This window comes from Okeania sp. SIO1H4, assembly GCF_010672695.1.
GTDB lineage: Bacteria > Cyanobacteriota > Cyanobacteriia > Cyanobacteriales > Microcoleaceae > Okeania > Okeania hirsuta.
The window spans coordinates 173,015-230,685 of record NZ_JAAHGB010000007.1 but is presented as its reverse complement, the minus strand read 5'-3'; the positions used below and the strand labels follow the sequence as shown (position 1 = coordinate 230,685).

Below are 57,671 nucleotides of genomic sequence, written 5' to 3'. Positions count from 1 at the left end.
TACTATTTGTATCTGGGAGTTAGAAATTTTCCAGTTAGTAGGGGAGTCGATGGAGAAAAATAAGTGCTGTGATAGCTTGCTTAATTTCCCTTTCAGACCAAACCACTTTTCCCGCAGTTTCCAAAACTTGGAAGATTTCATGGCAGACATTTCTACCCTAAGTGTTTCAGTTTCTAGATGTTGGACGTTTAATTCAGCTTGAATTTGCTCTAGTTGAGTTTGAGTTTGCCCTAATTCTGTTTCTAACAGTTGAATTTTGTCCTGAGATTTGACTAATATTCCTTCTGTTTTTCCTAATTCTGTTTCTAACAGTTTAATTTTGTCCTGAGACTCAGCTAATTTTACTTGAGTACCATTTAATATTCCTTCTGTTTTTCCTAATTCTGTTTCTAACAGTTTAATTTTGTCCTGAGACTCAGCTAATTTTACTTGAGTACCATTTAATATTCCTTCTGTTTTTCCTAATTCCGTTTCTAACAGTTGAATTTTACTTTGAGACTCTTGTAACTTAGCGATATTACCGTTAAGTTGTTGTTGAGTTTGACCAAATTCTGTTTCTAAAAGTTGAATTTTATCCTGAGACTCTTGTAACCTAATTTTATTTCTTTCAAATTGAACTTGGGTTTGCCCTAATTCTGTTTCTACCCCTAATAACTTTTTCTGAGATTCAGTTAGTTTTACCAGAGTACCATCCAGTTGAACTTGAGCTTTACCTAGTTCTGTTTCTAGACCTAATATTTTGGCTAAAGCTTCTTGAAATCTTGTCGCTGAGTTATCGAGTTGTGCTTGAGTTTGACCTAAATCTATTTCTAATCCAATGATTTTCTTTTGAGACTCATCTAGTTTAATTTTTGTACTTTCAAATTGTGCCTGAGCTTGCCCTAGTTTGATTTCTAATGTGGAAATTTTGGTTTGATGTTCTTGGAATTTTCTTTCTTTACCGTCAAGTTTAGTTTGGGTTTCACCTAGTTCTCTTTCTAGTACTTCTAATTTTTTAACAGACTCTTGGAGTGTAACTTCTCTGCTATCCAGTTGTTGCTGAGTTACACCCAGTTCTTTTTCTAGATTATGTACTTTATGCTGTGCTTCTTGGAAAATTTCTTGCCATTTTTTCAAGTCTGTTTCTAACAGATTAATTTGTTTTTCTAAACCTCGAATATTCGACCAATCTTGAAATTCCCAGAATTGGCGATTGTTCTGGATATTTGTGATTAATTCTGCTCCTGACTCGCCACCTAAACCTATTTTTTCTAGTTGTTGATAAATCTCTAATGTTTCTGGGAAATATTTTTCTATTAGGTTAGGTCTACTGGTTTTAATAATATCCTTTACTAACAAAGATTCTTCAAAATTTCCTGGGGTAGGTGTTGGTAAGTCTATTTCAAACTTATCATTAACTGCTTGAATAAAACCTTCAGGATTTTTGCCAATACTATCAACCTTTGCTATTAAACATTGCTGATAAAAATTTTGATAAAAATCTAAGATTCTTTGATTAGAATTCAGCCACATTTTTACAGCTATTTCTGGCTGTTCCAATAAATTTTCATCCGTAGCTCGTCGATAAAGTGAATCTACTACTTCCCACGGCGAACGATAGACAAAAATAAACTTAGCATCTGGTAATAAGTTTAACCAAAAGTTTAAAAATAATGTTGTTCTTGGGTCTTTCCATCCCCAGCTTTTTCCTAAATTATCTTGAGCTTCTTCACGGTTTTTAATTAATCGTTTAGCCGCCTTTAAATATTGTTTCTTGACGGGAATTTCTGTAATTTCAACATTACTTCCTAAATCATCCAAACCTTGGGAACCTAATATTCCTTTTTGCAGTTCCACAAATTCGATATCTTCAAAATGCCCCCTAATATTTCCATATTCCGGCCTCACTAATTTCTCTCCAATATTTACCCCTACACTATGAAATAAAGAAGCTGTTAATGAGGTTCCCGAACGGTGCATTCCTGTAATAATAAAAACTGTTGATTTCATCTAATTTTTATCCTGATATTAAGCAAAGTTGTAAGCAAACAGCTATCAGCTATCAGCTATGAGTTATTATCGCACCTAAGTCCGAATTAGTCTCCAAAGAGAATTAAAAGTTATGTTTACTTCTGCATTTCCTACCGAAAGAAAGCAGAAGTTAAAAGTCATACATTTAAAAGTCAATCATTTTTGATTTGTAATTGTTTGAGAATTTTGTAACTGGTCAGTTATTTACGCCATCTTGTACTAGGGATATTCTGTCTATAATTACAGCATTTAACTTGACAACTACTTCTCCAGAATACTGAGGAACTTCTACTTCTATTACTGCATATAATTTCATTGAATTTTTCTCCTGATGTTAGGCAAAATTGGCAATATTTCAAGATACCATTACTTTTTGTTCTGCTGCTAGTGCTAGTGCCACTACACGGAAGTTAAAAGTCTAGCATTTAAAAGTCAATCATTTTTGATTTGTAATTGTTTGAGAATTTTGTAACTGGTCAGTTATTTACGCCATCTTGTACTAGGGATATTCTGTCTATAATTACAGCATTTAACTTGACAACTACTTCTCCAGAATACTGAGGAACTTCTACTTCTATTACTGCATATAATTTCATTGAATTTTTCTACTGATGTTAGGCAAAATTGGCAATATTTCAAGATACTATTAATTTGACAACTACTTCCCCAGAATACTGATAAATTTCTACTTCTACTACCCCATATAATTTCATCTAATTTTTCTCCTGATTTTAAGCAAAATTTGCAAAATTCCAAGATACCATTACTTCCTGCTCTGTTGCTAGGGATATTCTATCTGTAATTACAGTAGTTAATCTGACAAATACTTCCCCAGAATACCGAGGAATTTCTACTTCTACTACCGCATAATTAGTTTTGCCAAATATATGATTGTGATTAAAAGGAATAGTTTTTTGCACTAATATTTTTCCATCCTCACTCTTAATAATCTCAATTTCACATTCTATTGAATAAGCAGCAATAGGTTCTATTTGTGGATAAACTCGAAATCTTTTTTGACCTTCAATTTGAAATTTAATTTCAGTCTGACACTTATCACTACCCGGCAGAATTTTTTCAGCAAATTTCCAAGTTCCTCCACTATCAAAAAAAGGTAGTTCCTCAACCTCTGTTTTTACTTGCCTATTTGTTTGGCTATCCGACAAATTTTTAGTTTCTTCATTATCAGATATGAGTATTTTTTCCGCTTCTATCTTTTTTACTATTATTTCTTCCTTTGCATTTCCAACTTCTTCCTCCTTGCCAAAATTCTTAACTTCTAACTTCTGACTTCTGACTTCTGAGACTTCTAACTTCTTCCTTCCAACTTCTTCCTTCCAACTTCTTCCTTCCAACTTCTTCCTTCCAACTTCTTCCTTCCAACTTCTTCCTTCTTCCTTCTTCCTACTTAAAGGTTGAGCAACTAAACCACCAGAAATTGGCTTTTGTAAAATATATAAATCTTGCCCATTTGCCATATTACTTTGAGGAAATCTTTTAATATGTTTGAACATAGAAAATATTTCCTGATAAGCTGCTGGTGTATGTACTGCTGAAACAGTATGTTGACCTTGACCATCTACTTCTCCTTGATGGTCTAGATACAAAAATAATCCCTCTTCTCCAATACTATACATTTCAGCTTGATGAGTATTTCCAGTGCGAAAAATATCATAAACTATCGGAAAAAATTGAGGTCCGTGAAGTGTCATAAATAATATTCCACCAGGGCGTAATACTCGATAAATATCCCAGGCCCAAAGATGTTGTAAATCTAAACGTAGGTGAGTGAATACTGAGACAGCATTAACTAGGTCAAATTGATTATTTTCAAAAGGTAATGGAGGTTGAATATTGTTATGTTTGACTGTAGCAAATTTGATATTTTCTTCACACCATTCAGCACATTCAGGAAAAACATCACAACCAAATAGTTTTTGATTGGGCAAAAGTTCTGGTTTAAATGCCATTAAATAACGTCCTACTCCACAGCCAAAATCTAGAATATTCTCAAATTGATGAAAATCAAATCCTGCTTTTTGCAGATAATTTTTTACTGTATATTTTAGGTCATCAAATGAACTAAGAAAGGCTTTAACACTAGAGTTGCCACTAATTCTGAGTAATAGATGGTTTGGTGGTAATAAGACGATGGAATTAACTGGAGAAATATTAACGACTCGCTCTAAATGGAAATTATTAATAATTTTGACCAAGATAACGTCATCTGGGGATAAATGTTCGCTGTTAATGCTGCATGACCATTGATATTTTTGAATTTTGCTTTCGTATTTTGGCAAACAGCTTTTTACTTTTATTCCATTTACTAAAACAGCTACTTCTTCTACTTTTTCTTCAGGATTAATATCTGCTGCCCATCCTTCTATATAAATGTCTCCTGTAGATGTAACTTCGATACTTCTACAACCACCATCAGGATGACAATAAAAGTTTAATAATTTATCTCTTTGTTCCTCAACTTCTCCCTTTTTAACTTCTCCCTTTCCAACTTCTCCCTTTCCAACTTCTGAATTTTGACTTTTGACTTTTGAATTGATAGCTTCTCCCTTTCCAACTTCTGAATTTCCAACTTTTGACTTTTGACTTTTGACTTTTGAATTGATAAAAACTTCTTCCTTTATTACTTTTGACTTTTGACTTTTGATTTTATAACTTCTTCCTTCTTCCTTCTTCCTTCTTCCTTCTTTATTCCACAGAATATATAGATCGTGGTATCCACAAAGACCTTTTTTAATCCGATGCCATTTTGCTTTTCCCTTAGTTGCTTGGTGAATAATTTTACCTACCCATTTTTCTCCTACATAAGTAACTCCATAATCTTCAGTTTTGAGAAAAAGACTTTCACTTTCTGGAGTAAAGTAAATTTCTTCTGCATCTTTTTCTGTCTCTATAGTCATTAAAGATAAGTCATGGGTACTAAAGATTAATATGCCGTTTTCTGTCAACAAACTATATAACTTTTCTAACCAACCACTGAAAGTCTTTTCTGGAGTATGACTAAAAAATGAACAGGCAAAAATGCAGTCAAATTTTTGATTTAGTTGATAATCTTCAGGATGATTAGTTGACACTATCCCTTCTACTCCAAGTAATTTTTTTTGAAACTCTACTGCTTGAGGATAAATATCAGAAATCCAAATTTTATGAACTGGTATTTCCTGAACTAAAAATCTACTAAAACGCCCATACCCACTCGCAAAATCTAGAAAAGAAGAGATATTTTCAAAGCCATCAAAATGCCATTCTACAATTTTTTTAACTGCATCTAATATTCTTTTACCATTAGAAAAATATCGTAGTAGTGCTTCATCAATCTTTCCTTCAGTATTTTTCAAAGCATAGAGATACATTTCATCTTGTGGATGAATATTTACCTTGATTTCTTCAGGTTTTCTCGTTTGGTCTTGAATAAATGTATCTATAATTAGCTGATTATCTATTTCATTTTTTTCAGGATTCATATTTTTAAATAGGTGTTAGGTTTTAGGAAAAGTAAAAATAAAGAAGGAAGTTATGCTTAAGGAAAAATTGCATGAGGATAATCTTCTACACGCCATTTCGTGTCTTATAACCCCAAACAATTTTAAGCACTCCCTTTGAGTAGAAAATTAGATTTCAAGCTTCCCCTTGTAAAGAGGACAAAAAAAGAAAATTCAGTATTTTAAGCCTTCTGCTTTCCTACGGAATGCTGCGCAAACAGTAGGAGGTACTATTAACTGATAACTGAAATGACTGTGGGGTATTAAACCTGCCATACAAAAGATAATTTTACTGTAATTCAATATGCTTCAGAGGAGACAAAAGTTTATCTGATAGAAAGTGTAAAAATCAACGTTTGTACATCACATATTTGCCCAAAAAATTCTTAACTGAACCGTATTGTACTGTATTAATTTTATAGCAGTCGAAGGAAAGATTAACACAGTTCAAAAGTCTAAAACTCAGACAAAGTAATACTTTTCCTTCTTTATCCTTCCTTCTGCTATACATAAGCATAAGAAGAGTATTTTTTATTTAACTTAATAGCAGTTTTCACAAAGGTAGACTACAGAACTTCTGCCTTCTACCTTTAAGCCAAAATATCTGCTTTTTATGTTAATGGAAACTGCTATAATTTACGGCTGTAATTAAAAGTATTTACCGAATAATTAAGGTAAAATGCCTCTCCTTTAAAGGAGAAACAAGCGATCGTTAGCGCAGCTTCCCGTAGGGTGGGATGGCGATCTTCGGAGCGGGTCTGCAAGAACGGGTCTCCTCGCCATATCCAATGGATCAAGAGAGAAAAAATTTTCCTTTTATTCAATCCTGTTCCTTTTAGGGAGAGGTAATTATCAATTATCAATTATCAATTATTGAAATCTACTTTAAAATTAATTTTATTTCTTTCTCCTTCAATAGCTACAATAAAATTTTTCCCACAACTATTTAGCATTAATATACTTGTATTCCTGCTCACTCCAAACTCCTTTGCCTTGCTCTATAGATAGAAACTCTACCTAATACCATTTTGAAAAAAGAATGTTACGAATAATCAGCGTGATTAAAAGACTTTAAAGGAGATGTCTCTTTGACATAAAAGAGAATTTCCTAGCTCAAAACTGGTATTGAAGCCATTTCTATATGACTCCTGACTCCTAAGAAATATCCTAGCTATTTGTAGCAAAAATTTATCAATTTGGTATAACTCCTTTTCTTCTCAGTTATATAGGATTTCTCAGTAAGCGTGAGGTACACTTTTATCTTTACTTCACTATTGCCTTTTGCCTGTTGCCTGTTGCCTAAAACAAACGAATTTTGTACCTTACCAGCATGGTAATTGCTATATAAATGTCATATTTCTAATCTTTAAACTAGGTTCTATTAAAAAGTCAACTACTCCCGTACCACATGAATCACTACAATGCTGCACTCTAAACATAGCAATATCAATACAACGAGATAAATAAGTTAGATGGTCGCCTGCCATACCAACAACTCCAGCATTTAAAAAATATACCCCAGGATTTAGCAAACATTTAAACTTAAATTTAACTATAACTTTCTGCTGTGCTTCTACATATTCTACTGATTTAGTATAACCGTGTAATGATGCTCCACCTAAGTCAAATCCACTCAGAGTTTTAATCAACATTCCAAACCTAACTTTAGATGTAGAGTTAATAAATTTTACTGTATATGTATAGTAATATTCTCGACGATTAATTAAATGATTTACCCTCTTACCATCCAAAGTAATAATATGAGGGTCAATAATTTCCGACCCTTTATTAGGATAATGTATCGTATTTGAAGGTATCATTTCCGGGTCATAAATTTCTTCATATTCTGTTGATTCTGAAATTTTATTTTCACTACTTTGTTCTGATTGAGATGATTGTTCATCTGTTTCTTCATCATCCAAGAAATCCTTAACTGTTAAATTAGGAATCTGACGAATTTCTTCCCTAATTGATGGAATTTTATCAGGAAAAGCATAAATTAATTTCTGATATTTAGATACCACATATTTAGGAGCATGATAAAGCAACATTTCACCATGATCCATCAAAATTGCTGAATCACAAAGTTGTACAACTGTTGAAGCAGCATGAGATACAAATAAAATTGTTCCACCCCTTTCTTGAATGTCTTGAATACGAGCAAAACACTTTCTCTGAAATGCTTCATCTCCCACCGAAAGTGCCTCATCAACTACTAGGATATCTGGGTCAACACTTGTCGCCACAGCAAATCCCAACCTAATAAACATTCCACTAGAATAAGTCTTTACAGGCTCGTCAATAAAATCTCCAATATCGGCAAAACTAGCAATTTTATCAAATTTTTCTTCTATTTCTGATAGTTTTAATCCTAATAATTGACCGTTAAAAAAAACATTTTGCCTACCTGTAAACTCTGGATTAAATCCACTCCCAAGTTCCAACAGTGCAGAAACTCTACCTTGAACTTTTACCGTACCAGTTGTCGGTGTAAGAGTACCAACAATTATTTGTAGAAGAGTACTTTTTCCCGAACCATTCCGCCCCACAATTCCTAAAGTATGCCCTCTTTCTATTTCTATATTTATATTTTGCACTGCCCAAAATTCATCAGCACGACTTTTTCCTGGGAATAGAATTTCTTTTAAACGGTCTACCGGATGCCGATATCGTTTAAAGCATTTAGAAACATTTTGCAGTGAAATTACAGTTTCAGCCATGAATTTTCTGGGAAATATTAATCTTTATTGATAAATGTTTGCTACAAATACCTAAGGTATTTCTTAGGAGTCAGGAGTCAGGAGTTGGGAGTTGGGAGTTGGGAGTTGGGAGTTGGGAGCTAGGAGTCGTATGGGAATGGTTTTAATACCAGTTTTTAGTTATATATTCTCTTTTTTCTCAAAAGAACATCTCCTGTAAAATATTTTAATCTTACTTATTATTGCTAAAATTATTTTTTCAAAATTATCTAACACGAATTACCATGCATTAATGCTAAACTTAGGTAACACTTCAATTATTAAGTAATTGACACTAACTTAATAACTTTTTTGATAATTAGCACCCTAGAAAAGCATTAATTATTATTATTTTTACCGAAGAATTAATAATTAAATAATTAAATAATTCAGGTTTAAAGCTTCCCCTTTAAAGGGGAAAAAAATAAATTTTTTCCTTTTAGTCAATCCTCTTCCTTTTAGGGAGAGGTAATTATCCATTATCCATTAATGAATTCTCCCCCACTCCCTCATTCCCCTACTCCCCTGCTCAAGACATAGATAGATGAAGTTATTTTTATTTATAAAACATCTGCAAAAGCAGGACGTAATTTCATGTACACCCACAAGCCCAAATAAAATATTAATATAGATATCAAAGCAGCAATTCCTAACTCTCCCCAGTGTTTAATTTCTCCTACTAAAACCAGGTCTCGATATACTTCAGCGATCGCTGTTAAAGGATTACACCAAAATACCCATATTCGCCAATTTTCAGGAATTACAGATGCCGGATATACTATTGGCGTAACGTAAAACCAAAGATTTAAAATTACTCCTAAAGTCTGAGGAATATCCCGTAAAAATACTGTTAATCCTGCGGTAAAATAACTTAAACCTGCCGTTAATAAAAGCTGCGGTAAAAATACTATTGGTAATAGCCATAATGTTTGATGCAGTACCCCAGATGATATACATACCATTCCTGTTAAAACTATTAATCCAAATGTACTTTCTATAAAAGTTGAAAAAACCGGAACTAAAGGTAGTAAACTAAGGGGAAATACTACTTTTTTGACTAAGTTGGGCTGTCCAATCACAGATCCAGAAGCTTGAGTTAATCCATTAGTAAAAGCTAGCCAAGGAATTAACCCAGCAAATAACCATAATCCAAATGTCACCTTACTATCTTCAGGTAGCCCTTCTAGGTTAAGCTTGACTTTAAGAATAATTGAGAATACATAAGTATAAATTAAAAGTTGGGATAGTTGGTTAAGTAATGGCCATAAATTACCCAGAATTGAGCCCTTATATCTAGCTTCTAAATCTCTTCGTACTAATGTTAATAGTAGGTTCAGATTTACCAACCAATAAGTATTTACCACGGTTAGCCACCTACTAACCCTGCTAGTTTCGCGGACAATTCCTTTCATAGTCCTACTATTTTCCGTTTTTTCCTCTACACCACACTCAAGCAAAATTGCCCATATTAAGTGTATATAATCTACTGTTTCCATCTACTACACAATCAGCAGTTTCATCACTTTTTGCTAGTAGACGGCTACAGTTTTTGAGATTATATCAGGGGATTGCTCAAAATACTCTCTACAAATTAAAGTTATTACAAGATATATGTGGTATATTTAAACATTTAAGCTAATCAAAAACTTAAGAAAGTAATGGTTCAATTGCTTGCTGAATGACCTTTAACTGTTCATCATCGTAGCCCCAACGTTCTAGAAACTGCTTGTAATTTCCCTGGCCAGTAGTTGTACTTTGATATAACTCCTCAATCTCACCTTTTAAGCTGGGAATATCCACGCTTTTAATTAGTCTTGTGGTTCGCGATCGCACTGTTTCTGATTGGGAGGCTGTCTCCTGGTCTTGATTTCTTTGATGATGGACTACCATTGCCGAACACATGGCCAAATTTTTGACTAATAATTCTGTCACTGTTTCTGGAGATGATTCCAGCGCTCTAAATATTGATGGTGAGGGATTATCTGCTAAAGGTCTAGAGTCTGTAAGATAACTAACGAAAAATCCTCTAGCACCATTTTTACTCTTGACTAAATCTCCAATTAATGACCCTATTTTATCTTCCGATAACTGGCCTGTTTCTATCTCAGACATTATTTCTTGAGTTAAGGCGATCGCTTCTTCAAATGTTAAATTTTCCGGTACAGATAATGATGTTGTCATAGGAAAGGACAATTAATTAAATCAACTCTTTGTATCATAATAGGGATGTTAGAACTCATTTCCCAGTTATGGCCATAATATCTTCCAAAAAACAATCTCCACAACCAGAAAGGCCAGATAAAAACATTTTCTTAGCCTCAGAAAGTAAAAGTTCATATAAAACCAAAAAATCAAAATCCAAAAGTGAAACAGACGAAATAGAAGCTTTATTAGAAGCACAGACAACTGCAGAAGACAAAAATAATAGTAACAACGAAGAAAAAATTCGACCCCAAAAGTTAGCAGAATATATCGGACAAAAAGACCTGAAAGAAGTATTAAATATTGCGATTTCGGCGGCTAAATCGAGGAAAGAACCTTTAGACCATCTGCTACTTTATGGCCCTCCAGGGTTAGGGAAAACTACCATGTCTCTAATATTGGCAGCAGAAATGGAAGTTAACTGTAAAATTACTACCGCCCCTGCCATTGAAAAACCGAGAGATATAGTAGGTTTGCTAGTAGGTTTACAAAAAGGGGATGTTCTCTTTATAGATGAAATTCATCGCCTTTCCAAAATGACAGAAGAAATTCTATATCCAGCGATGGAAGATTTTCGGTTAGATATTACAGTGGGTCAAGGTAAAACTGCTAAGACTCGGAGTATTCCTCTCAAACCTTTTACTTTAGTCGGAGCAACTACCAGGGTAGGGTCTCTAACTTCCCCCCTGCGCGATCGCTTCGGAATTATCCAGAGGTTACGTTTTTATGAGGTTGATGAACTGAGTCTAATTATTCTCCGAGCAGCAAAACTTTTAAATACAGCTATTACAGAAGATGGTGCTGAAGAAGTTGCCCGTCGCTCCCGGGGTACGCCTCGAATTGCTAATCGTTTACTTCGACGGGTGAGAGATTATTCGGAAGTGAAAAAGTTGACTCCTGTAAATGCTGAGGTAGCAAGTGAAGCGTTAGAGTTGTTTAATGTTGACCCTCTAGGTTTAGATTGGACAGACCGTAATTTATTGAGGACGATGATTGAAAATTATAATGGTGGGCCTGCTGGTTTAGAGACAATGGCAGCAGCGACAGGAGAGGATGCTCAAACTATTGAGGAGGTTTATGAGCCATATTTGATGCAAATTGGGTTTATGCAGCGTACTCCTCGTGGTCGGGTTGTGACTTCTGCAGCTTGGAGACATTTGGGTTTTACTCCGCCGGATGAGCAGTTGAGTTTGAAGTTGTGAAATAAAAGTCAAGCATAGAGTGTGATTAATTTTGTCCAGTTACTCACTTTAGAAAAACTTTTCCGTTTGTCATGCTACGCAAACAGAAATTGTCTTGCAGATAAAATCTATCAAGTACTACCAAAATTGACGTTCTATCGTTTCATTTGCTATGAATATGATTTAGCAGAAATTATTATAATTTAGTCAAAAATCATGGTAAAAATCGTGGGAATTGGAGGTAGTTTGCGGTCTGCTTCCTATAGTCAGCAAGCTCTAGAAATAGCAGTTAAGAGAGTAGAAGCTCTCGGTGCAGAGGTAAATATATTGGATTTACGATCGCTTAATCTCCCTTTTTGTAATGGTGAGGATGATTATTCAGAATATCCAGATGTACAGCTACTCCGAGAAACAGTTAAGCAAGCTGATGGTCTGATTTTGGCCACGCCAGAATATCATGGTAGTGTTAGTGGTGTTATGAAAAATGCCCTTGACTTGATGAGTTTTGAACATTTGGATGGAAAGGTCGCAGGTTTAATTAGTGTTTTGGGAGGTCAATCAAATAGTAATGCACTGAATCATTTACGATTAATTATGCGATGGGTTCATGCTTGGGTTATTCCGGAACAAATTGCTATTGGTCAGGCTTGGAATACTTTTTCTAGTGATGGTAAATTATTGAATGAAAAAATATCGGAACGTTTTGATAAATTTGCTCAAAGTTTAGTCGATCATACTCGTAAAATTAGAGGTTGTAGTTAGTTTTGCTCGTCAAAAATTCATTCAAGATAATGTTAATGGTGAAATTTAACTGTTGATTACTGAAGATTACATTTGAAAACTGTTATAAAAAAAATACTCTTGCAAATTAACCTTCTTTAAAAATAAAATTTCTTCTTTCTTCCTAATTTCCAATTATCTCTTTATATACCCAGTGAATCAATCTCCAAATAAAAATTGGACACCACTACATGACCAACTACATAAAACATTACGTCAACGAAAATTATTACCAGAAAACCAAAGAATATTAATCGCAGTATCTGGTGGTCAAGATTCCATAAGCCTAACTAAGTTACTGTTAGATTTACAATCAAAATGGGGTTGGTATTTAGCAATAGCTCATTGTGACCATAGATGGCGATCGGACTCAGAAGCTAATGCTAATTATGTGAAAAATTTAGCAACAAATTGGCAACTGCCATTCTTTTTAGCAGTAGCAGACCGAGTTTATCAAAGTGAAGCGGAAGCTAGAAAATGGCGTTATCAAACTTTAAGTAAAATTGCTTTAGAGTCCAATTGTCAATATATCGTAACTGGCCATACAGCAAGTGATCGCGCAGAAACTCTCCTATATAATTTAATTCGTGGTAGTGGTACTGATGGACTACAAGCTTTGACTTGGCAACGCCCTCTGACAGAAAATTCCTCTTTATTACTAATACGTCCTTTATTAGAAATTACTCGTAGTCAAACAGGCGACTTTTGTCAAAAGCAAAAAATTGGTATTTGGGAAGATTCTACAAACCAAGATTTACGTTATGCTCGTAATCGTATCCGCCTGGAATTATTTCCTATGCTACGCCAGTTTAATCCTCAAGCTGAACTAGCACTGGCACAAACTGCAGAAATACTAAGCGCAGAAGTAGATTATCTTGAAAATGAGACAGAAAAGCTATTGGAGAAAGTGACAAGGATGGATATAGATATAGATAATCTGAATATTTCTGAGCTTGAGTCTCAACAGGTCCAATATATTAACCGTTTAGTATTACGCGAAGTTCCTCTAGCATTACAAAGAAGAGTAATAAGACGTATTTTACAAAAAGTTTTACCTATTCATCCTAACTTCAGTCATATTGAAAAGCTAACAAATCTAATTGATGCTCCGAACCGTTCTCAAACAGACCCATTTCCTGGTGGAGCGATCGCCAAAGTTCGACATCCTTGGATTTTATTATTCTATATAGGGAATAGGGAATAGGAAACAGGGAAAGAAAAACATAATAAAAAAGATTGAATTTTTAGATTTTATGGAAGATTTTTTTATTGTAGGAGTAAATCACAAATTTAAGATGTAACTACTTTCACTTCTGCCTTCTGCCTTCTTCAATTTGATAACCCAGCATCTATTACCAAAAAATGAGGTCCAAAGCCTCCCCTTTTAACTATGCTTTACCCACATCTTTCTTAACACAAAGCTTGAGAAAATAGACGAGTTATGGATAGTTATTGGATCGGCTTTTTCAGGAGAAAAATGTATAGAAAAATACTTTATTTTTGACAACTTCAGTAGTTTTACTTAGCTAAATTGATTTTTTCTCCTTTCTCCCCTGCTCCCTGCTCCCCTGCTCCCTACAAGGGTTTCAAGACTTATGGGTAAGGGATAGCCTTTTAAGGGGATGAAAAAATATTCAGTTCAGTATTTTCCTCGCCTCCGGCTTTAGTGGTCGGTACTGATAACTGATAACTGAAATGACGGTGCTTAAAATTGCTTGGGATTTGTAGACACTGAGTGGCGTGTCAAAGACTATCCCCATACAAATTTTCCCTTCTGCCTTCTGCCTTGTTCAATCCCGTTGACCAATTATATTTTGAAGGACTTGCTGTAACTGCTCCACCTGTGTCCCTATATCCTGTACTTGATTTAGTTCTCCTACTACTTCTTCTAGTTGCTGCTTGAGTTGTTCAAGATAATCTTGCATAGGTAACATAACTTCCTGATAAATAGCTCCACTTCCTCCCTGTGAATTTGCCTTCTGCTTTTCTCGTAAACTCGACTCTAGTTGTTCAATTTCATTTTTTTTCGCTTCTTGTTGCCGAGTTTGACTATTGATAATTTCTTCTTTTCGGGCAACATCTGTTTGTATTTTTTGAATTTCAGCTTCTAAACTTTGTAAATTCTCTGTCAGCTGCTGCCTTTGAGCATCAACCTTTGATAGTGTAGCCTTTAAGTCTATTTTGTTTTGCTGTTGTTGGCCAGAAGAACTACCTAATCTGCGCCAGAGAACCTCTTGATGTTGACTTAATATTTCTTGCCTTTCCTTAAGATTTCTTTGGGAACCGACTAAAGATTCATTTAACATTTTGTAACAGTCTTGTTCATCTGAAAGCTCTGACTCTAAGCTAATTCTGTCATATTCAGTAGCTTGATCGATTCTTCTTTGCAAAGCATCCATTTCTTGCTGCTGTAATGCTAATTCTTCTTCCTGGTCTTTAACAAAACTCATATCTCTTTGCAAGTCTTGTTGTAAACTTTGAACCAGTTGCTCTAACTCATTAAGAGAAATTTTTTCCAGAGCTTCAACATCTACTTTCTCAGAAATACCATCATTTTCCAATGCTGTTGATAGATGACTCAGTTGCTCATAAAGTTGTGTCTGTATCTCTATTTGACTATTCAATACTTGACGATACTCTTGCTTACTTGCCAATAAAGTTTGTTGCGACCTCCATTCCGAAATCAATTCGGCTAAAGACTCCTGGTCTTGTCGCCATTCTACCCATTGGTTTTGGACATGACTAACCAAACTTTCTATATTTTCCTGTTGTTCTTCACTAGAATTAGTATTTGGCAGTTCTTTCCGCCTTTGTTCATGTTGCTCTAGACTTTCCTGTTGAGAACTAACTATTTCTAAAGACTGACTTAACTTTTCTCCCAAAAGATTTGTCGGAGCGATCGCCTGATTCAACCAAGTCAGTACATCTCGAATATACTGAGATTGATCTTCATCTAAAACTGCCCCTTGAGAAAATTGTCCCTGATTTTGGTTAAACTCTTCTTGTTGTTTGTGTAATTCTAAGCGAGTGGCTTCTAATTCTTCTCGATATTTTTCTATCTGTTTCTGAAGTTGCTGAGATGCTTCTTGAGCTTGACTAATTTCCTGACGTTGTTGCTCCAACCTATCAATTTCCGCTTGTAGTTCTTCAAGCTGTTCTTCCTTAGCCTGCAATTCCATTTCTCTACGATTCAATTCTTGGGCCTGAAAAGTTAGAGAAGCTTTCCATTGCTCAATTTCCTCCCATTGTGTCTTAGATTTTTCTTGAGAGCGAGAGAAATTTTGCAGAATTTTCACCAACTGACGGGCAGCATCTTGAATTTGCTGCACCTGCTTACTATTGTTCAAATCTACTAACACCAATGAACCAGGAGAAAATTCCTTAGCTTCATCAGCTGGAATAACTTCTTCCCCAGGTACAGCCACCCAATTATGTTCACCACGCTGAGAGGCTAGTAGCTTCAAATCAGTTTTACCCCCACCTAGACCAAAACCACTTGGTCTTTTTTGTACTTCTGCTAAATACAGCACAATGTTATCCTCTTGAGGTTTCTATGCTAAAAGCTTGATTTTTGTAGTTTTTTATGTTACCAGTAAAGCAAATACTATATGCTATACTGCCTTAAATTTAATAAATATTAATTTTTTTTTACTTATAAGTTTTACTACAATATAAGTTTATCGTAAGTATTCTATCGTTCCTTAACTTTAATTAAGATACTATTGTTTTAGGTTATAGGCAACCCATTAGTATAGTCAAGATACTTTTAACTGAAATTTTTTTTTCAGAATCTAGTTTATTTCTTTAGTTATTATTATATAATAGTATTATATTACTTATTAATTGTATTTGTTAAATTTAGTAATAAGTATATATATTATTTTTGTACATCTACAAAAATCTTAATTTAAGTAATAAAAATTATATGAACTATATTTTAATAAAATGTTGCTTTATTAGGTTATATCTAAAAGTTAGGAATCTAAAGTAGAATATTAAAGCAAGGCGTATGTATAACTATAGCTTATTAGGCTTTGAAATAATCGATAGGTAGGTAGTATTAAGCTGAAAATATATTACTTTAAAAATTAATAATCGTAAAAAACTATGTTCCAAAATTACATATTTGTGATTTTTTTAAAAATCAAAATAACTGTAAAGGTAACATAAAGCATAGCAATACCATATAACTTTAGCTCGATATACTTTATAAGATATGATCGAACTTTGGCACTACTGCACAAATGCCTTATGATATTTAGACATCCGCGCTTGAGACATAAGTAGTCAAGTAAGAGTATAGTTTATATAGTTTTCCCTAAGATAACATTAACTATCTCAAAGCTTATTCTTATTGATTATAATACTTGCTTGTTTTTGAAAAAATGAGAGGGTATATTAATCTTCCCTAGATATATTATAAATTGTTCATCAAAAATTATATTTTACAAGCTGCATGCAGGGAAATTTGAGTGAAATTGATATCCGCAGCATCCTGCAACTTATAGAGTTAGGTCAGCGAACTGGTGAACTGTTTGTGGAATCTTACAGCTCATCAGTTAACAATAATGTTGCCGAACCCCAACACCACTTCCCCACAGAACCATCTTGGTTTGTCTTCTTTCTCAATGGTAAAATAATCTATGCCACCCAAAGTGCGGGTAGCTTATCTCGTTTAAGAGACTATTTACGTCGCTACAAAGCAGATCAAGAGATTGACAATATTAAAGTTCCTTCTTTTGCGTCTGTTCATGCACCTGAATATGGATATTTATGGGCTTTTCTGGAAAAAGGAATTCTTACACCAGCTCAGGGACGTGGAATTATCCATAATATGGTTCGTGAAACTCTCTTTAATTTACTAAGTCTTCGTCGAGGATCATTTATCTTCGATCTTAGTCCAGCTCTCACACCTCAGTTAACAACCTTTGAAATCAGCTCGTTGTTGGCCAAAATTATCAAGCAAATACAAGAGTGGAATCAGTTTTCTCCATATATTCACTCTGCTGAACAGTGTCCAGTCATTGCAGATCCAGCTCAGTTACAGAAAGCATTACAACCCCACATATATAATAGATTAAAAAATTGGTCAGATGGCCAGACATCTATGCAGCAAATTGCTAGATATCTAAACAGAGATGTATTAACAGTAGCCAAGGCTATTTATCCATTTGTGCAAAAAGGGATAGTGCAACTAATTGATCAATCTTCAGAAACAAGCACGATCAAAAAACCAAAGCCATTACAACGAGAAACAAAAATTCAGAAAGTAGTGTGTATTGATGATGATGTAATTATTCGGGAAAAGGTTGAATTAATTCTCAATCAGAATGGTTATAAAGCAACCAGCTTAAGCGATCCTCTCAAAGCATTAGGTGAAGTATTTCTGATGAAGCCAGACTTAATTCTATGCGATATTGCTATGCCTGAACTAGATGGCTATGAAATTTGTGCAATGCTACGTAACTCCACAGCATTTCGTCAAACACCTATTATTATGCTCACTGGTATAGAAGGGTTTATAGACCGGGTTAAGGCCAGAATAGTTGGAGCTACGCACTACTTGACCAAGCCTTTTGGAGAAAGTGAATTACTAATGTTGGTAGAACAGTACATTGGACCAGGAATAGCCATAAACTATCAAGTTGACAAAACTTTTTCAAAATTTCAAAATACTTAATCCATAATCAGAAAATCAAAGTAATAATCTGTTCGAGATTAGAGTTAGGAAAATATTTATGACAAAATTTACATTTAATTTGACTTTTGACTTAAATACAAAAACAAGAAAATTTGAAACATTTTAGAGATATACACATATTTTATAGAAGATTGTCAAGAGGAAATATAATATCATTTGAAGTACCATTGGCTACCATCTGAATTTTAGTCAGCGGGCCAAAAGCCTTGATATTAGAACTTAATACAGACAAAGTTTCTGGTTCAACTATATTACATTAAGCTAAAGAGAATAGTGATTAATTGTCCACTATTAAGTTGTCAAATTAAAGTATAATATCGATCTTATGCAATAAAATATGTATTGAATTTATACATAACTATCATAGCTAAATATACACCTATCTAGGTGATTATTATAGCAAAAAACTCACTTATTAAGTAGATAAAACCAGTTAATAAATACCAATACTGTGATCATAAATCAGATTTACCAAAAAGTTAAATTTTGAACCAAATAGATATTTATTGCTGGTTATAAATCTAAATTAATTCAGCTAGGGCAAAAAGCCAATCTAGAAAATGTTAATAAATATATATGTTTTAATTATCCATAAATCCAAACCAAAGCTATCAGGTAGAAAAAAATGAGTAAAGTTCTAGTTGTAGAAGATAGCGTTACCCAAAGAGAAATGATTTCCCAACTTCTCAAAAATAGTGGATTAGCAGTTACTGTAGCTAATGATGGAGTAGAAGCTTTGGGACGACTTAAGAATACTAAACCAGATATAGTGGTACTAGATATTGTGATGCCAAGAATGAACGGGTATGAAGTTTGTCGGAGGATTAAATCCGATCCTAAAACTAAGAATATTCCAGTAGTTATGTGTTCTTCTAAGGGAGAAGAATTTGACCGTTACTGGGGCTTAAAGCAAGGTGCAGATGCTTACATTGCTAAACCATTTCAGCCCACAGAACTGGTAGGAACAGTTAAACAATTGTTAAGAAGATAGGAAATTGTTCAAAACTATGGTTGGAAATCAAGACTTTTTACCAGGCCAAGGTACGGGGATTCAAGAACTAGAAAATCCTGAAGGAGAACTTCATCTGCGATTTTATCTACCTTCAGGCAATGAGTTCGCTTTACCAGCAATGGATATTCGAGAGGTTATCTCTCAATCTCCAGAAGGTATTACAGTAATTCCAAATGTTTCTCCTTTACTTTTAGGTACGATAAATTTAAGGGGACGAGTAATTTGGGTAGCCGATTTAGGTCAATTCCTCGGAGATCAAATCCCAATCAATACAGATAAATCTGAGATTCCTGTAATTGCAGTAGAAGACCAAGACACTATATTAGGATTAGCAGTTGAACGAATCGTGGAAATGGAGTGGCTTGACGAAAAGAAGCTAAAAATGTCCACAAATATTGCAGATGGCATGGCTCCCTTTTTAAAAGGAGAGTGGATTTTTGATGAAAAGGGAGAACAGGTTTTAAGATTACTGGATCAAGAAGCAATTATTCGTTCGGCTCGATGGGCAGCCTAAATAAAAGTCAAAATTGGTAAGTCAACATAATTGTTTGATTGAGTTGTTTATATATTAAAATTTCTGACTGAGGCTGATTCCCAATTCCGTCAACAATAAAATTAAAAAACTAAAAAATAATAAAATTATATTGAGAGAGGGACAGCATGACATCATCCAGCACAGACTTTTTACAAGATTATCAAAAAGTAGAAGATGCCTACAGTCAGGGTAATTATGAAGAAGCAGCAGCTTTAGTTTATAACTTAATTCAGGATTATCCAGAAGACCCTAGTGCTCGTCTTCTTTGTGGTCATATATATTGTTATGGACTCCATCAATATGATGTGGCAACAGAGCAATATCATTCGGTATTAGACCTAACTGACGACCCAGATTTTATTAGCTATGCTCAACAAGGTATAAGTGATAGTAAAGGATTTATTACAAATAATCCCACTACTAGTGAATCAGAAGAATTTATAGAAGATATTAACTTTGATAAAAATCTGGATGAAGTGGCTATGGAAGAAGAGATTTATAACTCTCAAAAATCTATAGCAAACAAAGAATTATTTCTGGATAAAAACAGCCTAGAATTAGATGCAAAAGACTTGGAAAATATTACGGAAAAAGAACTATTTCTGGATGAAAATAACGATGAATTAATAAAAGAAAATTTTGACTTTGATCAATTTGATAAATTATATTTGGAAGATATAGATGATTTGGAACTGACAGATGAAGAAAATAACCGTTTTAGTACAAATAGTAATCTTACTAATCAAAAAGATGAATATGTAGAAGAGTTATCTGATTTCACAAAATATGAAGAACCTTTTGGTGAAAATGACCAAGAATTAGAATATCAGTTACCTATAGAAAATAATAAAGAAACCAAAAATTTGCTAAATGATGCTGTTTTAAATAGTAGTGATGGCCGAGAAAATATATCTGAAAAAATCTCAGAGTTTACTTTGAATGAAGACTTAGATGAAATTTGGAAAAAGCAGCAAGAAGAAATAGCAGAAGATGACAGAACAAAGTATGAAGATATAAAAAATTATTCATATTTAGAAATAGATCATCGAATAGAAGACTTAGACTTAGATGAACTTAATGATGATTTTGAGAACGTAATAGATGAAATTTTAGATAATTCAGAAGGGATGATTACTGGAGAAACAAATAACATAAAAAGCAGTAATTCTCATTTACGAATAACTCCAGAAACGGAAGATAAAAACCATAACCATAATTTTTCAAGTTTAGATAAAGCTACTTTGTTGACGGGAAATAATAATAGTTTCGGATGGGAAGAAACTGAAGATATTAGTGGAATAAGTGAAATAAGTGAAATAAGTGATGGAATAGATGAATTAGAAGACGGATTATATAATCAATGGAATAATATAGAAGATGTAGGTACAGGAGTAACAGAAAAACTGGATAGTTTTGAGATCAATGAATTTGATGAAGCAGGATTCAGCGAAGCTTTTGATATAGATGAAGAAGGAAATACTAAAGGTAGAAAAGCAAATGGTTTTCTAGAAGATGATGAATTTGGTGATTTTGAAGAGTATGAGTCTCTAACTGATGAGATGGAAATGCCGACCGATATGACAGCTCCCGATATGAGTACTGCAGCATCTAATAATATAGAAGCAATGGACACAGGAATGGTGGTAGGTGGTACAACAGGAGCCTTGTTTGACAACAGAACTGATCGTAGCGCAATTGATAATGAAGAAACTATCCCAATAGATAATCAACTCCCAACCTTCAGTAAAATTAAAGGAGAGGCAGTAGATACAACTGTAATGGTTGAACAAGGTGGGTTGGCATTCTGGGAAAATGCTTCACTATCTACAAAACAACTATACACAGCCATAGGAACAGGACTAGTATCCTTAATTGTAGTAGCTTTTGTCAGTAATGTTGTTTCCTACAGAGCGTATCAAGAACAAAAAACAGAAGTAATTTCTTATTTGCGTGGCACTGGTTGGATTATGACAGGTATCGCAGGAATCAGTAGCTTTTTAACTGCTTATGGTCTTGGTAGTCTCACAACAAAGCAAATAGAAAGAGCTAACAAAGATTTACATACTCAATTCGATATTATTGCTGACGGCAACTTAAAAGCTAGAGCAACAGTTTATTCAGAAGATGAATTTGGCAAACTTGCTGCCAAGTTTAACCACATGGCTAAGGTTATTCAGGCAACTTACACCGATGCTCAAAGGAAGGCAGAAGAAAATGAACAAGCCAAAGAAGACTTACAAAGGCAGGTGATTCGTTTACTAGATGATGTAGAAGGAGCAGCTCGTGGAGATTTAACTGTTAGTGCAGAAGTTACAGCTGATGTGTTGGGAGCAGTAGCAGATTCGTTTAATTTAACAATTCAAAATTTGCGGGAAATTGTACATCAGGTAAAAGAAGCTGCTCAAAAAGTGAGTAGGGGTTCTATGGATAGTGCGACTTTTGCTCAAGGTTTATCTACAGATGCTTTGCGACAAGCAGAAGAGTTGGCAGCGACTCTACAGTCTGTGCAAGTAATGACCGATGCTATTCAAAGGGTGGCTGAAAACGCTCGCGAAACTGAAGATGTAGCAAGGTCTGCAGCAGCTTTAGCATTGAAAGGAGGGGAGACAGTAGACCGTACCGTAGCTGGTATTTTGCAAATCAGAGAAGGTGTGGCAGATGCAACTCGAAGAGTGAAGCGTTTATCAGAGTTTACCCAGGAAATCTCTAAGATTGTAGGTTCAATTTCTAGTATTGCCTCTCGCACAAACCTGTTGGCATTGAATGCCAGTATTGAAGCAGCTAGGGCAGGAGAAGCAGGCAAAGGATTTGCAGTAGTAGCAGATGAAGTCAGACAGTTAGCAGATAAATCAGCTAAAGAATCTAAGAATATAGAACACACAGTGATGCAAATTCAAACTGAAACAGGAGGGGTGATGACTGGAATGGAAGAAGCAACTCAGCATGTTATTAAAGGAACGGAGTTGGCAGAGGAAGCAAAGCAGTCTCTGGAAGATATTGTTCAAGTTACAACAAGAATTGATGTGTTAGTACGTTCTATCGCTGCAGATACAGTAGAACAAAATGAAGTGGCTCAATCAGTATCAAAGGTGATGCAGGCAGTAGAATTGACAGCTCAAGAAACTTCTCAAGAATCTCAACGAGTTTATAGCTCGCTACAAAATTTAGTGGGTATTGCTCGAGATTTATTGACTTCAGTAGAACGTTTCCGAGTAGATCCAGCAGATCAATAAAGTCAAAATATTAATGAACGTATGTGAACAAATAAATTATCAGCATATTTTTCAATCGATGCAAAACAAAAGTTAGTAGTTGAAAAAATATCCCGTTGAATCCAGAACTATAAAAAATATGCAAACAGAACAAACACAAAAAATTATGGGCTATTTTATTGAGGAGGCAAAAGACCACTTCAATACTATAGAACATGGAATATTAAACTTACCAAATACTATAGCAGATCGAGAACTATTAAACGAATTATTTAGAGCGGCTCATTCTGTTAAAGGTGGGGCTGCTATGTTAGAAATTAATAGTGTACGAAATATTGCTCATAGATTAGAAGATAGTTTTAAAATCCTGAGAGAAACTTCCATTAAAGTAGATAATAAATTAGAATCTTTATATTTAAGTGTTTTAGATACTTTACAAGATTTATTAGAACAACTTTCCAACTCTGGTTTAACAGAAAAGGAAGAAAAAACTCAACTAGAAAAATTAGAGCCTGTATTTCAAGAGTTAGAGGAACATCTAGATGATTTAGCAGGAGAAACTCATGGAATAACTATAGGAAAAATACCAGAATTAAATGTTGACAAACAAAGTTTCTTCATGGCAGAAGTCTCAGAAAAAATGCGAGAAATGTTGCTTTTATTCAAGCAAAATGATGATGCCAGTACAAGGAATAAATTGAAAAATATATGTGATTTTTTAGCAGGTCAGGGCAGACAAGAACATGTGTCATCAAATTGGTTGAAATTAATAGAGGCGATTAAAAAAGCTATCGCTAACACGGAAAATACATACTATACTCTTGCTCATAACATAATTAAAAATTTGAAACAAGCTGAAGAATTAATTAGAGATAATCGAGAGCAAGAAATATTGATAGATGAAAAATTAAAAGCTTTAACTAAAAACGCAGAATATATCAACAAAAATATAGGTGAAATAGATATGTTAAATGAAACAAAAAATCAACAGAACCAAACTAATATTAATGAGAGAATAAACAACAAAAATGATATATTAACTCAAAAAAAAGAGTCTATAAATGACTGGTTTAATAGCTTAGAAGCTAGGGATATAGATAATAATAACTATGACTTAATAGGAGATCAACAAGAAGTAAGGCAAGGACCAGAAGTTGGAGTAACAGAACTAAATAGTTTAGCAGATTTATTTGAAGGAGAAACACCAGAACTAGACTCTAGTTGGGAAGAAGAAGAAATACTAGATAAAGGTAATGTGGAAGGAGGGGAGTTAAAAATATCTGAAATTGAGAGGGATGATTCTAGTGATTTGTCTGACTTATTATTTGATGTTAATGAAGTTGTACAATCATCCAAAATTAAAAATCATAATGAATCTAATTTTTTAACTCCAGTAGAGGAAGATTTGTCAGATTTGTTTAATAACACTAAAGAAAATACACTACAAAAAAAAAGTAATGTTAACAAGCAAAATACTAACTTACAACTAGATAATAGTGAAGCAAAACATACAGAATATTTGGATGACCTATTCAATGCTATAAATCAGGGAGATTTAACAGAGTTAGAAGATATAAAAAACTCTGAAAATGACAGGGATTTACAAGTGGATTTACCCAAAAATAATCTGCAAAAAAATATCAAATCAATTTCTAAAAAAATAAACCAAAAATATCAGGTAGATGAAGATTTTAGTGATTTATTGGGAATCCAAGATGAAGGGAAAAAAATTAAAAATGATGTAAAAGTAGAAAATAATCAAAGCCAAATTCAAACCAAAAATGATTTAAACTCAAAAGTAGCCGATTTAGAAGCACTGTTTGAAGATTTAGACACAGTAAATGAACAACAAGAAAATCAAATAGAATCAGATGATTTGACATCCAGTTTTTCCAAAGGATTTGATCGAGAAGATGTAGATTTGTCAGACTCACAAAAATCAATCAATGTGGAGCAGATAAACTGGGAAGATGATAACAATGATTTGAATAGTTTATTCGACGATCCAAACCTAGATTTTATTAACTTAGATTCTAATGAATCATTAGATAATTTAATTGAGAGCGATAATGAACCTCAAGAAAATTCAGAAATTTCAGTAAATATAGAAGATTTGTGGCCTACCGTAGAAAACCATGAAACTGTAGATGAAACGGTAGACTTAAATAAGTTGTTAGAAGATGTAGTGAGTGAAACAACTTCTCTAGAGTCAGAAAAAAATCAACAATTAACAGCTAAAAATCAAATAGAATCAGAAGAATATGAATTTATTGAATTAGAAGCAATACTAAATGGAGAAAAACTAGATAATTATAATATTTTTGTACAACTAGAAAAACTATTAAATGGTACAGAAATTAATTCAAAACTCAAATCAAATATAGCAGTTGTAGAAAAAACTCCTCCTATCCATGAAGCTGCCAGTATCACAAAAAAACTACCAGAAGAAGATCCCTTTAGTGACCTAGATAAATTATTAGAAACTCCTAATATAGATACTTATAAATCTAGTGGGGTTTCTACTGCTAATACTCCTCGCCGAAATAGACGCCCTCCAGAACAAACAGTCAAAGTACCTGCAAAGCAACTAGATAATCTCAGTAACTTAGTAGGTGAACTAGTAGTCAATCGTAATAGTTTAGAACAAGGTCAAGAACGAATGCGCCAGTTTCTAGATAACCTGCTCCATCAGGTAATGCTACTCAGTGATGCTGGACAACGAATGCACGACTTGTATGAAAAAACACTTTTAGAAAGAGCAATTTGGGACAATCGTCAAGGACATCATTCTACTACGACAATGCCCGAAAGTACGGTGGTAAAAGTAGCACAAAAAGGGTTTAAAGACTCTCTCGATCTTGACCGGGTGGAAAACTTCACCCCTTTCCATTTATTGGCTCAGGAAACCATAGAATATATAGTCCGAGTACGAGAGTCTTCTTCTGACATTGAATTTCTGGTTGATGACGCAGAACAAGTAACCCGTCAGCTACGACAAGTGACAACTCAATTACAAGAAGGGTTAACTAGGTCGAGAATGATACCCTTTTCTCAGACGGTACAACTATTACCTCGTGCGGTGCGAGACATTTCAATGGAATGTGGCAAAGAGGTGAGTTTACAGGTAGAAGGGAAAGAGACCTTAATTGATAAAATGATTCAGGATAAGCTTTCTGACCCAATGAAGCATCTAATTAATAATGCCATAACTCATGGAGTTGAAACACCTCAACAACGTCTAGCAGCAGGTAAGTCTCGTCAAGGTAAAATCACAATTCGTGCTTTTCACCAAGGTAATCAAACGGTGATTTCGGTGGCAGATAATGGAGCGGGAATTAATGCCGAAAAAGTCAAGAAGAAAGCGATAGAAAAAGGTCTAATTACTCAACAACAAGCTAAAGGGATGTCTAACATTGATGTTTATGATTTGCTCTTTCATCCGGGTTTTAGTACAAAAGATAAGGCTGATAATTTTTCAGGTCGTGGAGTTGGGTTAGATGTGGTGAAAACTAATTTAACCGAAATTCGAGGTACTATTTCTATTGACTCTACTATTGGTAAGGGTACAATATTTACAATTCGCTTACCTCTGACTTTGAGTATCTCAAAAGCATTATGTTGTATTAGCGATCGCTCTTGGATTGCTTTTCCGATGGATGGGGTAGAGGATATGATTAAAGTGTCTAAGGAGGAAGTTAAAGCAGAAGAAAATGGGCAATACTATATAGAATGGCGTGGATCAAAGTTGCCTTTCCGTCACTTACGAGAGCTGCTTGTTTATAATCGTCATCTCCGTCGCGGTAATGTGTATGGTATTAATGCCGAGGAAGATATGATTTCAATTGTTGTTTTGCGCTCTGCTTCTGCTGGCATATTTTTGGCGGTGCAAGTCGATCAAGTTTTAGAACAACAGAAGGAAATTGTAATTAAACAATTAGAGGGTCCGATACCTAAACCTATCGGTATTGCTGGAGCAACAGTTTTAGGGGATGGTAATATTGTCGCGATCGCGGATGTCATTGAATTAATTAACTTAGCAACAGGAAGACTACGTCGAGATGAGGGTAATATGTGGTCATCTAGCGAAGAAGATGAGGCATCTTTACCTGTACAGCAAAAGAGTGAGTTAACAGTATTAATTGTTGATGACTCAATTACAGTTCGTGAATTGTTATCAATGACGTTTAGTAAAGCTGGTTATCGAGTTGAACAAGCAAGGGATGGTAAGGATGCCTGGGAAAAAATGCGTGCAGGTTTACCGTGTGATTTGGTATTTTGTGATATTGAAATGCCTCGGATGGATGGTTTCGAGTTATTATCTCGGATGCAAAAAGATTCTCATTTGAATACTTTACCTGTGGCGATGTTGACATCTCGTGGAGCAAAAAAACACATGGAAATGGCATTTGAGTTGGGTGCAAAGGGTTACTTTACCAAACCATATATCGAAGATAAGCTATTAGAAGGGGCGGTTAGTATACTAGAAGGTAAAGCTGTTGGAGATATATTGAGCGGTGGTGGTTATTGATTTTAACATGGGAGGCAACAGGCAACAGGGGGACCAACCCCTAACCCCTCCCAGGAGGAGAATATCGAGAAAGATTTGACAATGGCGCATCGGTTGGGACATTTTTTTATACCGAACCCGAGGGAATTTGATATAATATCAAATCTGTTTGCTTCGGAGTAATATAGTTCCGTAGATCATTATACAATTTGTAGGGGCGTTAACGTAGTTATGCGCTAGCTAATAGCCATTAGCCGCTACTTGACAAAAATTACGTTTGTCAGAGATAATTGGAGATTGTGTGTCTAAATCCTGCTCGGACCAGGTTCAGACATAATAAAAGCTGGTAAATAAATCAAGGCATTTGCCCATTTTAACTAACTACAATACCACTTTCAGGTATTAGCGTTAGAACCAGCTACCTGTACGGCAAACCTATCAACACAAATTTAATGAGTTACGCAATTATTGAAACAGGTGGAAAACAACTGAGGGTAGAAGCAGGTCGCTTTTACGATATTGACCTTCTACAAGCAGCGGAGGGGGATCAAGTTTCTCTGGATAATGTGCTTCTAGTTCAACATGAGGGAGATGTTCATATTGGTCAACCCCTTGTAAAAGGCGCTCTTGTGGAAGGCACTGTGATGAGGCACTTGCGGGGCAAAAAAATTATTGTCTACAAAATGCGGCCTAAAAAGAAAACTCGGAAAAAAAGGGGACATCGCCAAGAACTTACTCGTCTAATGATTGACTCCATAAGTATTAATGGCAAAATATTAGCAGCAGGAGAATCTCAAACTTCAGCGACAACAGTAACTTCAGAAGCAAGTGAAACTGTTACAGAAACGGCAACTGAAGCTACAGAAATTCCAGAGTCAGTAGAAACTGTTAGCGAGGAAGTTTCCGAGACTACGGCAGAAGTTGAAACTGTATCTGAAGAAAAATCAGAAAATCAGGCAGAATAAGTAAAGAAGTTATTATACATAATAAAATTTGGAGGAAATCATGGCTCATAAGAAAGGTACTGGTAGTACTCGTAACGGTCGCGACTCTAATTCCCAGAGATTAGGTGTTAAACGTTTTGGCGGTCAAGTTGTTAAAGCGGGTAATATTCTTGTCAGGCAACGTGGTAGTAAATTCCATGCAGGCAATAATGTTGGTGTGGGTACTGACTATACTTTATTTGCTTTAATTGAGGGTGTGGTGACTTTTGAAAGAAAAGGTAAAAGTCGGAAAAAAGTGAGCGTTTATCCAGTAACTCAAGAAGCTAATGTCGCAATTGCTGAAGCTTAAATAGTTTGGATAAGTGTCAAGTCATACCCACGCATCGGCGACACTATTTTTAAGGGGTTGCACATTATGGAATGATATTGCCAAAAATTAGTTTAGACTTTGACTAAAAATAACCATTAATTAATCATTCTGGCAATTGATTAATCCACAATCCAATTCAATCAAAAATCTCAAATCATTCGTCGCTGTGCAACGCCATTTTTAAAGTAGGACTTTACATCCTACTTTTTTTTCGTCTATTTAGCAAAATTCAATAAATCTTTGTGGGTACGTTCTATGGATCATCCTATTTGATACCAGTGGAAGGAAAGGTTAGGATATATTAAAAGCTTAAAACTCAGACAACGCAAGATTTTTTGGTTCTTCCTTTTTCCTTTTTCCTTCTATTGAGCCAAAAACAAGATATTTTTAGACCGATAATTCTAAGTGGGCATGATACAATTACAGTTGGATTAAAAAATTAGTAGTCGCGCATATTAATAGTTAAGTATAAATCATCGCATTATTCTAGGCATAAAATTTTTCCTTTTAAGGAGATCAAAAATTGCATATATTTACGAAATTATCAACTGCTATATATCCTCATCGCAAACTACCTAGTAAATTAATCGGAATAGGAGGTATATTTTTATGGGCGATCGCATTAACGAGTTGCACTACTCAACGCCACAGTCTAACCCTTTCTACTGGTGCTAATGGAGGTGCTTATGAAAACATAGGCAGGCAAATAGTAATTTCAGCTCGTGAAGTAGGGAAAATAACCGTCCATGATAATTATGATTCCTACGGTTCGCAACAAAACCTCAAACGTCTACTCAATGGAGAAACAGACCTTGCTCTAGTTCAACTAGATGTTGCCAGTGAAGCAATGAAAATGGGCAAAGTCCAAACAATAGCTGTTCTTGCCCATGAATATTTACATCTAATTACACAATCTGACTCACAAATCAATACTTTTACCGACCTTGACGGAAAGCGAGTCGTTTTTGGCGCTCCGGAAAGCGGTATTTACTTCACTGCTAGACGACTATTTAGTGCCACAAATCTAAACATTATTGAAGCGGATATTGATATCAGAGAAGGATTGGATAAACTGAAACAGAAAGAAATAGATGCTTTCGTCTATGTTGGTCCGGTGGGAAGCAGTAAAAAAATTCAAGCAGAGTTAGCAACACCTCCCTTGCTCAGGTTAGTTCCGATATCAACTGCCTTTATTAACTACTTAACTATTCAATTTCCAGCATCATATCAAAGTGCAACCATGCCGAAAGGTAGTTATATTCCTCTACCACCAATACCTAAGGAAGATTTACCTACCATTTCTACTGCTGCTGCTTTAGTAACTCGTCCTGATGTCAGCAAAGAAAAAATTGCTCTTTTAACTTGGTCAATTATCTCATCTTCTCGACAATACTCATTATTTTACCCAGAACTTGCTAACGGAAATGCTCGCTCTTTATTACAGAGTGGATTGGTATATCTTCATCCTGGTTCTCAGCAAGCATTTGAGCAAGGCGACCCCAGACAAGTTTGGATGCGCTATTTAGAGGAAAACCAAGATTTACAGGCAGGTATAATTATTGTTATATCTACAGGTATCATCGGATTTTTATTGCGAATGTGGCGTCATAAACAGTGTCTCAATATGATTAAAAATAGCCGTTTAGCTCTCAGTGAGATTAGTTTAAATTTAGAAGAAAATCCAATTCAAGCTCTTAAAGAAGTAGAAGAATTAAGGCACCAACATAGGTCAATGTTGATTGAAGGAGATTTACCTAAAGAAGCTTATGAAAAGTTAGAAGAAATGACAAAGGTGTTTGTAGAAGAATGCCGAATTTTGCAAGAAAAACAAAATCAGAAAGATATTCAGAATACCATAGCATTAATTGATGAATGGCAATCTATGTCGGAAGTATGCCCAGAAGAAGTTAAGGATAAGCTGGAAAATTTAGAAAATAAGTATCGAGAAATGTTATTATCACGTCAAATTGATATTCAGACTTTCATTCATCTGACTCAGCTTATTAGTCATTATGTCAAATTAAATAATAATAATAGTGGTAATGGTAATAATACTACTCATCATCATGTTCCTGTTTCCTTAAATTCATAATTTTAATTTTTCAGGTAAAAAATACAGATAAATTTGATAATTTTAATTTTTTTACTGATGGAATTATATCATGTCTGGTTAAATATTTGGTAAGCATTCAGCAGTAAGCTATTAGCTATCAGCTATTGATGATCAGAGGTTGTAAAAGCAATTGATAAATTTGGATACAATTAAAACTTACTGTCAAATTACGCTTCTTTAAGCTTATAAGGAATTATTCATTATTTGCTGATAGCTGACTGCTAAGAGCTGAATTCTCTTACAATACTTGTAAATAAGCGAGTAGGGAGTAGGGAGAATAAAGAGATTTGCTATCTATAGACAGTTGGGTTTTTTTTCATAACTAATTATCTGGACATGATATTAGATAATAGGAAGTTGGAATTTGAGTTCCCTGTAACTTACACTCTTTTAAATTAATATAAACTTCTCGAATTGCACATATTTAATCATATCATGTCTGTTTGTATTGCTTGTGTAAACCCAAGGGTGAATATCTACAGAAAATTGAAGTTTTTTTCTTGCTCAATAACCTTCTTCCTTCTTCCTTCTTCCCTATTCCTTCTTCAACGATCTTTGAGCTTTTCTACATAGCCCCACAAACTATAATCACGAGCCAACCAACCATGAAAAAAAGCCATCTGACTTGAATCTTCCTGCACTCTTTTATAACGATAAATAATTCTTTCATTAATCATTTGAAGAGCTGTATTTCGATTATTACCTTCTGCTAATGCTGACTTAGTAACAGCATCAAATATACCTGTTTGTGGTAATCCTAAAGCTTGTTGGAGAAAAGTTACTGAGTTATTAATACCAAAATTAACTGCAGTATCAAACATAACTACAGCTAGAGCAGGATGCATTGTAGCTGACTTACTATTATCCCAATAACCTTGATAAATTTCCATCAGTTCGGTATCAGACATTTGTGCAACATCTAAGGTTGGTAAACCACGTCTTCGCCTATAGGAATTATATTCAGTTTGCAAAATTCCTTTATAAGTTCGACCACCTTTATCTGCTGGATGATTACTAAATCCACCTTCAAAATATAGAGTAAAAGCTAGAGCTGTTTCAAATAATTTTTCTTCATATTTTTGTTCTGTTTGTGCTTGAGCAGGAATTTTATTATCGATAAAAATCGGGATTCCTACTGTCAAAATTAATGAAATAATTCCCAAAATTATTTGAGATTTAAATTTAATTTTTGCTTGAAGTTTATGCAAATTTTTTCCAATCATTGAATTTTTCCTTATTTAATATTAAATACCAAAATTAATACTACATTTATTATCAGCTTTAGGGCTGAAAGTTGAGGGAAATAGTCAAAGAGCAAGTTGATATGAAATACAAGTAATTATGCTATTTATGACTTTTCCTCTCTCCCCATCTTTATATCTCTTGATCAATTTCTATTTCATATTAGTTATCGCAGTACGCATTCAGATTAGCAAAGCTAAGAAATTTCCAAACATTACAGTTAAAAGTTTGACTATAGCTGAATGCTGAATGCTGATAACTATATCAAAATTAATGAAGTAATTCCCAGAATTATTTGAGATTTAAATTTAATTTTTGGTGGAAGTTGATGTGATTTTTTTCCAATCATTGAAATTTTCCTTATTTAATATTAAATACCAAAATTAATACTACATTTGTTATCAGCTTTAGGACTGAAAGTTGAGGAAAATAGTAAAATAGCAAGTTGACATGAAAGACAAGTAATTATACTATTTATGACTTTCCCTATCTCCCCATCTCTCTATCTCTTGATAAATTGATAGTCCTGCATAGTAATGGTATACAAAGAAAAGGGATACTTGTCACGGGAGCAAGATTCTCCCACTGTTCTCGTAACAAAAACAATGCAATGCACGACCATTACAATGCACCACTACCGATAAATTATCTGTAGCAAATATTAACCTATTTCATGTTAGTTATAGGACTACGCATTAAGATTAGTATAGCTAAGAAACTTCAAAACATTACAGTTAAAAGTTTTAATTATAGCTGATAGCTGACCGCTGAATGCTTACATTTTTGGTTGAAGTTGACGCAAATATTTTCCAATCATTGAAATTTTCCTTATTTAATATTAAATACCAAAATTAATACTACATTTATTATCAGCTTTAGGACTGAAAGTTGAGTAAAATAGCAAGTTGACATGAAATACAAGTAATTATGCTATTTCTGACTTTCCTTATCTACCCATCTCTCTATCTCTTGATAAATTATCTGTAGTAAAGATTAACCTATTTAATATTAGTTATAGTACTACGCATTCAGATTGGGATAGCTAAGAAACTTCAAAACATTACAGTTAAAAAATTTGATTATAGCTATTATAGCTAATAGCTGATAGCTGTTTGCGGAGCATTCCGCAGGAAATACTTAATAGTTATATCAAATTTAATGAAATAATCACCAAAATTATTTGAGGTTTAAATTTAATTTTTGGTGGAAGTTGATGCAAATTTTTTCCAATCATTGAAATCTTTCTGATTTAATATTAAATGCCAAAATTAATACTATATTTATTATCAGCTTTAGGGCTGAAAGTTGAGGGAAATAGTAAAAGATCAAGTTGATATGAAATACAAGTAATTATGCTATTTATGACTTTCCCTATCTCCCCATCTCTCTATCTCTTGATAAATTATCTGTAGCAAACATTAACCTATTTCATATTAGTTATAGTACTACGCATTCAGATTAGGAAATCTAAGAAACTTCAAAACATTAAACTTAAAAACTTTGACTATAGCTGATAGCTGATAGCTGAATACTTATAGCTATATCAAATATTTTTACCCAAAACTAAACATAGGATAACTCAAATATTGCACCTTAGAGGAAAGACCTATATTCTCTCGTCCTACTCAGGTACAAAATATGATAAATTTTAACCTTTAATTAGATAGCATAGACTTTTTTTTCCAATGAATATTTCTTCAAGTCTTCCCCATTCACAAACTCCAAATTCTGAGGCATTAACAGCACAAGCAGAACTTTATTATGCCCAGGGACATTTATCAGAGGCGATCGCTTGTTGTCGCCAGTCTTTAAATATAGAACCGAATTGGGCGTCTACTTATGTAACCCTAGCAAATATTATCCAAGCCCAAGGTAAAATTTCGGAAGCAATTAATCTATATTATCGGGCCATAGAACTTAATCCTGAGTTATCCCAGGCTCATGTTAACCTGGGCAGTATGTTTTTTCGTCAGGGAAAGCTGGATAAGGCGATCGCTTATTACAGGAAGGCGATTCAATTACGACCAGATATGGCCGTTGCTTATTGGAATTTGGCCAAAGTTTGGCAGCAACTGGGCAAGTTAGACGAAGCGATCGCCTCAGAAGAAAAAGCTTTAAAATTAAATCCTAATTTGGGTGGGTTTGAGGTTAATTTAAGTCAGGGATATAAGTTAGCTGAAGAGGGAAAGTTAGATGAAGCTATTGATAGTTGGCAAAAGGCAATTACACTCAATCCAAATTTAGCAGAAGCTTATAGTCAAATTGGCATAATTTTTAGAAGTCAAGGTAAGTTTTCTGAGGCTATTAAATATCTGAAAAAAGCGATTGAAGTTCAGCCTAATTATGCTACAGCACATCAACATTTATGTGGCATTCTTCGGGATGGTAATAATTATGTAGTTGCCAGGGAAGCAGTCACTAACTATTATCAGGAATGTGGGGAAATAGATCCGATTATGACTGGGATATATTTGATTAGCACTTATCAAATATCTGGCTTAAATGAAATTGCTAAAGATAGATTTTTTGACCTTGAAGCTAAATTGAAAGAGGATATGACTATTGTTAAAAAGGTAGTCGATATAAAAGCTTTATATGGAAATTTTATTTTTAGTGTTCCTTATTTAAGAGATGATATTCAAGCCAACTCTGACCTCTACAAATCGGTATCGAAAGTTTATAGACAATTTGTCCTCAAACCTCAAAATAATCATTTTTATACTCCTGTTAATTTTGACAATAATCATCTATTAAAAATTGGCTTTATCTCTAGTCATTTTAATCGACATTCTGTCGGTTGGTGTAGCCTTGATATTATTCGAGAGTTAGGAAAATTAAATACAGAAATATATTTATATCCAACAGAACGTCTCAAAACAGATGACCAAACTAAAAAATTTAGCCAAGCTGTTACTAAACTATATGTACCGAAAAAATATCCCCACGGAAGCGTCGATCTCCGAGAAATTATTACAGAAATTCAGCAAGATAAAATAGATATATTGATAGATTTAGATTCTTTGAGTTTACCAATTAATACACAAATTTTAAATAATAAACCTGCACCAATTTGTATATCTTGGTTAGGATTTGATGCTCCTTATATATCTGAGAATAATTATTTTCTATGCGATTTATATACCCACCCCCAAGACCGAGATAAATACTATATAGAAAAATTAGTAAGGATGCCAAATTCATTTGTAGCAACTTCTGGTTTTCAAAGAATAGAAACAAATAGAGCTAATTTAAGAAAGTCTCAGAGGATAGGTTTAGACCAAATTGTTTATCTTTGTTTAGCACCAGGAAGAAAATTTAACCGAGATTTAGTCAAAGCACAAATTGCTATCTTGAAGCAAGTTCCTAATAGTATTTTAATTCATAAAGCATTAGGAGATATAGAAGTATTTCAATCTGCTTATCATCAAGGTTGTAAAGCTGAAGGTGTAAGTATTCATCGCATTAAATTTATAGAAATATTTCCTACAGAAGAGGAACATAGAAGCATCTATTCTTTAGCAGATATTATGCTTGATTCTTATCCTTATAATGGTGGTACTCATACCTTAGAAGCTTTATGGTTTAATTTACCAGTTGTTACTCTTGCCGGAGAGCAATTTTTATCTAGAATGGGTTATTCTTTTTTACAAAATTTAGATATTAAATTCGGCGTAGCATGGTCATGGAATGAATATATTGATTGGGGTGTAAAACTAGGTCAAAATCCTCATTTACGTCAGGAATTAGTCGATAAATTAGTTAAATCTAAAGAGCAAGAAAATTTAGCGCCATTATGGAACCCGAAAAAATTTGCTCAAGATATGTATAATACCATCGGAAAATTATAATACTTATTCCATTTTTGGATATAAAAAAAGTCAATGAAAATAGTTGAAGAAGGAAGAAGGAAGAAGGAAGAAGGAAGAAGGAAGAAGGAAGAAGTGGATGGGGACTCAAACCCCAACCAATTGTCAACATCGTGTAGACGGTGGGGTATTAAACCCAAATGAAAAAGATAAAAAATTATTTTATTCTAGTTAATTAAAATCCCCAGCAACATAAAAATTTGGTAGCTAGCAATTGGTAGCGAGTTTGATGCCTCTAACGTATGATTCTCTTATGTCTATTGCCTTCTTCACTAATTAATTTTACTCTATAAAATAATGGGTTTGTTATACCAATTCACTTAAAAAGTGTCACAAATAGTTGGTAACTGATGAAGTCAAATAATAAGCTGAAATGCTTACGCTGAAATTACTGTATAGTAGAGATTTTAACTACCTAAAATATCAATTCTGACTTTAAGTGAAATGGTACTAGAACTTATGTGGATAATAAACCTTAGACAGGGAAATATTTTTCCCACTGTTGCCTGTTACCTGTTTCCTGTTCCTTGTTCCCTCCTATAATTACTCAAGAAAAATAAAGTGAAAATTCCCACACTTCATCCCGATAGTAAATTTATTAGATTCTGGCAAGTATTAATTGTATCCATTACTCTTTATAATGCTTTCATAATCCCATTTAGAATTGCTTTTAAAAATAGATTTGATGGTCTCTGGATTATATTAGATCTTATAGGAGATGTAATTTTAATTATTGATATGTTTATTCGATTTCATATTGGCTACTTTGAGTACGGAGAATATATTCAAGACAAAAAAAATATCGCTCAACATTATCGAGATCGACTCTTTTCAAGGCATTTAGTAGCTAGTATTCCCGGAGATTTAATTGCCAGAATAATTGTACCAAACTCACTATTTATTATTGCTTTATTGAGATTCCCTCGTTTATTACGACTACCCCAATTTTCTCTAATTTTTAACAGGAGGGAAACTAATATAAATATTAACCCTACTTTGATTAAAATGTGTAAATTAGTCATACTAATTATTTTAATTACTCATTGGGTAGCTTGTATCTGGTTTATGATTGGCAGTTGGGAATCTAATGCTGAAAATTCTTGGTTGATTAGTAATTATCTACAATCAGCAAGTATAAGAACTCAATATATTAATTCCCTTTATTGGGCAATTACAACTCTGACTACTGTAGGATATGGAGATATTACTCCCACTACTGAAATTGAAATAATATTTACTTTGGTAGTCATGTTCTTAGGAATATCTATGTATGTCTATATTATTGGCAATGTATCTTCATTAATTTCTAAACTAGATGCTACAAAAGTCAGATATAGAGAAAAGTTAGGACAAATTCAAACATATATGCGGGAAAACAAAATCCCATCTGACTTACAACAAAAAATTAGAGATTACTATCAATATAGATGGATTGAAAATCACGATATTAGAGATTACCACATACTCGAAGAATTACCAGAACCTTTAAGAATGAAATTAGCATTAGAACTGCACAAAGAAGTAATTGAAAAAGTGCCTATTTTTCGAGGAGCAACTACAGATTTTTTTGAAGAAATAGTAATGGCTTTAAAGCCTGAAATATTACCACCTAATGAATATATAGTTCGAGAAGGAAATTGGGGTTATGAAATGCACTTTATTAAACGTGGTTTAGTACAAGCATTCTCAGAAAAAACTGGTATTATATACAGGAATATGGGTGCATGTAAATTTTTTGGATAAATTGCTCTAGTATATGAACAACGACGTACTTCATCAATCATCACATTGACTTACTGTGAATTATTTATTTTAGAAAAAGATGACTTGAAAAAAGTGTTAGAAAATTATCCAGACCTTGCAGCTAATCTTAAAAAAACAGCAAAAGAACGTTATGAAAATGAACACAAGGAATAAATATGCAACTAACAAAAACACCAACCATTAAATATATTAAACAACCAACTTCACAAGCTTGGATAGAACAAGCGATCGCCAATCTAGACACTATATTATTAGACCATTCTCACTGTGAACGAAAAGCAGCAGGAGTAGCTTTAAATTTAATGTTTCGCTATCCTTCAAGTACGAAACTTATCAAAAAATTAACGGCTATTGCCAGAGAAGAATTAGAACATTTTGAGCAAGTAAACCAATGGTTAGAACGCCGTAATATTCCATTAGCTCCTCTAAATTCTCCTCCTTATGGAGCAGCTTTAAATAGTAAAGTGCGACGGAATGAACCTGAAAGAATGTTAGATTTATTATTAGTTTACTGTTTAATTGAAGCTCGAAGTCACGAACGTTTAGGATTACTTGCAGATTACTGTCCAGAACCAGAGTTAGCAAAATTTTATCGTAGTTTAATGGCATCTGAAGCCAGACATTATGGAATATATTGGATTTTAGCCACAACTTATTTTGAACAAGAAAAAGTAGAGGAAAGATTAGAGGAATTAGCAATATTTGAAAGTGAAATTCTGAGCAATTTACATCCCGAACCACGCATTCATAGTTAACTAGCTATCAGCTTTTAGCTCTCAGCTCTCAGCTCTTATGATGGGGTTTATATGAATATAGACTTTAAAGGGTGAACGGCCGTTAGCTTCGCATAACTATCGTGAACGCACCTACAGAGGTAGGGAAGTAGTAAACATCAGAGTAATACACACCTACTGGCTAATAATCTCTCAAAAAATTATTGAATTTTACTAATTACTTAATCATTAAAGTCTGGCATAAATATAGTATTATTTTTGAGAAATGGTATTAAATATTAGGTGGCGTGGTAATTTATTTTTTACTTTTTTAAACCAAGATTACTAATGTGTATCTTGATAATTTATATCATGTCCGAACGCAATTGTTTGTGTAAACCTAAGGGTGAATATCTACAGGAAATTTAGATTTTTTTCTTGCTCAATAGCCTTCCTATCTCTTCTTTCCTCTTCCCTCTTCCTTCTTCCTTACCTTTGCTATACAATACCGATGCTACCAGACATGATATTATTTGTTTGAAAATTAAAAATAAACAATGTGGTATTTGCTTATAGGAATTCTATTTCAATTGCAGGTAAACAAACCTTTGAATTTAGGCAACAGGTAACAGGGGTAAAAGTTTGAGAATTTTTATATATCCTTTGATTTTTGACAAATCATTTGAGATTGCTATAAAACCTTTAACCTACCACCTACCACCTAAAACCTTCTACCTAAAACCTTCTTAAATTATGAAAAAATATTATCGTGATTTTGTAATTAGAAATTGGCAACCAGATGACCGTCAAATAGTAGCAAATATTATCAGTTCTGTTCTGGCAGAATACGGTTTAAACTGGGAACCCAAAGATGCAGATCGAGATGTCTTACAAGTAGAAAAATTTTATCAAAATGTAGGAGGAGAATTTTGGGTAATAGAAAAACAAGAAAAAATATTAGGCACTGCCGCATATTATCCAATTTCACGAGGTAATAAAGCAGCCGAAATTAGAAAGATGTACTTATTGCCAGAAGTCAGAAATCAAGGTTTAGGAAAATTTTTATTAAAAGAATTAGAAAACAAAATTATAGAATGTAAATTTCAAGAAATTTGGATAGAAACAGCAACAGTATTGCAAGAAGCTGTTAAATTATATGAAAGTAGCGGTTATCACTTAACAACTGGTGTAGAAACCAAACGCTGCGATCGCATTTATCAAAAAATTCTAGACACAAAATAAACAGTAAATTAATTAAGATTGTCGCCTTAGATGAGAAAAATTTACCTACCACCTAACACCTAACACGCAACAAAAGCGTAACAAAAATTATATGGATTTACGTTATCTCATTCCCTTTTTCGACCCCAAAGTCCAAACATGGACTATAGAAGCTAGACTATTGCGATGGTTCACATTCCTTTGGTTATTTATCGGTTTAGTAGTATTGTTTTCCGCCTCCTATTCCAGTGGTGCAACAGAATATGGAGATGGTCTATACTTTTTTAAAAGGCAGTTAATATGGGCTTTAGTAGGAACGATGGGATTTAATATAATTGTTTATACCCGCTTATCTACTATGCTGCAAACTGCCAAAATAGGCATAATTTTAATACTCACTCTACTATTTCTCACCCTGGTACCAGGAATAGGAACTACAATTAATGGTGCAACTCGCTGGATATCTTTAGGCCCAGTAGTTATTCAACCATCTGAACTAATGAAACCTTTTTTGGTGCTGCAAGCAGCTAATTTGTATAGTAAATGGAATCGCTTGACTTGGTTAGTAAGGATAACTTGGTTATGTACTTTTTCTTTGATACTAGCATCTATCTTACTGCAACCAAACTTAAGTACCACTGCCTTATGTGGTATGATTTTATGGTTTATTGCCTTTGCAGCAGGACTACCTTACTTTTATCTAGGAGGTATTGCTTTAGGTGGATTTCTTTTAGCTACCATTAGCGTCAGCATTAATGATTATCAGAGGAGGCGAGTTCTTTCTTTTACAAATCCTTGGGCAGATTCAATGGGGGATGGCTATCAGTTAATTCAAAGTTTACTAGCAGTCGCTTCTGGAGATATTTGGGGCAGCGGTTTCGGTTTATCTCAGCAAAAGCTACATTTTCTTCCTATTCCATATAGTGACTTTATATTTTCTGTTTATGCTGAAGAGTTTGGTTTTGTGGGAGCCTTATTACTGTTAATATTATTAGCTATATACAGTATTATTGCTTTGAGAGTTGCCTTAAAAGCTACTAGAATGGCACATCAACTTGTAGCCATTGGAGTAATGATAGCTTTAGTAGGTCAGTCTTTCTTAAATATAGGTGTTGCGACTGGGATACTGCCAACTACAGGTTTACCATTGCCAATGTTTAGCTATGGCGGTAGTTCAATGATTGGTAGTTTGTCGCTAGCTGGATTATTAGTTAGAGTAGCTAGAGAAGAAAATCAGGCAGATGTTTTAATCTTGAAAGAACGTCGCTTACGAAGGCAACGCTATGTGCAATAGATATCTCCGGAAAAGAGGCAGTAGGCAGTAGGCAGTAGGCAGTAGGCAGTAGGGGGAAAGAATTGATAATTTCTGTGTGATAATTGATTTGATTTTTTATTATCATGCCTATGTCTAATAAATATCTTCAGAAAAGAGGAAAACCAGAACTGGGAAAATAGTGTATATCTAAAAATAGATTTTACTTTTGATTTGTGGAGGTTCCTAATATAGAACTACAAGAACTGCTTAGGACATTTTTTAATCCTAAAACCCTTTTACATTTTGCTATTCTCTGTTCCCTGTTCCCTATTCCCTATTCCCTAGCGCGTAGCGCTATAATTTATTAGACTAAGTTTAGTTATTATTGTTACTGACAAATCCAAATAAATCTGATGAGTATGCAAAAGCTTCATTTTTTAATATCAGATGACGATCTTTATCTTTACTGAGCCATCCTTGCTGTTGTAATTTTCCCAAAATTCTCGTGACAGTTACTCGCGTTGTACAAATTGCACCAGCAATATCTTGATGAGTCAAGCGAATACTCAACCGAGTACCATCAGTCACTGGCTGGCCAAATTCTTGCTTCAACAATAATAATAACTGATGGAGACGGTCTTCTACTCGTCTTTGTCCAACAATCGCTAACAAGGCCTCTGTTTGCCGAAATCGTCTTCCTAATTGAGGTAACAATTCTTGGGCTAATTTTGGGGAAGACTCTATCTCGATCATTGTGTACCACATTAGACAAACATCTGACAAAGCATTTGCCCGATAAGTCTGCAAGTGGGAAAAACAACTACCAAAGCACATAGAAGGTCCACCCCATCCGAGTAGACCTTCTTCGCCTATTGGATAAAGAGTACTGAGTCGCACTAAACCTTGACAAATTTGCCAGACACCTTGCGACATTAGAGGTATTGTTTCTCCTTTATTAAAAAAGTGTAGATGACGTTCAGAACTTGTATTGTAATTATTAGTTTCTATAGTTGCTCTAGAACTTTGAGCCATATTTATACATTCCAGTTTACATATACTGGTTTTATATACATAGTACTCAGACTATCCTCACAAAGTAAAGGTTAGGTAATTAAAAGATTAGTAATAGGTTAAACTTTTTTGATCATCATTCAATCCCACTCAGTAAGGCAGGATAAACAAGCATCATTTTTTTTTAGATGAGATAAATCTTCTTTATAGCAGAAGGAAGAAGGGGCTTAGTTATCTAGGAGAGGACCGAAAGAGCGAAAAATCTTTCATTGTCTGAGTTTTAAGCTTTTAATATGTCCTAAACTTTGCTTCGACTGCTATACATATTTTCTTTTCTGCTTTTTACTCAATCTTTACCTACTACCAATTTTGGATAAATAAACTTCTTGCAAAAGTAAAAATTAAATATTCACTTCTTTTTTTGTTTTTTATTTTACCTCTACAAGAAGTCTAATATACCAGAATTTATATCGCAGGTCGCAATAATTCAGAGCGGAAATTTTGTCTAACTTGAATATTAAGATATCGTCTTTGCAAAACCTGCCATTTTCGCCATGCTTGATGCCAATTTTGTTGGAGTTGCTTCTCTAAGGTAGGAAGAACTTTGTCAATTTTAGATTGCAAAACATTTTCCAGAAATTCTCTTAAAACAGCACCATCTTGAATATCACCCAGATATTCCTGAATTTCTTTCATATCTTTTAAATAAGCTTCATAAGTCTGACCATAAAATTCAGTAAACAAGCTCATCTGGTAACGAACCCGCTTTACTTCTTTACGCAGACTATGTAGATTTTCCTCATCTTTATCGCTAATACTTATAAAAGAAACATCATTATTTATTTTGACAACTTGATGCTTGGAATTAGTTCTTTGTAGTAAAAAATCCTGATTATCACTTGTTTCTAAATCCTCTGTTTCAATACCAACCAACCAGCCAGGATGAAGCAGTAATTGACTAACTTCAGGTAATAATAAATCTGGTAATACCTCTTGAATAGGCAGGCGAGAAATATCTGTATAAATTGGCTTATCCAACCATTCCTGTAATTTCTGCTTCAACATTAGATAATTCTTATTTCCAAGTATTCCTCGTACTTTTTTAAAAGCTTGACGACGTTGTTTTCGTAATTGCTGCATAACCTTCTCTAACTCTGCCTGTTCTTGAGGAGGTAAATTTGGTTGATAGCGATTTTGAAGCGCTTCTAAAAGAACATCTAAATCTCTTAAACCCCCTAAACAACGAGCAATTTTACCAATTTTTTGATCTTGAGCTGCTTTTGGCAAAGTGACAACTGGCCTAAAACCTTGAGCAGCAGAGCGCAAGCGACGCATACCCACACGCATTTGATGTAGTTCCTCTGGGTCTTGATCTTTGAGTACCTCTGGTTCGTGTCTGAGGGTTTTCTGAAAATGCTTTTCAAAAGCTAAGGATGCCCAGTCTCCAAGACTATTTACTTTCGGCAATACTTGTGTTGTCATAGTTAATTGAAACCCTAACTCAACTTTTGCAGTCACGTCTACAATATTCTGAAAAACTTCTATAATAACACTTTTTGTGGATTTTTAACAAATTTTATTGTCTATTTGTTGCTGCCTCAACTCTTTTACAGCAATTTTCTACTTAAATAAGGTAGAGAGTTTTGGAGTTTTAAGTGAATAGAAAACAAGACAAGAATTAAGATTAAGATTAATATTAATATAACTTACGCAAAAATACTGTATGTAGTAAACAAAAACTATAGTAACACACTATATATAGCATTGATAACTGGGAAATGTGTAAGTCCCCATAGAGTCACATTCATTAACTATGACGTAAAGACGTTGTATATAAGGTATCTATATATTAGACTTGTCGCTTTATAACTTAAAAATTCCCCAAAAACCTTGTTCTGTAAGGATTGTAGCTATTGGATGGCAAAAATGCTGGGAATTATTGCTCTGTCTAGGTTAGAGTGATTTTTTCCCTTTATTTAGCGACAACTCTATTTATATTTGAAGAAGCAAGCTTTATAGAGGTTATTCAATTAGACTTGATATCAGGCATACTTTAAATTCTTAATTAGGGCTTGCTGATTAAATCTAAAAGCATTGACAGATAAAGATTTTAGCCTTTTTGGGGGCGAAAAAAGTACCTGGTTTTCAGCTCTTCACGCTCAAAAAGGAGCGTATTTTAGGCTCATAGTTGGGCAGAAAAATTTAGGGACAATTCTTACTCCTAACTTCCTCTAAATTTCCATTTCTCCTGTCTCCTGTCTCCTGTCTCCTGTCTCCTCCTCCATCAAAAAGACTTTATTCAGCAAACCCTAATTATTTTTACAATATCATAAAAAAAACTTTTTGTCAATTAAAATCTTTTAAGTATAAAGATTTCAGACTGAATCTAACAAAAATTTGTCTAATCGTCAATTGTCAGCTATCATTTTTACTAACGAAGCAGCCAATTTCAAAAAAATTAGGCACTGATGGATCAAATAGATATAAGCAATAAATGCAGTATAAGAACATCAGATACTCAAGGTTCAGCTTCAGACGAACCTGATAGCTTAATTATTGTGCAGCTTAATAATAACAATAACCTGCAATCTAGTTGTCCCACGAACTATCAGGGAGGTGACACTAGCTGAACAGACCCGCAGCCACACAAGGGTCTCTAGACTACAAGGATGCCAGCAAATAACTCCTGTAATTTGATCAATACAATCAATATAACAAATAGTAATTAGTCATGGAGTAAAGTTCTATTATCTAAGACTGATGAACCTATTCAAACTAGTGGTCTGTAAAATTAATTCTGTCCATAGCTTTTTTCTAATTCCCTCATTTTTAAGGGTAGTTAGGGGGGATAAAACCCGTCAATAATATTTTGACAGACCACTAGGACATCCCAGATAAGGGCTGCGCCGACAAACTTTGTTTAGCATTAACAAAAAATAATTTCTGTTGAAAGTTTAACCAAATATAGAATCCTTTAAACTTATAAACTTAATTTTTGGCAATTAAGAGGAAATCAAGCAAATAAACAAAAATCTAGATAAATTAACAGATTTATTTTATGAATGTCAGCGAGCTTTTAAGTGCAAATGAACTATTAATTAGACACTCAAAGGGAGAAAGAGATTTTCCAGGAGCTAACCTAGTTGCAGTGAATTTAGGTGCAGCTAACCTGAATCGAAGTAATTTAAGTAATGCTAGTTTCAAAAATTCTTACCTAGCTAAAACTAAACTAATTGGAGCTAATCTAGTTGGTGCAGATTTTAGTAATGCTAACCTCTCTGAAGCTAAGTTAATTGAAGCTAATTTGAGCGCTACGAGCTTTACTAAAACCACTCTTATTGAAGCTGACTTAAGTGGAGTAATTCTGAGTGGGGCTATTTTTTCAGAAGCAGATTTAACAGAAGCTATTCTGATTGGCACTAGCATGGTCGGAACTTGTTTACTGAATGGCTCAAAACTGATTGAAGCCAACCTAACAGGAGCTACCCTCAGTCGTGCTATTCTCAGTGGCGCAGACTTAACTAAGGCCACTTTGAATCGGGCAATTATGAGTGAGGTAGATCTAAGTGGCACTATATTAAATCAGGCAAGTCTAATTCGAGTTTATCTACAACGAGGAAATCTCAGTGGTGCAAAATTAATCAAGGCAGATTTAATAGAAGCAACTTTGGTAGAGGCCAACCTTTGCGCTGCTCACTTAATTGAGGCAGACTTACAAGGAGCAAACCTGAGCAATGCTAATCTAAGTGGAGCAAATTTGAGTGGGGTTAATCTACAAGGAGCAAATCTTAGCAATACTAATCTCAATGGTGTTAATCTTGAACAAGCAGACCTGCGAGCTGTTGACTTGAAAAAAGCTAACTTAAGAGGTGCTAACTTGAAAGCGGCCAATCTCTCAGGAGCAAATTTATTGGAAGCTGATTTGCGAGGTGCTAATTTACAGAAAGCTAATCTTTACGGTTCCGGTTTATTGCTAGTATCTCTCAAAGGTGCTGATTTAAAAGAAGCTTGCCTGTGTGGTGCTAACTTGATTGGGTCTAGTTTAAATCTTTCTGCTCTTGAGGACGTTTGCTTAAAAGAAGCAATTATGCCAAATGGTTCAACTCACAGATAGAGTTAAAATAGATATAGATTTAGATTTATGGAGCAAGTCTAGCTAAAAAGCTAAATTCTCCAAAAGTGGTTACATGAATTACTCATAATTCAAAAATACAAAAGTTTTGTGATAAACTAATAAATTTGAGACTTTAATCGGGTGGAGGTATAACCGCGTAGAATGAAACAATTGGGAACCCATCTAGTCGTTGATGCCTGGCAGTCCCCTGCAGAACTGCTCAACGATTCTGAACGTATCCGTTGCTCTTTAATTGATGCAATTACAGCAGGAGGAGCAACCCTCATAGATTTATGTGTTCATCAGTTTAGTCCTCATGGAGTTACTGCGACGGCAACACTAGCAGAGTCTCATATTGCCATCCATACATGGCCTGAGTTAGGTTACTTTGCTGCTGACTTATTCTTTTGTGGTCATGGAAATCCGCATAAAGCTGTAGAGATTCTAGAAACAGCTCTCCAAGCTAAACAAATAAAATTGACTGAGATAAAGCGCGGTTTTGACCCTGGGATGGGAGTCCAAGATACTTCTACAAAAGATCGTAATGTCAACAGTTTTACCGAAAAACAGGCTTTAAAGCCTCGCCGTTTCAGGGCGACTTTGTGTTAAGCTTGGATTAGTACCTGACCCTCTACTTCGTAGGCTAGAGAAATCATTTGGAGGCAAAGAGTACGAGAAGGTCAAAACTAAGAACCTGTGGTGGCGAAGGCACAGTCAAAACAGCTAGAGAAACTAACAAAGTACCAACCATTTAATCAAACTCTATTTCTGGTAAAATCATTATGGTCGGATATCCGAGAACTGAGGCTAACCACCTGAACGACTGAGGACAGTCCCGCTTCTGGTTAACTACTGCGCGAGTAGAGAGAGTTAAGCCGTCTGAATATCCAGTAATCCCTGACGAGTCTGGGAGAAATCAACTCCCTGAAGTAAGTAGAGTATGTCAAACAAACGAGTTTAGCAAGAGGATGAACAACCAATATAAATTAATAATAACTAAATTACATATATGCTTGGTTTGAGTTAACAACCCCACGACTAAAGCCGTGGGATTATAATAATGTGTTTGAGTCTGTAACTTCTTAGGTGAGTATTGGTTATTGCAGTAGCGAAGCGGAGCATTATCGCTGATTTAAAATTGGACGAACAACCCAATACCCAGCACCAAATGCAGCAATTACAATCAAACAAATAGCAACTACTAACCAAATTCCATTGAGGTCAGATACTTGTGTGGAATTAGAAGTTTTGCTGTAGCTACTTATATCTGGTTCTTCTGTATATAGATACTCTGGAAAATCTGGATCTGCTTTTTTAGAGTCGGTAAATGGTAGAGAAGGTGAGGAAGATGATGTTTCAGGAGAATCTACTTCAAAATCAGAATTAAAAGAGTTATCTCTAAAAGTATCTACCTTAAGTTCAGAGTTGGGAAAAGAAGACATTTGAGGTTGAGTTACTAGCACAGAAGAATTTATAATTTCTTGTAGCTGTGTCGCAGAGTGAATCACTTTTTCAAATTCTCTTCTGAGTTTTTGATTTTGCTGGATTAACTGTTCATTATGAACTTTGAGTGATTCTAGCTTAATTTGAGTTGCTTGTAGTTCAGCAGTAGCTTCTCTATATACAGAAATAGGTATAGATGGAGAGTAGTTATTTTCGGAATTATGTCCCATCTGACTAGATGCGCTAATATTTTGCATTATTTTACTACTATGATATTTTTCAATAATTATGGGGGATAATTAGTGAAATTAGAGCAATAAAATATAAATTAGTCAAGTCACGATTAAAGAAAAGCATTTACTTCTACAAATTGTATTTCCAAATTGTTTAATTAATATCTATGAATTATTCTGAAACTAACCATGAACTTTCTCAAGAGTTTAATATGCAAGAAGCTAAATATGGAGAGCGGAATATATTAGAAGGAGAGTTAATTACTTTTCCTAATCCCCGTGTTGGACGACGTTATGAAATTAACATTACTTTACCAGAATTTACTTGTAAATGCCCTTTTTCTGGTTATCCAGATTTTGCCACAATTGACGTAAAATATGTTCCAAATGAACGAGTGGTGGAATTGAAAGCACTGAAATTGTATATTAATAGTTATCGCGACCGTTATATTTCCCATGAAGAATCAGTGAATCAAATTTTAGATGATTTGGTAGCTGCTTGTGACCCTTTAGAAGTAAAAATTAAAGCTAATTTTTATCCACGAGGAAATGTTCATACTACTATTGAAGTCGAACATTATAAAGAAAATTTAGATAAGTAATTACAGGGTAAGTATTCAGCTAGCTTGCGGTCAGCTTTGCTAATTAAGTTTTAATAAAAATCTATTAAACCGATAGTTAGTTGAGCTTTTAATGATGAGCTAAACTTTTTTAGTGTGCCAATTTTTAATGATTTTGTAAATTGGCGATCGCTGTATATTTAATTAGGGTCTGCTGAAAAAATTAGTTGGTGGGGGTAGGACACGGCGGCGCGGAGATGGGAGGAACAGGCAAAGGTTTCGGCTATTTTATGTGAAGAAATTTTCTTGAATTTCAGCAGAAAATTTCAGTATTTTGAGGGAAATAAGAGCCAATAACTAGGAGATAAGCTGAATATACAAAGCTCCATTACCGTCAGCTATCCTGACTTTTAGCTTTATTGAGCAAGCCCTAATTAGTTCAAAAAAATGAGCAATTCTGGGTATATTTTCACGTCAAACTAGACAAAAAATGGCTTATAAATATAGCATATAATATTTTTGCAAGAGGTGTACTATATTATATGCAGAAAAAAGTAACAGACAACAAAAATGAGGATTAACTTGATATTTACCGAATAATTAAGGTTTAAAACCTCTCCTTTAAAGGAGAAAAAAGCCGTGAGTCTTCGGAGCTTCCCGTAGGGTGGGATGGCGATCTTCGGAGCGGGTCTGTAAGAACGGGTCTCGGAGCCATATCCATGAGACCAAGAGAAGAAAAAAATTTCTCTACCGCATCAATTTTCTTCTTTTCAAACAGAGGTAATTATTAATTATTAATTATTAATTATTGAACTCTCCTCTTAGAACCAGAAAACTTGCTATAATAAAGGTTTTAGTTCATATCTTGAGGGTCAGTTTCAGCCTGAAAAACTGAGCTATCAATTAGTTCATCTGATGTAGTTTGATTGACTTTTTCTCCTGCTTCATCTTCTAAAAACGCATTAACAATTTGCTCATTTTCTAACTCTTCTAATTGACTAATTTTAATTTGATCGAGACGTGGGCCTTCGGCAGAAATAATAGTAAATTCAAGATTTTCATACCATAACTTTTCTCCAGCAGTAGGTATTTTTTGTAACTGATAAATCAAAAATCCTCCCAAAGTTTGATAATCTTCAGTTAGAGGTAAATCTAAATTCAATAGTTCATTAACTTCTTCTACACTTAACTGTGCTTGCACAATAAAAGTCTTATCGTCTAACATTTGTAGAGTAAATTCTTCAGTACCAGTTACTTCATAACTATTACCGCCGATAATTTCAGCAATCAAATCCTCTCGCGTAATTAACCCAGCAGTACCACCAAATTCATCTACTACTATTACCATTTCTGGGTGCTGACGACTGTTTGGAATTTGACGCATTCTTTGCATCAATGATAATAACTCGCTCAAATACATTTGTCCAGATACAAACCTTACAGGACGAATCCAAGGTATAATTAAAGTTTGTGAGGATAATAAACCTTTTGCTAAAGGTTGAGCCAATTCTTTGAAATCTATAATACCCTGAATGTCGTCTATGGACTCACCAATGACAGGATAACGAGAATGACCAGATACCTTAATTTCATCTAACAAATTTTTAAAAGTAGCCGTACTAGAGATAGCATCTATATTAGTGCGTTGAACCATGACTTCTAAAGCTGATACTTCCCCAAATTCAAAGACATTACTAAGTAATTGTCGTTCTTCTGCTTCTAAACCAGTTGATTCAGTAGAAGTAGAGATAATTAATTGTAATTCTTCAGGGGTAACAGGTGTTTTCCAGACACTGCCAGTGTATTTAATTCCTATCAGTCGTAATAACCAACGAGTAGATTGATTTAATACCCAAATAAATGGATTAAAGAAGCGAGAGATAGCTAGACTCAAAGGACCAAATAATCTCGATAATTTTTCTGAATATAATAGTGCTACTGATTTTGGGCATAATTCTCCTAGGACAATTTGCAGGTAAGCCAAAATAAAAAAGGTGACAATTGGGATAGCTAGGGAGTGAGCGATCGCTTGAGTAACATGAATAGGTAGGGGTAGTTTAACTATTGCAGATCTAACAATTACTGCCATAGTTCCTTCAGCAATCCAACCTAAAGCTAAACTAGACAAAGTAATACCTAACTGAGTGGTTGAGAGTAGTCTGTCTATATTTTTTTGAAGTTGTTGAACAATTTTCGCTTGAACATCACCTGCATCGACTAATTGATTAATGCGGGATCTACGCACAGAAACTATAGAAAATTCTGCCACCACAAAAAAGGCATTGATGATAATTAGCAGAAAGACTGACAAAAGTCGCGACATTATCTCTGTCGATGTCAGGATTTCTAAGCTTGGCATTTCTCCCAAACTTATTGCCATTGATTCTGCCTCAGACCTCTGAAAATTTTCATGTTTAATATTTAACAATTTATAGTTTATAAGAATATAGTCACATAAGACATATCCTTCGGATCGCAGGTGTTATCCTGACGCTCGTGAACTACAACACCCTCGCTTCCCATGGTCAAAGACAAAAGAGAGCTACTTTTCTCATAATATTCAAAGAACCGTTCACATAACTCATTAATTAATCCTTTGCTGGCAGTGCGATTGCATTCCTCTTTTTATTCTTTTTCCAGAAAAGGTGACATGATTTTTCTGACCTTTCTTGTACACTGGAATCAAATCATTATCTATAAAACTTGCTTTTGAGGTGTAAGATTATTCTGTAATAATTACATCTATCCCTACCATCTTGGCTTTATAAGATAACATTTCTATTGGCTGATGGCTTGTTTTGTATAAACTACAATATTTCTTCCCGTTATTTTATTTTTATATCCCCGAAGACGAGGACGAGCATTAAACTTTGATGGCTTGGTGTTTATAAACTTCGTTCGCTGCTAAAAAACTCTTCGGTGTTTCGATCTATTATCATCAAGATTTGTTGAGATACTTTAGCTGGCATTGCTTGATAGTCTCCTTGAGATTGTAGCTTCTTTTGCAAGTCCAAATAGTGACGATAAATATTTTCAAATATCAAAGACTGATGAACTAAATAATTAGCATGAGTTTAAGATATTTTTCGACAAGAAACACGGTCGGTCAATTTCAGGATAAAACCGATGATTTTTTTGAATCATAAGTCTCTCAAATAATCTGATAAATCAAGGGGTTAAAATTATATTAGGAGCCGAGCATTTATTAATCTTTAATTATGGTGATTTAGCCAGGGATTCTCAGCTACCTGCCGATTATACCATTAAACATAAAGCCTTTGAGTTATTAAATTTTTCAAATATTTAGTAGCTAGTGAGTACAATTTCACGAAGATATTTGACATTGTTTGACTACATAAGACTATATTTATGTACAACGTTTATTATACCATTAAATCTTGGGCAACTTCATTAGATTTCTTTGCTCTTCAAAGTTAAAATTTAACTTTGCTTTCTCTGACGATCGATTAGAGATAAATAAATTAACTTATGTGATAGATAACTTTTTTTATCTAACTAACAACCTACTCAAAAAAATATCTAATCCACTTAATCTATTTTGATTCTAGACATTTTTAAATCTAAATTTTGACCAGGATAATCTGTCAGTTCCAAGGAAAGTTCTTTGGCATTATCTAATAATGCAACTGGAATCGTAATAATACCATAATATCTTCTACCATTGGGTGGTAATTCTCCTGGTAAATCTTCTGTACTTGCGCTGAGAGACCTTCCCTGGTCATCTGTAACATTCAAAAAACTGTACAGAAATCTTACAGCTCGGTCTCCTTCATTTTTTAAATTGACATCTAAAACTAGAGAATTACCCCATCGACGAACATCATTAACTTCTAGAGCTACTCCAGCGTCACTACTCACAATTGGAAAACTTTGCTGGGATTGATTTTCTTGAGAAGACTTTGCTTTGGCTTGTTTGTTCTGGGAGTCTTTTTTAGTAGTTTTTTCTTCAATTACTCCACCATTTCTGATAATATTTTTTACAGTGGTAATAATTTTTTCCTCTTCTAACAAGACTAATCCTTCTTTGCGATTTGAACTGTCTCTAGCACCTGCTAAATTATTAGTGGGACGAGTATCTGGTTGAGTAATTCCTTTTAAAGCTTCCCTTCCTAGCTTAAACCCCCAAGAAGCACTACCCAAACCTGCACCAAACATTAGGGTTAGTAAGCTTAGAGTTAGCACAATACTAGAATTCATAGTTTTTTTATTTCTTAGGCATAATATTGTTTTCTGTTATGATATACTATATTTTAGTATAAATTTAGAAATATTTATGTCCAAAAATTTAACTTAACTCCAGAAACTATGTTATGATATGTTAGGTTATCTAAGAAAAGTCCAAGCTAGCTTAATGTGACGATATAAAGGTAAACTTAGAAATAGGCGCCTTTGGCCGATTGGGGAGGCAGCGAGCTCATAATTCGCTTTCAGGCTGGTTCGATTCCAGCAGGGCGCATACAACTCTATCAAATTAATTCCTCGAAATATACTAAAATCTTTGCTGGTTAAAGGTTTTAGCATTTTATATCTTAAATGGAGCCAGAGGACTCCCGGTCTAATATCCGATTTACCGGGAAATAAATCGCGACCAAACAAAAAATAAGCACTCCATTCAGATAGAATTATCGGGACTGGTGGTGGTGCATAGTAATGGTAAAGGAAGCACCGGGAGTTTGGGGGGATGGGGGGATGGGGAGATGGGGAGTGTGGGAGATGAGGAGTGTGGGAGAAATTAAAAAATATGTATCCTACCATTACTATGCAGGACTATCTCGGGACTTAGGCAAATATAGATGGGCAGAGGCTTTTGCGTTAAAAAGACATAAATACTGAATTACTAAGGGTTCTAGCCATTTTTAAGGCATCGATGTAATTCCCTTGTCTAGACTGACTTTGACGCATTTTTCCTACTTGAAAATGCCTAAGTACTACTAACTTCTTTGTAAATCAGGAAAAAATCCATATCAGGACTTTGATATTTTTGACAGTGAAAATGGCTTCAAACTCAACAGTAGCAAAGAAAATACGTCAACAGGATAAAAATGGTTCTTTGGGTAGCATGACCCAGGAAAACCTAAGATATATCAAGAAATAGCCTATTTTAACGTTAAAGCATTACCCAGCAAGATTTTAAGGCTTTTTTTAAGGCGTTTTTTGCTAAAGTCCCGATATATAGCAGTCGAAGCAAAAGTTAGGAGACTAGACAGTGCAAAGTTCTGGGAATAACTATTGCTAGTCAAGGGTTTCACGGACTCAAGGTTAAAAATTCTCCATTCACAGAGCGTAGGTGCTGTAAACCTTTCCCAGTAACACTTTCAATCTTGAGAACCAACTGTTTTTTAGCAGAACTTTGTACTCTCCAGTTAAGACATATCAAAAGCTTAAAACTCAGACAACGCAAAATTTTTCCAACTTCTGTCCTTCCTTCTTTACTTCTGCTATGCAAGTATCAGCATTATTTATAATTACTATAATTATGACTTATTCAAACTTGTCCATGTCTTGAAGAAGTAGGTACAAATACTAAAATAATTAAAAATTATCAAAAATTCAATTAAACATTAGTTATTTAAAATAAAATTAGCAAAATTAGTTCAACATCCCTTTTTAAGGTGCAATTTAGGGCGAAAAAAGATGCAATCGCACCTCTATTTCCTACTCCTATATAAAAAGCTGAAAATCTTGATAGATAAACAATACAGCATTGATTGCTCAAAAGTAAAATTTAGTGTATTTTGGAATTAAGAATTTGGCTATGCCTAGAAGCTTAATAAAATGAATTGAGATAAATGGGATTGCAAAACAGAAATTGTAAATATAGGTAGAGTATATTAATGGCAATCAAGCTCAGAAAAAAATTGTCACATTCCAACTCCCTAAAAGGGCACAAAATTTATCATTCCTGAATAAGCTACAACGAATACTCAAACCCTTGAAATTCCAAGAAAACTATACTGGATAGTACGGTGACATTTTTATCCTTCCTGTTTGTTCAGCCAATCATAATCATCAGTAACCCAAAAGCATTTTTCGACTCCCTACTCCCTAACCGAAAATAATTTTGTAGTCTACTTAAATAGACATCTCCAAAAATCATCAGGCACTTGCTATAACTATCTTTACTGGAGCGATCGCCAGCTCCTCCAGAGCGTCATTTTTTACGCGTTTTACAGTATTATGCCAACTTGATAAATGTTTACTACAAATAGCTAGCATATTTCTTAGGAGTCAACCCACCCCTAACCCCTCCCAGGAGGGGAAGTCAGTCTGACTGAGTCAGAATGAATAGCTTTAATAGCAGTTTTTAAGTCTGAATTTATATTTTTAGCTCAAGAGACATCTCCTATAAAGTATTTTAATTGCCCTGATTATTCGTAACATTCTTTTTTTTAATGGTATTATAAACAGTCATTGTTAATTATTAAACATTTTTATCTAGTTTTTTATTACTATATTAGACATCTCCAAAAATACTCAAACGCCTATCCTAACTATCTTTAGTGGAGCGATAGCGTACGCTTAACCGGAGGTTATCGCCACTCATGAAGGTAGTTAATTTGTACAGTTTTATGGTTATCAGAGATACTTCGTGTTACTAATATAAATATTTATTGTACTTTTATTTATTATTTTAATCTCAATTTTTGATGACTTTTACTAATATAAATGAGTCAATCATTAGTCTGGCTAAACCACATATTGTTAAGATTACTTTTTGATAATTATTATCTTTTAATCTGCATCTTTCTCTAGGAACTCCAAATATTTTAATTAATCTTATTATATGTTCTACAAATATTCTATTTTTGGCTTTTTCTTGATTTTCTTCTTTGATTTATGGTGGCATTTCTTTTGTTCTTGGTTTCTTTTTTGGTGTAGTTGTTCTTTCTACTCCTTCATCAGCTTTATCTCCTTGAAATTTTTGTTTTTTATCAAACTCCCATTCGTTGTTTTCTGAATATATTTACATCATTTACTGGACCTTTTTATCCTACTATTACATCTACTATTTCTTTTCCTGTCTTGAGTGCTTCTTACATTCGCCGTGCGACGGCGAATTAAGCACTCGCTTTTGGTGTCGTTATTATTTGATTTTTAAAAGTATGATTTTTCTTTTTTCCTGAGTAATATTTTTCTTGGTCTTTATATCACTTGGTCTTTCTCTACTTTGTTCTATACTATCTACAATTAGTTCTAATTCTGTTAATATCTCCTTTACCAATTCCAATTCATTTTCTTTTTTTTTACTTGTTATAATCAGCTTGCTGGCAGTAATTCTCTGAGAATATCTATCTAGTAATGAAAAATATTATTAGCACTTGATTCACTTATACGAAAGTTGATTCCTAATGTTTGAAAACTTGGTATTTGATGTAAATAAAATCACGTTAAAATTATTTCTTCTTCCTGAGTTAAATTCTTTTTTCTTCCTCCATCTGCTGTAATTAATCTTTTTTCTGTTTTGGCGTTGGCGGAGCAAGTGCGGCAGCTACATCGCCTCTTTTTTTCTGATTCTATTATTTGGGCATTTTCTATTAATTTTATTAGCTGTTTGTCAGTAATAACAATAATTCTTTTTGTTGATGAGTGGATGGTTATAAATATATTCTAAAATTGGATTCATTTGGGATACTGCAGACATAAATGGTTTTGATGATTTTACCTGATTTTCTATTTTGGAGATATCTATTGCTCCTAGTAGCTGAAATGTTGGTACATGATGCAAATAATATAACGTCAAAATTATTTCTTCCCCCTTGCTTAAAGACTTTTTTCTTGCTCCTACTGCCTTGATTAATATTTTTTCTTGACTAGCGTTAGCGTTAGCGATGCGGAGCATTATCGCCTGTCTTTTTTTTATTCAACTTTTTGAGGATTTTCTATTAATTTTATTAGTTGTTTATCTGTAATACCAATAATTTTTTTTTGTTGATGAGTGGATGATTATAAATATATTCTAATACATTAGACTAATTGCCAAAAGTAATTATCTACTTAGGTAACACTTCAGTTATTAAGTAATTAAACTATCCTAATATTTTTTTTTGCTAATTTGAGCATATTTAATATGAATTATTATTATTTTTACTTCTCCCCCACTCCCCCACTCCCATACTCCCATACTCAAGAAAATGTAGAAAAGTTTTTGAGAAATGGTGTTATTTATTTGGGGACAGCGTATATATAATTGGTCACTACAATTTTACCTTAATTTTGATTTTGGAGATGTCTAATGAAAAGCGCTGTAAAAATACATGATATAAATCAACATTTTGCTTCCTTTTATCTGAGGATATATTTTGATGATCAAAATAGGCAATTATAGTAGTTTAACTTAAAAATGAGACGTTTTTTCGTCTGAAACTCTCTCATAGCAAGAAAGCTTTGTCTCAATCTAAAGTAAATGACTATAATTTTGTGTGTCTACTAAATGCCTGGGCAAAAACTTACAGCGCTTTTCACTGGAGTAGACCACAAGGTTAGTCATCTATTGTGGAATTCGCAGCCCTCGTTTCACCTACCACCTAACACCTAACACCTAACACCTACCACCTAACTTTTTAACTGTGGTTTACCCATCTAAAAACTGCCGTAGTTTCCATGCCGATGTCTATGGGTCGTGCTCATCTTTAATACTATCAATAGTCTTGATAATCTTTTCGTATTCTTGTCGCTTTCCTTGTTGTTGATAAATTTCTGCTGCTTTGTGTAAATCATCAAGAGCAGCTTGAAAGTTTCCTAATTTCATATATCCTTCACTACGAAAAGAATAAGCGTGACCTAGATTAGGATTAATATCTAAAGCACTGCTTTGATCCTTAACCGCTTGAGCATAGTCTTTTAACTTCATATAAATTAGCCCTCGGTTAATATAAGCGTCTATTTTTCTCGGATACAATTTTAATACTTCGTTATAGTCTAGAATAGCTTGCTGCAAATCTCCCATTTCACAGTGAATTAAGCCCAAATTATAGTAGGCTAAACCATAGTTGGGGTTGATTTTTAGCGCTGCTTGACAATCAGCGATCGCCTCAGAAAAGCTTCCTAATTTCAAACGAGCTAAACCTCGATTATTATAGGCAGGAACATAGTTGGGACGAATGCGAAGAGTCTCGCCAAACTCATCAATAGCTCCCTGAAAATCTCCTGTTTGAAAGCGAGCATTTCCGAGATTATTATGTGCTTCGGCATAGTTAGGATTAATTTGTAGAGCTGTTTCAAGGTCTTTCATTGCCCCTTTTATATCTCCTAATCTAAACTTGGTAAAGCCTCGGTTATTATGACCTTCGGCATAGTTAGGATTAATTTGTAGAGCTGTTTCAAAGTCTTTCATTGCCCCTTTTATATTTCCCATTCTCAGACGTACAATGCCAAGGTCGTTATAAGCTTGATGATATTGGGAGTTGAGATGTATGGCGGTCT

General features: G+C 34.2%; 39 protein-coding genes, 1 tRNA gene and 1 pseudogene (2 of these 41 running past the window's edge). 23 read left to right on the top strand and 18 right to left on the bottom strand.

Annotated elements, in window-relative coordinates; all coding sequences use genetic code 11:
• From F6K06_RS08440 to F6K06_RS08415, 6 genes are all read right to left on the bottom strand, one after another.
• A protein-coding gene (locus tag F6K06_RS08440; protein WP_287241249.1) for a glycosyltransferase crosses the window boundary here: on the bottom strand, positions 1-1,989 show its 5' end (the start). 4,053 nt of this gene lie to the left of the window's left edge; 1,989 of the gene's 6,042 nt are visible here — the first part of the coding sequence; its start codon is at positions 1,987-1,989; the stop codon falls past the left edge of the window.
• A 752-nt stretch (positions 1,990-2,741) separates the two neighbouring features.
• Positions 2,742-5,492, bottom strand: coding sequence for a methyltransferase (locus F6K06_RS08435; RefSeq protein ID WP_287241248.1), 2,751 nt, complete (start codon positions 5,490-5,492; stop codon positions 2,742-2,744).
• A gap of 647 nt (positions 5,493-6,139) precedes the next feature.
• The gene (locus F6K06_RS08430; RefSeq protein ID WP_287308775.1) at positions 6,140-6,274 is read right to left on the bottom strand and encodes a hypothetical protein; all 135 of its coding nucleotides are present in this window, start codon (positions 6,272-6,274) and stop codon (positions 6,140-6,142) included.
• Positions 6,275-6,850: 576 nt separating this feature from the next.
• Complete coding sequence (locus F6K06_RS08425) at positions 6,851-8,230, bottom strand: ABC transporter ATP-binding protein (RefSeq protein ID WP_124143471.1); 1,380 nt, start codon at positions 8,228-8,230, stop codon at positions 6,851-6,853.
• 578 nt (positions 8,231-8,808) lie between these two features.
• Entirely contained in the window at positions 8,809-9,660 is an 852-nt protein-coding gene (locus tag F6K06_RS08420) for an ABC transporter permease (protein WP_124143473.1), read from the bottom strand.
• Between the two features lie 235 nt (positions 9,661-9,895).
• On the bottom strand, positions 9,896-10,429 hold the full coding sequence (locus F6K06_RS08415; protein ID WP_124143470.1) for a hypothetical protein: 534 nt from the start codon (positions 10,427-10,429) through the stop codon (positions 9,896-9,898).
• A gap of 68 nt (positions 10,430-10,497) precedes the next feature.
• Here F6K06_RS08415 and ruvB point away from each other — a divergent pair, with 68 nt between their 5' ends.
• The 3 genes from ruvB to tilS all read left to right on the top strand — a co-directional run bounded on the left by ruvB (position 10,498) and on the right by tilS (position 13,615).
• Positions 10,498-11,652 carry a Holliday junction branch migration DNA helicase RuvB gene (ruvB, locus tag F6K06_RS08410; protein WP_124143469.1) on the top strand — a complete coding sequence of 385 codons (1,155 nt, stop codon included), beginning with the start codon at positions 10,498-10,500 and terminating at the stop codon, positions 11,650-11,652.
• A 195-nt stretch (positions 11,653-11,847) separates the two neighbouring features.
• On the top strand, positions 11,848-12,393 hold the full coding sequence (locus F6K06_RS08405) for an NADPH-dependent FMN reductase (RefSeq protein WP_124143468.1): 546 nt from the start codon (positions 11,848-11,850) through the stop codon (positions 12,391-12,393).
• 172 nt (positions 12,394-12,565) lie between these two features.
• A complete protein-coding gene (gene tilS, locus F6K06_RS08400; RefSeq protein ID WP_124143467.1) occupies positions 12,566-13,615 on the top strand; it encodes a tRNA lysidine(34) synthetase TilS in 1,050 nt (349 codons plus the stop codon).
• A gap of 586 nt (positions 13,616-14,201) precedes the next feature.
• On the opposite strand, the gene hmpF is transcribed toward tilS, so the two are convergent.
• Entirely contained in the window at positions 14,202-15,941 is a 1,740-nt protein-coding gene (gene hmpF, locus F6K06_RS08395; protein WP_124154665.1) for a pilus motility taxis protein HmpF, read from the bottom strand.
• A 926-nt stretch (positions 15,942-16,867) separates the two neighbouring features.
• On the opposite strand from hmpF, the gene F6K06_RS08390 reads away from it, so the two are divergent.
• The 8 genes and pseudogenes from F6K06_RS08390 to F6K06_RS08355 all read left to right on the top strand — a co-directional run bounded on the left by F6K06_RS08390 (position 16,868) and on the right by F6K06_RS08355 (position 30,784).
• The gene (locus F6K06_RS08390; RefSeq protein ID WP_287241243.1) at positions 16,868-18,091 is read left to right on the top strand and encodes a response regulator; all 1,224 of its coding nucleotides are present in this window, start codon (positions 16,868-16,870) and stop codon (positions 18,089-18,091) included.
• A 646-nt stretch (positions 18,092-18,737) separates the two neighbouring features.
• On the top strand, positions 18,738-19,103 hold the full coding sequence (locus tag F6K06_RS08385) for a response regulator transcription factor (RefSeq protein WP_124143464.1): 366 nt from the start codon (positions 18,738-18,740) through the stop codon (positions 19,101-19,103).
• Between the two features lie 16 nt (positions 19,104-19,119).
• On the top strand, positions 19,120-19,638 hold the full coding sequence (locus tag F6K06_RS08380) for a chemotaxis protein CheW (RefSeq protein WP_124143463.1): 519 nt from the start codon (positions 19,120-19,122) through the stop codon (positions 19,636-19,638).
• 146 nt (positions 19,639-19,784) lie between these two features.
• Positions 19,785-22,892 carry a methyl-accepting chemotaxis protein gene (locus F6K06_RS08375; protein WP_287241240.1) on the top strand — a complete coding sequence of 1,036 codons (3,108 nt, stop codon included), beginning with the start codon at positions 19,785-19,787 and terminating at the stop codon, positions 22,890-22,892.
• Between the two features lie 118 nt (positions 22,893-23,010).
• Positions 23,011-27,399, top strand: coding sequence for a response regulator (locus F6K06_RS08370; protein ID WP_287241239.1), 4,389 nt, complete (start codon positions 23,011-23,013; stop codon positions 27,397-27,399).
• A gap of 431 nt (positions 27,400-27,830) precedes the next feature.
• Positions 27,831-28,220: pseudogene (rplU, locus tag F6K06_RS08365) on the top strand (50S ribosomal protein L21); the annotation flags it as partial.
• 163 nt (positions 28,221-28,383) lie between these two features.
• Positions 28,384-28,671, top strand: coding sequence for a 50S ribosomal protein L27 (gene rpmA / locus F6K06_RS08360; RefSeq protein ID WP_124143459.1), 288 nt, complete (start codon positions 28,384-28,386; stop codon positions 28,669-28,671).
• Positions 28,672-29,215: 544 nt separating this feature from the next.
• Positions 29,216-30,784 carry a TAXI family TRAP transporter solute-binding subunit gene (locus F6K06_RS08355; protein ID WP_287241236.1) on the top strand — a complete coding sequence of 523 codons (1,569 nt, stop codon included), beginning with the start codon at positions 29,216-29,218 and terminating at the stop codon, positions 30,782-30,784.
• A 566-nt stretch (positions 30,785-31,350) separates the two neighbouring features.
• Here F6K06_RS08355 and F6K06_RS08350 read toward each other — a convergent pair.
• Positions 31,351-32,028 (bottom strand): glycoside hydrolase family 108 protein, encoded by a 678-nt coding sequence (locus F6K06_RS08350; protein ID WP_287241233.1) that lies wholly within the window; start codon positions 32,026-32,028, stop codon positions 31,351-31,353.
• A gap of 1,704 nt (positions 32,029-33,732) precedes the next feature.
• Here F6K06_RS08350 and F6K06_RS08345 point away from each other — a divergent pair.
• From F6K06_RS08345 to F6K06_RS08315, 7 genes are all read left to right on the top strand, one after another.
• A complete protein-coding gene (locus F6K06_RS08345; protein WP_287241231.1) occupies positions 33,733-35,895 on the top strand; it encodes a tetratricopeptide repeat protein in 2,163 nt (720 codons plus the stop codon).
• Between the two features lie 43 nt (positions 35,896-35,938).
• Positions 35,939-36,088, top strand: a complete 150-nt coding sequence (locus tag F6K06_RS08340) for a hypothetical protein (protein WP_161564354.1) — start codon at positions 35,939-35,941, stop codon at positions 36,086-36,088.
• Positions 36,089-36,474: 386 nt separating this feature from the next.
• Positions 36,475-37,656 carry a cyclic nucleotide-gated ion channel gene (locus F6K06_RS08335; RefSeq protein ID WP_240038787.1) on the top strand — a complete coding sequence of 394 codons (1,182 nt, stop codon included), beginning with the start codon at positions 36,475-36,477 and terminating at the stop codon, positions 37,654-37,656.
• A 45-nt stretch (positions 37,657-37,701) separates the two neighbouring features.
• Complete coding sequence (locus F6K06_RS08330) at positions 37,702-37,830, top strand: hypothetical protein (protein WP_275670286.1); 129 nt, start codon at positions 37,702-37,704, stop codon at positions 37,828-37,830.
• Between the two features lie 2 nt (positions 37,831-37,832).
• Positions 37,833-38,432 carry a tRNA-(ms[2]io[6]A)-hydroxylase gene (locus tag F6K06_RS08325; protein ID WP_124143455.1) on the top strand — a complete coding sequence of 200 codons (600 nt, stop codon included), beginning with the start codon at positions 37,833-37,835 and terminating at the stop codon, positions 38,430-38,432.
• 711 nt (positions 38,433-39,143) lie between these two features.
• Entirely contained in the window at positions 39,144-39,632 is a 489-nt protein-coding gene (locus F6K06_RS08320; protein ID WP_287241229.1) for a GNAT family N-acetyltransferase, read from the top strand.
• Between the two features lie 91 nt (positions 39,633-39,723).
• Complete coding sequence (locus F6K06_RS08315) at positions 39,724-40,905, top strand: FtsW/RodA/SpoVE family cell cycle protein (protein WP_124154661.1); 1,182 nt, start codon at positions 39,724-39,726, stop codon at positions 40,903-40,905.
• A gap of 336 nt (positions 40,906-41,241) precedes the next feature.
• On the opposite strand, the gene F6K06_RS08310 is transcribed toward F6K06_RS08315, so the two are convergent.
• On the bottom strand, positions 41,242-41,898 hold the full coding sequence (locus tag F6K06_RS08310; RefSeq protein ID WP_287241228.1) for a Crp/Fnr family transcriptional regulator: 657 nt from the start codon (positions 41,896-41,898) through the stop codon (positions 41,242-41,244).
• A 444-nt stretch (positions 41,899-42,342) separates the two neighbouring features.
• A complete protein-coding gene (locus F6K06_RS08305) occupies positions 42,343-43,359 on the bottom strand; it encodes a CHAD domain-containing protein (protein WP_124147076.1) in 1,017 nt (338 codons plus the stop codon).
• Positions 43,360-44,935: 1,576 nt separating this feature from the next.
• Here F6K06_RS08305 and F6K06_RS08300 point away from each other — a divergent pair.
• Positions 44,936-45,991, top strand: coding sequence for a pentapeptide repeat-containing protein (locus tag F6K06_RS08300; RefSeq protein ID WP_124147075.1), 1,056 nt, complete (start codon positions 44,936-44,938; stop codon positions 45,989-45,991).
• 162 nt (positions 45,992-46,153) lie between these two features.
• Positions 46,154-46,600, top strand: a complete 447-nt coding sequence (gene speD, locus F6K06_RS08295) for an adenosylmethionine decarboxylase (protein ID WP_124147074.1) — start codon at positions 46,154-46,156, stop codon at positions 46,598-46,600.
• A gap of 512 nt (positions 46,601-47,112) precedes the next feature.
• Here the strand turns inward: speD and F6K06_RS08290 are convergent.
• Positions 47,113-47,691, bottom strand: a complete 579-nt coding sequence (locus F6K06_RS08290) for a hypothetical protein (protein ID WP_124147073.1) — start codon at positions 47,689-47,691, stop codon at positions 47,113-47,115.
• A 143-nt stretch (positions 47,692-47,834) separates the two neighbouring features.
• On the opposite strand from F6K06_RS08290, the gene queF reads away from it, so the two are divergent.
• Positions 47,835-48,269, top strand: a complete 435-nt coding sequence (gene queF, locus F6K06_RS08285) for a preQ(1) synthase (protein ID WP_124147072.1) — start codon at positions 47,835-47,837, stop codon at positions 48,267-48,269.
• Positions 48,270-49,080: 811 nt separating this feature from the next.
• On the opposite strand, the gene F6K06_RS08280 is transcribed toward queF, so the two are convergent.
• The 3 genes from F6K06_RS08280 to F6K06_RS08270 form a co-directional block, all read right to left on the bottom strand.
• Positions 49,081-50,607, bottom strand: coding sequence for a hemolysin family protein (locus F6K06_RS08280; protein WP_240039160.1), 1,527 nt, complete (start codon positions 50,605-50,607; stop codon positions 49,081-49,083).
• A gap of 505 nt (positions 50,608-51,112) precedes the next feature.
• Positions 51,113-51,271, bottom strand: a complete 159-nt coding sequence (locus F6K06_RS08275) for a hypothetical protein (RefSeq protein ID WP_205127523.1) — start codon at positions 51,269-51,271, stop codon at positions 51,113-51,115.
• 505 nt (positions 51,272-51,776) lie between these two features.
• Positions 51,777-52,445, bottom strand: a complete 669-nt coding sequence (locus F6K06_RS08270; protein WP_124147071.1) for a hypothetical protein — start codon at positions 52,443-52,445, stop codon at positions 51,777-51,779.
• Between the two features lie 186 nt (positions 52,446-52,631).
• On the opposite strand from F6K06_RS08270, the gene F6K06_RS08265 reads away from it, so the two are divergent.
• Both F6K06_RS08265 and F6K06_RS08260 read left to right on the top strand, forming a co-directional pair.
• Positions 52,632-52,704 (top strand) — tRNA-Ile (locus F6K06_RS08265).
• Positions 52,705-52,898: 194 nt separating this feature from the next.
• Positions 52,899-53,081 (top strand): hypothetical protein, encoded by a 183-nt coding sequence (locus F6K06_RS08260; protein WP_287241225.1) that lies wholly within the window; start codon positions 52,899-52,901, stop codon positions 53,079-53,081.
• Between the two features lie 1,804 nt (positions 53,082-54,885).
• On the opposite strand, the gene F6K06_RS08255 is transcribed toward F6K06_RS08260, so the two are convergent.
• The 4 genes from F6K06_RS08255 to F6K06_RS08240 form a co-directional block, all read right to left on the bottom strand.
• Entirely contained in the window at positions 54,886-55,083 is a 198-nt protein-coding gene (locus tag F6K06_RS08255) for a transposase family protein (protein ID WP_287241374.1), read from the bottom strand.
• Positions 55,084-55,541: 458 nt separating this feature from the next.
• On the bottom strand, positions 55,542-55,592 hold the full coding sequence (locus tag F6K06_RS08250) for a hypothetical protein (protein ID WP_287241372.1): 51 nt from the start codon (positions 55,590-55,592) through the stop codon (positions 55,542-55,544).
• A gap of 211 nt (positions 55,593-55,803) precedes the next feature.
• Complete coding sequence (locus tag F6K06_RS08245; protein WP_240039159.1) at positions 55,804-56,088, bottom strand: transposase family protein; 285 nt, start codon at positions 56,086-56,088, stop codon at positions 55,804-55,806.
• A 771-nt stretch (positions 56,089-56,859) separates the two neighbouring features.
• Positions 56,860-57,671: the 3' end of a tetratricopeptide repeat protein gene (locus tag F6K06_RS08240; RefSeq protein ID WP_287241223.1), read on the bottom strand. It continues 3,463 nt past the right edge of the window; the window shows 812 of its 4,275 coding nt (coding positions 3,464-4,275); its start codon lies beyond the right edge, outside the window; it ends in the stop codon at positions 56,860-56,862.

Coding starts and splice junctions, on each gene's coding strand:
- F6K06_RS08435 (WP_287241248.1), bottom strand. CDS start 5,492: ATGAATCCTGAAAAAAATGAAATAGATAATCAGCTAATTATAGATACA.
- F6K06_RS08425 (WP_124143471.1), bottom strand. CDS start 8,230: ATGGCTGAAACTGTAATTTCACTGCAAAATGTTTCTAAATGCTTTAAA.
- F6K06_RS08420 (WP_124143473.1), bottom strand. CDS start 9,660: ATGAAAGGAATTGTCCGCGAAACTAGCAGGGTTAGTAGGTGGCTAACC.
- F6K06_RS08415 (WP_124143470.1), bottom strand. CDS start 10,429: ATGACAACATCATTATCTGTACCGGAAAATTTAACATTTGAAGAAGCG.
- ruvB (WP_124143469.1), top strand. CDS start 10,498: ATGGCCATAATATCTTCCAAAAAACAATCTCCACAACCAGAAAGGCCA.
- F6K06_RS08405 (WP_124143468.1), top strand. CDS start 11,848: ATGGTAAAAATCGTGGGAATTGGAGGTAGTTTGCGGTCTGCTTCCTAT.
- F6K06_RS08390 (WP_287241243.1), top strand. CDS start 16,868: ATGCAGGGAAATTTGAGTGAAATTGATATCCGCAGCATCCTGCAACTT.
- F6K06_RS08385 (WP_124143464.1), top strand. CDS start 18,738: ATGAGTAAAGTTCTAGTTGTAGAAGATAGCGTTACCCAAAGAGAAATG.
- F6K06_RS08380 (WP_124143463.1), top strand. CDS start 19,120: ATGGTTGGAAATCAAGACTTTTTACCAGGCCAAGGTACGGGGATTCAA.
- F6K06_RS08375 (WP_287241240.1), top strand. CDS start 19,785: ATGACATCATCCAGCACAGACTTTTTACAAGATTATCAAAAAGTAGAA.
- F6K06_RS08370 (WP_287241239.1), top strand. CDS start 23,011: ATGCAAACAGAACAAACACAAAAAATTATGGGCTATTTTATTGAGGAG.
- rpmA (WP_124143459.1), top strand. CDS start 28,384: ATGGCTCATAAGAAAGGTACTGGTAGTACTCGTAACGGTCGCGACTCT.
- F6K06_RS08350 (WP_287241233.1), bottom strand. CDS start 32,028: ATGATTGGAAAAAATTTGCATAAACTTCAAGCAAAAATTAAATTTAAA.
- F6K06_RS08345 (WP_287241231.1), top strand. CDS start 33,733: ATGAATATTTCTTCAAGTCTTCCCCATTCACAAACTCCAAATTCTGAG.
- F6K06_RS08325 (WP_124143455.1), top strand. CDS start 37,833: ATGCAACTAACAAAAACACCAACCATTAAATATATTAAACAACCAACT.
- F6K06_RS08320 (WP_287241229.1), top strand. CDS start 39,144: ATGAAAAAATATTATCGTGATTTTGTAATTAGAAATTGGCAACCAGAT.
- F6K06_RS08315 (WP_124154661.1), top strand. CDS start 39,724: ATGGATTTACGTTATCTCATTCCCTTTTTCGACCCCAAAGTCCAAACA.
- F6K06_RS08310 (WP_287241228.1), bottom strand. CDS start 41,898: ATGGCTCAAAGTTCTAGAGCAACTATAGAAACTAATAATTACAATACA.
- F6K06_RS08305 (WP_124147076.1), bottom strand. CDS start 43,359: ATGACAACACAAGTATTGCCGAAAGTAAATAGTCTTGGAGACTGGGCA.
- F6K06_RS08300 (WP_124147075.1), top strand. CDS start 44,936: ATGAATGTCAGCGAGCTTTTAAGTGCAAATGAACTATTAATTAGACAC.
- speD (WP_124147074.1), top strand. CDS start 46,154: ATGAAACAATTGGGAACCCATCTAGTCGTTGATGCCTGGCAGTCCCCT.
- F6K06_RS08290 (WP_124147073.1), bottom strand. CDS start 47,691: ATGCAAAATATTAGCGCATCTAGTCAGATGGGACATAATTCCGAAAAT.
- queF (WP_124147072.1), top strand. CDS start 47,835: ATGAATTATTCTGAAACTAACCATGAACTTTCTCAAGAGTTTAATATG.
- F6K06_RS08280 (WP_240039160.1), bottom strand. CDS start 50,607: ATGGCAATAAGTTTGGGAGAAATGCCAAGCTTAGAAATCCTGACATCG.
- F6K06_RS08270 (WP_124147071.1), bottom strand. CDS start 52,445: ATGAATTCTAGTATTGTGCTAACTCTAAGCTTACTAACCCTAATGTTT.
- F6K06_RS08260 (WP_287241225.1), top strand. CDS start 52,899: ATGGTAAAGGAAGCACCGGGAGTTTGGGGGGATGGGGGGATGGGGAGA.
- F6K06_RS08245 (WP_240039159.1), bottom strand. CDS start 56,088: ATGCTCCGCATCGCTAACGCTAACGCTAGTCAAGAAAAAATATTAATC.